Annotated in this window: 56 protein-coding genes (2 of these 56 only partly in view); 31 read left to right on the top strand and 25 right to left on the bottom strand. The window is 69.0% G+C overall.

Translation table 11 applies throughout. The annotated features are described in order from the left end of the window. On the top strand, window positions 1-87 hold the final stretch of the coding sequence (locus tag C7H75_RS12435; RefSeq protein ID WP_084923222.1) for an antibiotic biosynthesis monooxygenase. 876 nt of this gene lie to the left of the window's left edge; 87 of the gene's 963 nt are visible here — the last part of the coding sequence; its start codon lies beyond the left edge, outside the window; its stop codon occupies window positions 85-87. Between the two features lie 14 nt (window positions 88-101). On the opposite strand, the gene C7H75_RS12440 is transcribed toward C7H75_RS12435, so the two are convergent. The 8 genes from C7H75_RS12440 to C7H75_RS12475 all read right to left on the bottom strand — a co-directional run bounded on the left by C7H75_RS12440 (window position 102) and on the right by C7H75_RS12475 (window position 13316). Further along, entirely contained in the window at window positions 102-1358 is a 1257-nt protein-coding gene (locus tag C7H75_RS12440) for an Nramp family divalent metal transporter (protein ID WP_013416004.1), read from the bottom strand. A 170-nt stretch (window positions 1359-1528) separates the two neighbouring features. Further along, entirely contained in the window at window positions 1529-2365 is an 837-nt protein-coding gene (locus tag C7H75_RS12445; RefSeq protein WP_013416005.1) for a glycoside hydrolase family 19 protein, read from the bottom strand. A 481-nt stretch (window positions 2366-2846) separates the two neighbouring features. Beyond that, entirely contained in the window at window positions 2847-7019 is a 4173-nt protein-coding gene (locus tag C7H75_RS12450; RefSeq protein WP_106851399.1) for a TIGR02680 family protein, read from the bottom strand. A gap of 21 nt (window positions 7020-7040) precedes the next feature. Next, on the bottom strand, window positions 7041-8453 hold the full coding sequence (locus C7H75_RS12455; RefSeq protein ID WP_106851400.1) for a TIGR02678 family protein: 1413 nt from the start codon (window positions 8451-8453) through the stop codon (window positions 7041-7043). Beyond that, window positions 8450-9898, bottom strand: a complete 1449-nt coding sequence (locus C7H75_RS12460) for a TIGR02677 family protein (protein WP_175280066.1) — start codon at window positions 9896-9898, stop codon at window positions 8450-8452. Before C7H75_RS12460 ends, C7H75_RS12455 begins: the two co-directional genes overlap by 4 nt. A 115-nt stretch (window positions 9899-10013) precedes the next feature. Further along, complete coding sequence (locus C7H75_RS12465) at window positions 10014-11084, bottom strand: hypothetical protein (protein WP_005513251.1); 1071 nt, start codon at window positions 11082-11084, stop codon at window positions 10014-10016. Window positions 11085-11259: 175 nt separating this feature from the next. Beyond that, window positions 11260-12411, bottom strand: a complete 1152-nt coding sequence (locus tag C7H75_RS12470) for an MFS transporter (RefSeq protein WP_069854860.1) — start codon at window positions 12409-12411, stop codon at window positions 11260-11262. Beyond that, a complete protein-coding gene (locus C7H75_RS12475) occupies window positions 12408-13316 on the bottom strand; it encodes a PAC2 family protein (RefSeq protein WP_005513249.1) in 909 nt (302 codons plus the stop codon). Before C7H75_RS12475 ends, C7H75_RS12470 begins: the two co-directional genes overlap by 4 nt. Window positions 13317-13367: 51 nt before the next feature. Here C7H75_RS12475 and metH point away from each other — a divergent pair, with 51 nt between their 5' ends. The 6 genes from metH to hisG all read left to right on the top strand — a co-directional run bounded on the left by metH (window position 13368) and on the right by hisG (window position 20594). Further along, on the top strand, window positions 13368-16937 hold the full coding sequence (gene metH, locus C7H75_RS12480; protein ID WP_081184970.1) for a methionine synthase: 3570 nt from the start codon (window positions 13368-13370) through the stop codon (window positions 16935-16937). After that, complete coding sequence (locus C7H75_RS12485) at window positions 16930-17625, top strand: HAD family hydrolase (RefSeq protein WP_013416011.1); 696 nt, start codon at window positions 16930-16932, stop codon at window positions 17623-17625. Before metH ends, C7H75_RS12485 begins: the two co-directional genes overlap by 8 nt. A gap of 1 nt (window position 17626) precedes the next feature. Further along, a complete protein-coding gene (gene trhO / locus C7H75_RS12490; protein WP_106851402.1) occupies window positions 17627-18478 on the top strand; it encodes an oxygen-dependent tRNA uridine(34) hydroxylase TrhO in 852 nt (283 codons plus the stop codon). 9 nt (window positions 18479-18487) lie between these two features. Next, window positions 18488-19375: a pseudouridine synthase gene (locus C7H75_RS12495; RefSeq protein WP_064058813.1), complete on the top strand. Its 888-nt coding sequence runs from the start codon at window positions 18488-18490 to the stop codon at window positions 19373-19375. Window positions 19376-19396: 21 nt separating this feature from the next. Then, window positions 19397-19678, top strand: coding sequence for a phosphoribosyl-ATP diphosphatase (locus tag C7H75_RS12500; protein ID WP_172504527.1), 282 nt, complete (start codon window positions 19397-19399; stop codon window positions 19676-19678). 64 nt (window positions 19679-19742) lie between these two features. Then, on the top strand, window positions 19743-20594 hold the full coding sequence (gene hisG, locus C7H75_RS12505) for an ATP phosphoribosyltransferase (RefSeq protein ID WP_005513241.1): 852 nt from the start codon (window positions 19743-19745) through the stop codon (window positions 20592-20594). A gap of 89 nt (window positions 20595-20683) precedes the next feature. Here the strand turns inward: hisG and C7H75_RS12510 are convergent, their stop codons facing one another. After that, window positions 20684-21493 (bottom strand): thioesterase family protein, encoded by an 810-nt coding sequence (locus tag C7H75_RS12510; protein WP_013416013.1) that lies wholly within the window; start codon window positions 21491-21493, stop codon window positions 20684-20686. Beyond that, window positions 21490-22377: a RecB family exonuclease gene (locus tag C7H75_RS12515; protein ID WP_022595926.1), complete on the bottom strand. Its 888-nt coding sequence runs from the start codon at window positions 22375-22377 to the stop codon at window positions 21490-21492. The genes C7H75_RS12510 and C7H75_RS12515 overlap by 4 nt, the downstream gene beginning before the upstream one ends. Before the next feature lie 85 nt (window positions 22378-22462). Here C7H75_RS12515 and C7H75_RS12520 point away from each other — a divergent pair, with 85 nt between their 5' ends. Next, a complete protein-coding gene (locus C7H75_RS12520; protein ID WP_013416015.1) occupies window positions 22463-23314 on the top strand; it encodes a tRNA (adenine-N1)-methyltransferase in 852 nt (283 codons plus the stop codon). Between the two features lie 68 nt (window positions 23315-23382). On the opposite strand, the gene C7H75_RS12525 is transcribed toward C7H75_RS12520, so the two are convergent. Next, window positions 23383-23868 carry a nuclear transport factor 2 family protein gene (locus C7H75_RS12525; RefSeq protein WP_013416016.1) on the bottom strand — a complete coding sequence of 162 codons (486 nt, stop codon included), beginning with the start codon at window positions 23866-23868 and terminating at the stop codon, window positions 23383-23385. Between the two features lie 196 nt (window positions 23869-24064). Here C7H75_RS12525 and arc point away from each other — a divergent pair, with 196 nt between their 5' ends. Continuing rightward, window positions 24065-25828: a proteasome ATPase gene (gene arc / locus C7H75_RS12530; RefSeq protein ID WP_005513236.1), complete on the top strand. Its 1764-nt coding sequence runs from the start codon at window positions 24065-24067 to the stop codon at window positions 25826-25828. On the opposite strand, the gene C7H75_RS12535 is transcribed toward arc, so the two are convergent. From C7H75_RS12535 to C7H75_RS12545, 3 genes are read right to left on the bottom strand one after another with little or no spacing between them, the layout of a single operon-like run. After that, on the bottom strand, window positions 25825-26343 hold the full coding sequence (locus C7H75_RS12535; protein WP_106851403.1) for an NUDIX hydrolase: 519 nt from the start codon (window positions 26341-26343) through the stop codon (window positions 25825-25827). The genes arc and C7H75_RS12535 overlap by 4 nt on opposite strands. A 33-nt stretch (window positions 26344-26376) precedes the next feature. Beyond that, window positions 26377-27402: a HEAT repeat domain-containing protein gene (locus C7H75_RS12540; protein WP_106851404.1), complete on the bottom strand. Its 1026-nt coding sequence runs from the start codon at window positions 27400-27402 to the stop codon at window positions 26377-26379. A gap of 23 nt (window positions 27403-27425) precedes the next feature. Beyond that, window positions 27426-28082, bottom strand: a complete 657-nt coding sequence (locus C7H75_RS12545) for a HEAT repeat domain-containing protein (RefSeq protein WP_106852011.1) — start codon at window positions 28080-28082, stop codon at window positions 27426-27428. Window positions 28083-28201: 119 nt separating this feature from the next. Here C7H75_RS12545 and C7H75_RS12550 point away from each other — a divergent pair, with 119 nt between their 5' ends. The 5 genes from C7H75_RS12550 (at window position 28202) to prcA (ending at window position 32132) form a co-directional block, all read left to right on the top strand. Beyond that, a complete protein-coding gene (locus tag C7H75_RS12550) occupies window positions 28202-28588 on the top strand; it encodes a nitroreductase family deazaflavin-dependent oxidoreductase (RefSeq protein ID WP_175271471.1) in 387 nt (128 codons plus the stop codon). Window positions 28589-28643: 55 nt separating this feature from the next. After that, complete coding sequence (gene dop / locus C7H75_RS12555; RefSeq protein ID WP_005513231.1) at window positions 28644-30143, top strand: depupylase/deamidase Dop; 1500 nt, start codon at window positions 28644-28646, stop codon at window positions 30141-30143. A gap of 131 nt (window positions 30144-30274) precedes the next feature. Then, on the top strand, window positions 30275-30469 hold the full coding sequence (locus tag C7H75_RS12560) for a ubiquitin-like protein Pup (RefSeq protein WP_005513229.1): 195 nt from the start codon (window positions 30275-30277) through the stop codon (window positions 30467-30469). A gap of 116 nt (window positions 30470-30585) precedes the next feature. Next, on the top strand, window positions 30586-31341 hold the full coding sequence (prcB, locus tag C7H75_RS12565; protein WP_226347397.1) for a proteasome subunit beta: 756 nt from the start codon (window positions 30586-30588) through the stop codon (window positions 31339-31341). Next, window positions 31338-32132, top strand: coding sequence for a proteasome subunit alpha (prcA, locus tag C7H75_RS12570; protein WP_005513225.1), 795 nt, complete (start codon window positions 31338-31340; stop codon window positions 32130-32132). The genes prcB and prcA overlap by 4 nt, the downstream gene beginning before the upstream one ends. Here prcA and C7H75_RS12575 read toward each other — a convergent pair. Next, on the bottom strand, window positions 32129-33547 hold the full coding sequence (locus C7H75_RS12575) for a bifunctional phosphatase PAP2/diacylglycerol kinase family protein (protein ID WP_084844137.1): 1419 nt from the start codon (window positions 33545-33547) through the stop codon (window positions 32129-32131). The two genes, prcA and C7H75_RS12575, sit on opposite strands and share 4 nt — an antisense overlap. Window positions 33548-33664: 117 nt before the next feature. Between C7H75_RS12575 and pafA the strand changes: the two genes are divergently transcribed. The 8 genes from pafA (at window position 33665) to C7H75_RS12615 (ending at window position 42604) form a co-directional block, all read left to right on the top strand. Continuing rightward, window positions 33665-35023, top strand: a complete 1359-nt coding sequence (gene pafA / locus C7H75_RS12580; protein WP_005513222.1) for a Pup--protein ligase — start codon at window positions 33665-33667, stop codon at window positions 35021-35023. 88 nt (window positions 35024-35111) lie between these two features. Next, window positions 35112-36125: a helix-turn-helix transcriptional regulator gene (locus tag C7H75_RS12585; RefSeq protein ID WP_106851405.1), complete on the top strand. Its 1014-nt coding sequence runs from the start codon at window positions 35112-35114 to the stop codon at window positions 36123-36125. Continuing rightward, window positions 36122-37105, top strand: a complete 984-nt coding sequence (locus C7H75_RS12590) for a helix-turn-helix transcriptional regulator (protein WP_106851406.1) — start codon at window positions 36122-36124, stop codon at window positions 37103-37105. Before C7H75_RS12585 ends, C7H75_RS12590 begins: the two co-directional genes overlap by 4 nt. Before the next feature lie 229 nt (window positions 37106-37334). Continuing rightward, on the top strand, window positions 37335-37607 hold the full coding sequence (gene tatA, locus C7H75_RS12595) for a Sec-independent protein translocase subunit TatA (protein ID WP_005513218.1): 273 nt from the start codon (window positions 37335-37337) through the stop codon (window positions 37605-37607). A gap of 70 nt (window positions 37608-37677) precedes the next feature. Beyond that, a complete protein-coding gene (gene tatC / locus C7H75_RS12600) occupies window positions 37678-38631 on the top strand; it encodes a twin-arginine translocase subunit TatC (protein ID WP_005513216.1) in 954 nt (317 codons plus the stop codon). After that, window positions 38628-41324: a DEAD/DEAH box helicase gene (locus C7H75_RS12605; protein WP_022595945.1), complete on the top strand. Its 2697-nt coding sequence runs from the start codon at window positions 38628-38630 to the stop codon at window positions 41322-41324. The genes tatC and C7H75_RS12605 overlap by 4 nt, the downstream gene beginning before the upstream one ends. 104 nt (window positions 41325-41428) lie before the next feature. Continuing rightward, a complete protein-coding gene (locus C7H75_RS12610; RefSeq protein WP_013416028.1) occupies window positions 41429-41692 on the top strand; it encodes a DUF1876 domain-containing protein in 264 nt (87 codons plus the stop codon). Between the two features lie 195 nt (window positions 41693-41887). Next, window positions 41888-42604 (top strand): DUF4333 domain-containing protein, encoded by a 717-nt coding sequence (locus tag C7H75_RS12615; protein WP_084955767.1) that lies wholly within the window; start codon window positions 41888-41890, stop codon window positions 42602-42604. A 15-nt stretch (window positions 42605-42619) separates the two neighbouring features. Here the strand turns inward: C7H75_RS12615 and C7H75_RS12620 are convergent, their stop codons facing one another. Further along, complete coding sequence (locus C7H75_RS12620; protein WP_037084250.1) at window positions 42620-43564, bottom strand: 5'-3' exonuclease; 945 nt, start codon at window positions 43562-43564, stop codon at window positions 42620-42622. A 36-nt stretch (window positions 43565-43600) separates the two neighbouring features. Between C7H75_RS12620 and C7H75_RS12625 the strand changes: the two genes are divergently transcribed. Continuing rightward, on the top strand, window positions 43601-44755 hold the full coding sequence (locus tag C7H75_RS12625) for a M24 family metallopeptidase (protein WP_064058818.1): 1155 nt from the start codon (window positions 43601-43603) through the stop codon (window positions 44753-44755). A 12-nt stretch (window positions 44756-44767) separates the two neighbouring features. Here the strand turns inward: C7H75_RS12625 and C7H75_RS12630 are convergent, their stop codons facing one another. Further along, window positions 44768-45235: a hypothetical protein gene (locus C7H75_RS12630; RefSeq protein WP_013416032.1), complete on the bottom strand. Its 468-nt coding sequence runs from the start codon at window positions 45233-45235 to the stop codon at window positions 44768-44770. Between the two features lie 105 nt (window positions 45236-45340). Further along, window positions 45341-45754 (bottom strand): PPOX class F420-dependent oxidoreductase, encoded by a 414-nt coding sequence (locus C7H75_RS12635; RefSeq protein ID WP_005513206.1) that lies wholly within the window; start codon window positions 45752-45754, stop codon window positions 45341-45343. A 44-nt stretch (window positions 45755-45798) separates the two neighbouring features. On the opposite strand from C7H75_RS12635, the gene dprE2 reads away from it, so the two are divergent. The 7 genes from dprE2 to C7H75_RS12670 all read left to right on the top strand — a co-directional run bounded on the left by dprE2 (window position 45799) and on the right by C7H75_RS12670 (window position 51274). Beyond that, entirely contained in the window at window positions 45799-46554 is a 756-nt protein-coding gene (gene dprE2 / locus C7H75_RS12640) for a decaprenylphospho-beta-D-erythro-pentofuranosid-2-ulose 2-reductase (RefSeq protein ID WP_013416033.1), read from the top strand. Then, window positions 46551-47795, top strand: a complete 1245-nt coding sequence (cbiE, locus tag C7H75_RS12645; protein ID WP_106852012.1) for a precorrin-6y C5,15-methyltransferase (decarboxylating) subunit CbiE — start codon at window positions 46551-46553, stop codon at window positions 47793-47795. The genes dprE2 and cbiE overlap by 4 nt, the downstream gene beginning before the upstream one ends. Further along, on the top strand, window positions 47792-48541 hold the full coding sequence (gene cobM / locus C7H75_RS12650) for a precorrin-4 C(11)-methyltransferase (RefSeq protein ID WP_005513203.1): 750 nt from the start codon (window positions 47792-47794) through the stop codon (window positions 48539-48541). Before cbiE ends, cobM begins: the two co-directional genes overlap by 4 nt. 8 nt (window positions 48542-48549) lie before the next feature. Further along, entirely contained in the window at window positions 48550-49302 is a 753-nt protein-coding gene (locus tag C7H75_RS12655; RefSeq protein ID WP_005513202.1) for a cobalt-precorrin-6A reductase, read from the top strand. A 219-nt stretch (window positions 49303-49521) separates the two neighbouring features. Beyond that, complete coding sequence (locus C7H75_RS12660) at window positions 49522-50328, top strand: SDR family NAD(P)-dependent oxidoreductase (protein WP_106851407.1); 807 nt, start codon at window positions 49522-49524, stop codon at window positions 50326-50328. Window positions 50329-50361: 33 nt separating this feature from the next. Further along, window positions 50362-51051 carry a rhomboid-like protein gene (locus C7H75_RS12665; RefSeq protein WP_233281755.1) on the top strand — a complete coding sequence of 230 codons (690 nt, stop codon included), beginning with the start codon at window positions 50362-50364 and terminating at the stop codon, window positions 51049-51051. A gap of 10 nt (window positions 51052-51061) precedes the next feature. Continuing rightward, window positions 51062-51274, top strand: coding sequence for a DUF4287 domain-containing protein (locus C7H75_RS12670; RefSeq protein WP_005513199.1), 213 nt, complete (start codon window positions 51062-51064; stop codon window positions 51272-51274). Between the two features lie 16 nt (window positions 51275-51290). On the opposite strand, the gene C7H75_RS12675 is transcribed toward C7H75_RS12670, so the two are convergent. The 4 genes from C7H75_RS12675 to C7H75_RS12690 form a co-directional block, all read right to left on the bottom strand. Further along, window positions 51291-51974 carry a sterol desaturase family protein gene (locus C7H75_RS12675; protein ID WP_064058821.1) on the bottom strand — a complete coding sequence of 228 codons (684 nt, stop codon included), beginning with the start codon at window positions 51972-51974 and terminating at the stop codon, window positions 51291-51293. Next, a complete protein-coding gene (locus C7H75_RS12680; protein WP_106851408.1) occupies window positions 51971-52705 on the bottom strand; it encodes a FadR/GntR family transcriptional regulator in 735 nt (244 codons plus the stop codon). The genes C7H75_RS12675 and C7H75_RS12680 overlap by 4 nt, the downstream gene beginning before the upstream one ends. A 32-nt stretch (window positions 52706-52737) precedes the next feature. After that, window positions 52738-53136: a hypothetical protein gene (locus C7H75_RS12685; protein WP_159025986.1), complete on the bottom strand. Its 399-nt coding sequence runs from the start codon at window positions 53134-53136 to the stop codon at window positions 52738-52740. A gap of 68 nt (window positions 53137-53204) precedes the next feature. Beyond that, the gene (locus C7H75_RS12690) at window positions 53205-53939 is read right to left on the bottom strand and encodes a DUF6226 family protein (protein ID WP_233281756.1); all 735 of its coding nucleotides are present in this window, start codon (window positions 53937-53939) and stop codon (window positions 53205-53207) included. A gap of 110 nt (window positions 53940-54049) precedes the next feature. Between C7H75_RS12690 and C7H75_RS12695 the strand changes: the two genes are divergently transcribed. Then, window positions 54050-54802, top strand: a complete 753-nt coding sequence (locus C7H75_RS12695) for a hypothetical protein (protein WP_106851410.1) — start codon at window positions 54050-54052, stop codon at window positions 54800-54802. Between the two features lie 85 nt (window positions 54803-54887). On the opposite strand, the gene cobJ is transcribed toward C7H75_RS12695, so the two are convergent. The 3 genes in view from cobJ to cobG are tightly spaced (at most 19 nt apart) and all read right to left on the bottom strand, a layout consistent with a single transcriptional unit that may run on beyond the window. Continuing rightward, the gene (gene cobJ / locus C7H75_RS12700; RefSeq protein ID WP_084968651.1) at window positions 54888-56378 is read right to left on the bottom strand and encodes a precorrin-3B C(17)-methyltransferase; all 1491 of its coding nucleotides are present in this window, start codon (window positions 56376-56378) and stop codon (window positions 54888-54890) included. Further along, window positions 56375-57001: a precorrin-8X methylmutase gene (locus C7H75_RS12705; RefSeq protein ID WP_013416044.1), complete on the bottom strand. Its 627-nt coding sequence runs from the start codon at window positions 56999-57001 to the stop codon at window positions 56375-56377. Before C7H75_RS12705 ends, cobJ begins: the two co-directional genes overlap by 4 nt. Before the next feature lie 19 nt (window positions 57002-57020). Beyond that, window positions 57021-57671, bottom strand: the 3' portion of a protein-coding gene (gene cobG / locus C7H75_RS12710) for a precorrin-3B synthase (protein ID WP_081121679.1). 489 nt of this gene lie beyond the right edge of the window; 651 of the gene's 1140 nt are visible here — the last part of the coding sequence; its start codon lies beyond the right edge, outside the window; the stop codon is at window positions 57021-57023.

Here is a 57671-nt window from a genome sequence, read left to right on the forward strand (position 1 = left end):
ATCGGGCTGGTGATCTCGGTGGGATTCCTCGCAGTGGCGGCAGTCGTGTTCTGGCTCGCGACCACGGTGGTGTGGTCCCTGCCCTGATCGCGGACCTCCCGCTACCCCGACCCCGTCACGGTCAGCCACAACAGCGCGATGTTCAGGGCCGTGACGAGTCCGACACAGAGCCACGCGACGGCGGTGGTGGCGGGGGCGTTCCGTTCGGGACCCATCAACTCGGGATCCGACGTCATCCGCACGAGTGGGACCAGTGCGAACGGGATGCACAGGCTCAGCACGACCTGACTGATCACGAGCGCGTACGTCGGATCGACGCCGATCCCGAGCACGATCAGAGCGGGGATGAGGGTGACTACTCGTCGGGTGAGTACCGGGATCCGCATGTTCAGCAGGCCGTGCATGATCTCGGACCCGGCGGCGCACCCCACCGATGTCGACGCCAGGCCGGATGCGAGCAGGCCGACGGCGAAGACGACCGCTATGCCGGGGCCGAGCGACGCCTGGATGGCGGCGTGGGCGCCCTCGATACTGTCGGTGCCCGGGACCCCGCGCAACGCCGACGCGGCGAGGAGCAGCATGCCGATGTTGACTCCGCCTGCCACGACGAGTGCCGCCGTGACGTCCCATCGCGTGACCCGCAACAGACGGTGCAGGCGAGGGCCGTGCCCTGCCGCGCCGTGCCGATCGCGGGCGAGTGCGGAGTGCACGTAGATGGCGTGCGGCATGACGGTGGCCCCGAGCATGCCGGCCGCGAGCAGCACGGTCTCGGTGCCCTCGAAGCGCGGCAGCAGGCCGGTCGCCGCCTCGCCGACCGCGACATCGGTGAAGAACAGTCCGGCGAGGAAGCCGATCGTGATGATCGCCAGCAGTCCCATCACCACGAATTCGAAGGTGCGTTGGCCGCGGCGCGACTGGACGGACAGGATGACCATCGACACCACGCCGGTGACCAGGCCGCCGACGAACAGAGGCAGGCCGAACAGCAGATGCAGCGCGATGGCGCCGCCGATCACTTCTGCGAGGTCGGTCGCGGCGGCCATCGCCTCCGCTTGCAGCCAGAACGCGCGGCGGTTGCCCTTCCGCAGTCGCCGGCCCAGCATCTCCGGCAGGGATCGCCCGGTGACCAGGCCGAGCTTCGCCGAGAGGTACTGGATCAGGACCGCCATCGCGTTCGCGAGCACGAGTACCCACACGAGGAGGTAGCCGTACTTGGCGCCGGCGGTGAGATTGGCCGCGACGTTGCCCGGGTCGACGTATGCGATTGCGGCGACGAAAGCGGGACCCATGAGGGCTACGGAGCGCAGACCCCCACCGCGCCGTCGGAGCGGGGTGGGGGCGTCGATCTCGGTGCTCACGGGACTCCGCTCGTCGAACTTGCCGGGTACGGGCAGCGAGCACCGAACGCGCGGTGATTCGCTTATTCGTACTATAGAGTTCGGGGAGCCGAACTTTCAATCGACGCGGGTTCAACGCGAATCGCCCCCTGCCGGACGGGGTGTCCGGCAGGGGGCGACGAGGTGGGCCGTCAGTGGAAGACGGAGAGCGCGCGCTGGAAGCTGTCGATGCGCTGCGGCAGGCCGTGGGTCCCGCCGTTGACGATGCGGGAGACGCTCTCGATGCTGCCGGAGTCCGACACGGCATTGAGGTTGCGGGACTGCCAGTACCAGGCGGCGGTCTCGAAGGCGTTCTCCGGTGTCGCCATCAGCTCGGGGTTCGCGACGAAGTCGATCCCGAGGTACTGGCTCACACTCTCGTAGTTGTGGCGTCCGGTCACCTGGATTGCGCCGCGACCCTTGAACCGCTCGCCGTCGCCGGGTGCGAAGTTGCCGAGATCCGAGCGGCCCTCGTAGGCGCGACCGGACGCGTACTCCTCGAACGTGCGGAACGAGTCGGATTCGACCACGAGCTGGGCGATGAATGCGGCCTTGCGGAGCGGGGTGTCGATCGCGGCCTTCGCGAGTGCCTCGTTGAGCGGTGCGACGTACTGTGCCAAGCGGTCGGGCGCCACCTGCGGGACGATGTTGACGAGCTCGTCCAGGGTGACGGACGCGGGGGCCGGCGGGGGCGGGGGTGCCGGCAGTGCAGGTTCCGGCACGACGCGCGCCTGCGGGACGGGTGCGGGAGCGGTCGAGGACTGGGGCAGCTCGAGCGCCTTCAGCAGGCCGGCGGTGTCGAGGAACTGGGCGGGCGCGGTGGGTAACGAAGGCGTGACGCTCGCGGAGGCGACCGGTCCGGTCGCGAGGTTGCCGGCGCAGAGCCCGGCGACGGTGGCGGTTGCGAGGACGGCGACACGGGCTCGCGACAGGAGTCCGCGCTGGGTGCCGCTCTTGCGATCGGTCGTGCAGTCAGGAGTGTTGTGCAAGGCTCATGCTCCGGCTGGGGGCTGCGGGTGCAGCCGCGTCGGGCGTGAACACCGGTATCATCGGAAGTGGTCCTCGGGATCGAGACCGTCGGATCACCGGGTGGTCACGGCAATGTCACAACCAGATAACAGGCCGTTACCAAAGATCTTCAAGTGATCGAGACGAGCGCCACTCTCGGCACCGAAAGTGATTCAGATCACAAATCTGTCGGCGTGTCGTTACGGGCTTTGTGCCCTCAGGCCTGGTAGGTGAGCCTTTCCTCGTGGCTCGGGTGGGGGAGGGAAACCCCTCGTCGTGACCTTCCAGCCCCGCAATCGGCTCCACACGAGCGCGAAGATGAACCGCGATCGGCGCCCACGAGACCGGTTCGTGACATCGGTTCGTGACATCACCGCCGCCGACCGATACATGTCTGCGACCCCGTGCCTCGACCCGTCGGCCTCCTCGGGTGGGGGCAACGAACGGCGCCGCCCGGCGTCCCTACGCGTCCGCGAACTCCAGACCACCGTCCGCCGTGGCGGGGACGCGGCGGCGCAGCGGTGACCCCAGGGCCCGGGCGAGATCGCTGCCGTCGTGCTCGGCGAGCAGGTCGCCGCCGGACCAGACGAGCAGTGCCGCGCTGACGCTCTGTTCGGCTGTCGAGTGCGCCAGGTCGTAGTGCGCGCACCCCGGAACGCCCGGGTACGTGATCCAGAGGTCGTAGCCGGTCATGAACAGGTCGAGATCGAACTGGACACTCAGACCCAGCAATTCGCTGCGCCCGTTGTCGTCGACACCAGCGAAGGCCTCGTCGAGGCCCAGCAGGCGGGGCGAGTGCGGATCGGCCGACGAGAGCATCACGTGCGCGGCAGCGAACAGCGGAAGGTGCAGGGATACCGACTGCTCGCCACCGGACAGCGCGCTGTGCCGCGCCACGGTGAGACGGTCCTCGCTGCCGTCCCCGCCGATCAATGTGAACGAGAACACCCGCCACCGGCGGTAGTCGAGCGCCGACGCGAGGATCTCGGGGTACGAGCGCTCCGGGTGCGCGGCCCGGGCGATGCGCACCTGCGCCGCGAAGTGGGCGCGGATGGTCGCCAGCTCGTCGGCACTCAACGCCGCGGGCGCGCGGTCCAACAGCTTGGACACTGCACGGGAGGTGTCGTCGAGGTTGTCGGCGAGTACCCAGTGCACGCCGATCGTGCTGCCCGACGACATGCGCCGCTCGCGCATCTCGGCACCCATCTGGGCGATCAGGTCACGGGCGTCCGCGGTGCGCTCGTGGATCTGCTGGGCGAGGCCGGTCAGCAGCGCGTCCTCGAGGATGCGCCGCTCGGAGTCGGTGAGCAGGACCTCCTGGTCCTGACGTGCCGCCGCGATCCGCGTCGAGAACTCGCCGATCGACGAGTAGCCCTGATCGTCCTGGACTCGGACGACGGTCAGCCCGTCCGGCGCGTCCCACTGCAGGCGGTAGTCCTGACCAGCCGCGGCCAGTTGCGCGTCGAAGTCCTGCAGTGCCGCGGTGAGCGCCGACCGGGTCGACTTCTTCGCGTTCTCGCTGGTCCGGACGGACGCGGTCGCGGCGTCCATCGCGCGATAGAGCGCCGCGACCTCGGCCGGCAGGATCGGTGCGTCCGGATCGCCCTCGGTGACGATCCGGTAGACGAGCTGGTCCGCGGTGAGCCACGCGGCCGCACTCTGCGGCCAGGTGTGCTCGCCCTCGACGCGCAGCAGGTCGAGGAGGTCACGTCGCGCGTACGGTGCCAGTCGGTCGGCGTCGGTCCGGGTCTCGGTGAGCGCGCTGCGCAGTCCTTCGACGGCTGCGTTGTGGGCACCCTCGGCCTTGCCGATCTGCTCGACCGCCGCGTCGTAGGCCTTGCGTGCCGCCCGCTGTTCGGTCTTGCACACCTCGATCCGCGCCCGCGCTTCCTCGAGATCGGCATCGATCTGTTCGGCGCTCGCTCCCAACGCCTCGCGCAGCGTCTCGAGGCGCGAGACTTGCTGCGCGTAGTTCTCCTCGGCGACCGCTGCCTCCTCGACGAACTCCTCGGTGTTGCCGCGGGCCTCCTCGAGCCGGTCCTCGGCCTCACGATGGAGTTCCAGTTCCTTCTCGTGCTCCCGGCGGCAGCGCAACAGCTGTTCGCCCTGGCTCTCGAAGTGGCGGATCGACGCGGCGAGGGCATCGACGTCACGGGCGTGGTGCGACACCCGATGCGCAACCGCGACGGCGCGAAGTTGCTTCTCCTTCGCCGTGTGATCGGCGATGGCCTGGTCGAGTTCCTGGCCGGACGACTCGGTCGACTCCGACCGGGTTCGCAGCGCTCCGGCAGCTTCGGTCAGCTTCTTGAGCGCGGCGAGGACGGCACCGGTGCGCGGAAGCGACTTCGCGGCACCCGCGAGCGTGTCGAGCAGTGCCTTCGCGTCGCCTTCGACCGCGCGGGCGGCGGTCCGGGCGTCCTCCGCCGCGGTGATCTCGGCGTCGAGTTCGTCGATGCGCTGGGCGCGTCGACGTTCGCGCGCCGTGGTGCCGATGTACTCGGCGTCGGCCTTGACGTGCCGGCCCCGCGCGATGCCCTGCCAGAACCGTCCGTCGACTCCGATCCCGACGTGCGTGTCGCGGGCGCTGCCGTCGCGGTCCAGCGAGACCGAGTCGAGGATCGCCCGGACCCGCTCTTCGGGCACTCCGGTATCGCTTTCCACGGCGAGCACGTCGGCGAGGGTCGCGCCCTGCGGGCGGCGGTCTTCCGGCAGCGGCTCGAGGAACTGCTCGGACTCGATGTCGGCCGGCGCATCGTCGGTGGGAAGCACCCACCCGTCGAGGAGGTTCGCGGCAGCGAGCGCGGACTCGACGCCTGCAGCGATGACGGGTTCGACGTCGTCGGCGAAGCGCACGAGACGCCACAGCGGAGCTCCGGGCAGTTCGCTGCGGTCCCCGGTGCGGGACGCGAATCGGGCAGGGGCGTCGTCCTTCTCGGCGGCGACGTGCTTGCGGTCGGTCTGCAGTTCCGCGATCCGGGCGGTCGCGGCCGCCTGCGCGGCGGCGGCCTCGCGGCGGCGGGCCCGCTGCTCGTCGAGTGCGGATTCGACGTGCTCGTGCAGCACGGTGCTCAGACTGGGGGAGTCGTCGTCGCCGGCCTGCGCGAGCGCCTTGTCCAGTGCCGCGAAAAGGTCCGCGGTCACGCCGATCGCGGCGTAGTCGGCGGAATGCTCGGTCCACCAGGAGCGCAACGCCGCCGCGCAATCCGCCCGGGCCAGCTCCACCGTCGCCTCGGCTTCGGCGACCGCGGCCTGTGCGGCCTCGAGCAGTTCGCGTCCCTTGTCGGCGGCCCGGTCCGCGCGTTCGCGTTCGGTGTTCGCCTTCTCGACGGTGGCGAGGGCGGCGCGCACGGCGCGGACGTCGCCGTCGCGTTCCTCGGCGTGCCCGCGGACCGCGGCGATGATCTGATCCGATCGCGAGCCCTCCGGCAGCGGGGTCCACGCGATGCCGGCCTGCTCGGCGGCCTCGGCCAGTTCGGTCTCCGCGCGTACCAGTGCCGCGGTGGCGGTCCGCACCGATTCGGTGGCGCGCGTTGCCTCGCCGGTGCGCTGTTCGAGCGTGGCCTGCGCCTTGCGGGCCTTGTCTGCCTGCTGCTCGGTCGACAGCTTCAGCTGTGCGACGGCGGCCGCGAGGTCGTCGAGCTGCTGTTTGCCCTCGTAGGCACCCGAGCGTTGCAGGGTGTCGAGGTCGGCGCGGGCCTGCTCGAGGGCGCGCTCGGCGGAGGTGAAGCGGTCCTCGGCGAGCAGTCGCTCCTCCTGTCGCGACGATTGCAGCGCGACCGCCGCGTCGAGCACCGACCGGGCGCGGTCCACCGATTCGAGGCGTCGCGCCACCTGTTCGACGTCCGTGCGAGCCTGCTGCGCCAGATACTTCGAGTACACGGTCACGAAGCTCTGCGCCGCCTGATCCGCGGCGGCCAGACCCTCGAGGGCGCGGCCTACCTCCTCCATGTCGCTGAAGGAGCGGGCCGCTTCGAGCACGAGCTGCTCGTCGAGCGGGCGCAGACCGTCCGTGAGGGCCTGCGACAGCCCCTTGGGGTCGAGGTTCTTCGCCAGCTGCGGACGCCGCAGCGTCAGGATCAGGTTGATCAGCTGGTCGTATCGTTCGGCGCCGAGCCCGAACAGCCGCGCATCGATGGCGGCGCGGTAGTCGACGGGGCGGTCGGTGATCGCGTCGCTGCCGAGCTGTTCGGCGAGCTGCTTCCTCGTCAACGGCCGGTCGTCGTCGCCGAGGAGCGAGAAGTCCACGCCGACCCGGCCGTCGGCGACGAAGTACCACCGGGTGACCTTGTCGTTCTGCCGGCTCGCGCGCATGCCGATTCCGACGGTGACCGCCTCGGGGTCGTCCTGCGGCCCGCGGGCGAACTCCATCCACACGTAGGAGTGCGCCGAATCCTGGCCCCGATACAGCAGATTGGACTTCATCGTCCGTTCCTCGCCCGCGAACGGGTTCAGTCGCCGCGGCTCGATGCGTCCGTCGAACACGAACGGGAACAGCACCTCGAGCGCCTTCGTCTTGCCCGAACCGTTCGGGCCCCGGAGCACCAGCCGGCCGTCCGCGAACGAGAACTCCTGGTCGCGGTAGTCCCAGAGATTGATGATCCCGGCGCGGGTCGGCTTGAAACGCGCAGATGCCATGCGAAAAATGCCTCTACTTCTCTAGGAGTGCTTCTCGGCGGAGACCGGTCCGTGGAACAACTCGGACTGGGCGCTCCGGTCGCGGATGTTGACGACGACGCCACGGAACCGGGCGATCGGCGGCAGCACGAGTACGCCGCCGTCGACACTGCGGACGAGCTGCAACCGATCGAGGAGCGCGACGGCGTTGCGGCGCAAGCCGTTGCGGTCCGCCTGCCACTGCGCGGCGAAGGTGCGCCCGAACCGGAGTACCAGTTCGTCGACGGCCCCGGTCACCCAGTCGTCGTCGAGGAGCGCGTAGCGGGCGGGTTCGATCGGGTCGTCACGGTCGTCGGCGGCGTATCCCGCCGACTCCGCTGACTCGGCCGACTCGAACGGGTCGGCCAAGTGCTCGAAGATCCCCGATCGGGGGATCGCCGAGTCCAGCCGCTCGATCAGCTCGGCCTGATCGGTGGTCGGCAGCGGGTGCCGGGGGAGCGGGGCAGCATCGAGATCGAGGACCCGGTCGGCCATCTCGCCGGCCAGGAGCAACGCGACCTGTGCGATGGTGCCGGTGCTCGGGAACCGCACGTCGGACATCCGACCGGACGGATCGATCATCGCGATGCCCTCGGCGCGGCGCTCGGCCACGAGCCCGGTGAGATCCTCGACGTCGGCGGCGGTGCGCGGCAGCGCCAGCTGCAGTCGCTCGTCGTCGGTGAGGGCGTCGGCGTACACGACCGGACGCTCGACGAGGGCGCGCCGCATCCGCCGGGCAGTCTCGCGCGCGTCGGTGGGTCGGTAGGCGGTGATGTCGTCGTCGAGGGGCGCCGGCTCACCGGTGAGCAGCGAGCGCACCGACGTCACGTGCTGCAGTGCCCGGGGCGGCCGGAACAGCGCCACCACGACCGAGCGGTCGATGTCGTAGAGCGCCTCTCCCGCATCGGGATTCGACGCCCATCCGCCCGCGTCACCGTCGGCGAGGACGATCGCGCCGCGCGCGGCGAGCCAGCCGACGGCGTCGACGAACGCGTCCCGGTCTGCCGCGCGGTCGGTGGACAGTGTCACTCCGGCGACCTGCGTAGCCTCGGATGCGACGTGATCGGCCAGCTCCGACAGGGTGATCTGGTTGCCGGCGCGGCCGAGCGCGGCGAGGGCGAGCGCCAGGTACGCGTAGCGATGCCGGTCGAAGGGGCGATCGGTGCCGGTGCGGGCGGGCGCGCCGGGTTCGAGCCGGTCCGTCACTGTGAACAGACGCGCGGTGGTCTCGGTGACCTCGAGTCGGTAGCCGAACAACTCGAGCAGGTCGTCGCGCAGCTCGGTGGCCCACCGGCGCAGCAGCGGCAGCGCGAGGCGATCAGGATACGTCTGCGTCACAAGGTGATTCGAGAGGATTACCCGCGCGGCTCGCTGGTACGAATCGAGGTCGAGTGGGGAGACGGAACGGTTCCTCATCGGACACTCACCCGCAGTCCGTCCAGGTGGAGCCTGCCGCGAGCGGTGTGCACGACGGTCGATTCCCCGTGCGGGCTCAGTGTGAGCTTGACGCCGTTCTCCGACCCGGTGGAGCTGGGAACGGATCCGGTGACCGGCACCCGGGCGGTGAGTGCGGCATTGAGCAGACTGAGCAGGACGTCGGTCTCCTGCTCGTCGAGCACCCGGTCGTACGCGCCGGAAGCCGCCAGCGACGACGCCGCGATCGCCCGCGCCCGCTGGGCGGCGAGTTGTTCCTCCCGGAGGCGGCGGATGCTGCCTTCGTTGCGCTGCATGCGCGACGGCATACCGGGCTGGGCGGCCCGGCCGGTCTCGGCGAGCGTGCGGGAGATCTCCACCGGAGTGGCGTCCCACCACGACCGGGACTCGGGAATGATGTCCGCGTCCGGGTGCACCATCGACAGGTGTCGAGGGCGACCCAGGTCGAAGACGAGCTGGAACAGCGCGTGGGCCGATTCCTCGTCCGGGGTCGCGGCGAACCAGCCGGCCAGGTGCCGCAACTGACTCTCGCGGCTCACGCCGCCGCGTCTGGTCTCGGTGACGCGGCGCAGCAGCGAGAGCACTGCCGCGATCGCGCTCATCGTGCCCTCGCGCAGCCTGTCCGACTCGCTCGGCCCGGCGGCCGCGACGAACCACTGCGCCAGGCCCGACCACCGCGCCCGCCAATCGGATTCGCGCTCCTCGCGGGAGAGGAACACCCGGTCGTCGCTCGCGGCGGCACGGGTGATCAGCGATTCGATGCCGGTCGCCTCCACGTTCTCGATCGCGGCACCGAGCTTCGGCGCGTACCGCGCGAGGTCGGAACTGAACTCGCGCATGTGACTGAGCAGCGCGTCCTTGTGCGAGAGGAACGCCTCCGGCGTGATCTCCGTCGTGCGCACCAGATCGCCCAGCATCAGATAGAACTGGGCAGCGCGGGCCGCCATGTCGGTGAGCGTCGAATCCAGCCGTGCGAGCTTGCGATAGATGAGATCACCGTCGCCGCAGCGGTTCGCCTGCGCGAGTTCCTCGAGGTCGGACAACAGGTCGGGCAGCGCGAGCCGGGAGAGCGTCGCGTCCTCGAGCCGTGCACCCAGCAGGTCCTCGACCGCTCGGAACGCGAGGTAGCCGGCCTGGCTGAACTGGTACACGAAGTGCCGGTTCCGGTACTCGGCGAGCGTCGCGGCGCGGCTGCCGTCGTAGCTGCGTTCGAGCACGCCCCACGTGTGCAACTGGTCGAGCAGGGGCGGGATCTCACCGGCGGTGAGAGCGCCCGACGGGTCGTCGTCGGCGATACGGGCGAGGATGTCGGCGACCTCGCCGGCATGCAGCAGGACAACGTAGTTGGCACGCGCGTGGTCGAACGCCCGCATCACCCACAGGTAGTCGGTGCGTTTCTCCGCCGTGGTGAAGGAGAACAGTCGCAACCGGTCCTCGCGCACGGCGAAGTCGACGTCCGCGGCGGACGCGCGCGGGTCACCTGAATCGCTCACCGTGACAGCCTAGGGCGTCGGCCCTCCGACGAGCGAACACGCCGGTCGGTCACCGCGCTCGGCGCATCTCGCGGCGCCAGCCGGACTCGTCCGCGCGCATCGTCGTCAGCTGGTAGTCGGCGGCATCGGGGTGCCGGAACGGACCGGCGACGAGGTCTGCGTAGGCGTGCGACGGGGCGACGCAGCGCAGTCCCTCGCGGATCTGCATGCGCTCGAACACCACCGCCGACCACGGCGTGGCGATCACGACATCGCCACCGCCGTCGACGGGGCGCAGATCGAACTCGGATGCGAAGGCGTCGACGTCGTCGGCATACAGTTCGAGCACGTCGGGCCGGGCGTAGTCGGTGGCACCGATCCCGGTGACCGCGTAGCCCGGGTCCCCGCTGCTCGCGGCGAGTCGGGACCGCAGGTCGTCGAGGCCGTCGGGCGACGCGAAACGCCGCGTGCGACAGGGCTTGCGATCGGTGGCCCACGCCCGCAGCATGTGCTCCCAGCGGACGTCGGTGACGGGGCCGCGGGGCATCCGGCTGAGGAGTTCGCGCTCGAAGAGCACTTCCACGACGCGGTAAGCGGCACCCGTCGAGGCGCCCGAGAGCTTGATCAATTCGGGCACCGACATTTCGCCGACGTGATCGGCGAGAGCGCGCACGACGCGTTCGGACGGCTCACCGGTGAGGACGCCGGACGGGCGACCCGGGCCGCGCCACGGGTCCGCGTCCGCACCTCGGTTCCGCACCCAGATCGCCGGCCGGTCCGCGACGAGCGTGAGGTTGCCCGTGGCGTCGGCGTAGGAGATGCCGTGCGAGTCGAGTTGGCGGCGCACCGGGTCGGACAGGTAGTGCGCGCACACGAACCCGCGGTCGCTGTCGGACAGTTCGTTCGCGATGCGGGCGATGTCGCCGCTCAGTACGCCCTTGGACGTCACGATCGCGTACGAGACGGTGTCGCCGTCGGGGGCGGTGACGAGAAGTCGATTGGGTGCGGCGGGGGAGCGGGGGCGATCCGCCGACACGGTCCAGCCGTTGGGCAGTGCGCCTTCCAGCCAGGCCACGGCGCGGCGGTAGATGTCGATGCTGCGCTCGGGGCGAGGATTCGGGGCAACGTCGGTGATGCTCACATTCGTCACAGTAGTCACTCTGTGCACTACGGAACCAGTAGAAACTCCGAAACCTGAGCGGCGTGTCGCTCGGAAGTCGGTAGGGGACGGAACATAAGGAATTGCCGAATCATCGCGGCGAATGTCGCGTGTTCGGGCGCCTGTCTCGAGATCGGCTACGGAGGTCGAGGGCGCTTCAGTCGGCGCGCGGGCCCCGGGGCATGAGCAGCGGCGGCAGGATCGCGAGAAGCAGCGCGGGCACCAGGAAGCTCACGCTCGGATGGGTCGCGTACAACGGGGTGAGGGTGAGCGGCGCGAGTGCCGCTCCCGAGAACCGGAACGACTGCACCACCGACACCGCGCCGCCGCGGTTGCCGCCCTCGGCGCCCAGAACTGCGGCATTGACGCCGACCAGCAGGAACTGCGACGCGACCCCGGCAACGAACCAGGCGATCGCCGCGACTGCGACGTAGCCGACGGTTCCCGCCACGGCCACGAGCGTGGCGCCGGCGACGGCGCCCAGCACGACCGTCCTGCGGGCGCCGATCCGGTCGATCAGGGTGCCGACCGGGCGCGCGGTGAGGATGCCTGCGACGCCGAAGCCGGTCAGCAGCAGCCCGCGGGCGGCCGGGCTCATGCCGAAGACGTCCTCGGCGCGGAAGGCGAGCAGGAATCCGAGGCCGCCGAGAGCTCCCCACCCGAGCAGGGCGACGACACCCACTCGGAGCACGTCCGGCCGCAACGCGTCGCGCAGCCGGGCTCCGGTGTCGGCCGGAATGGTGCGTGCGGCGTCGGGCAGGCCCACCGCGCCGAGCAGCGCGGCGACGAGGGCGATCGCGAGGAATGCCAGACGCCAGTCGGCTTCGGCGGCCAGGCCGCCGATCAGCGGGGCGCTGGTCTGCCCGGCCGCCTGCAGCGCGCCGAACGCGCCGAGGGCGCGGCCGAGCTTGTGTTGCGGCGTCATCGCGGCGAGCGTCGCCAGCAGCAGGGGAGTGGTGAACGCGTTCGCGCAGCCCTGGAGAACGCGGGCACCGAGGAACAGTTCGAGTGTCGGGGCCGCGAAACAGGCCAGCGACGCCGCGAGGTACACCCCGTACGCCACCCGCACGGTCCGCATCCGACCCCAGCGTGCGCCGAGCGTGCCCGAGACGAGCATGACGAGCGCGAACGGAAGCAGATAGGCGGTGAGCGAGGACGCCGCCGCAGCGGCGTCGGTCCCGAGTCCGTCGCCGATCTCGGGGAGCATCGACGTGACGACACCGCCGCCGAACGGACCCAGGAATCCGCCGGCGTACAGCGCCGAGCGTTGCAGCGTCGCGCGCGGACCGGCGGCGCCGTCCGCCGTCACGCCCCGAAACGCCCCGGTCCGCGGCGACGCAGATAGCGCTCGAACTCGGCCGCCAGCGCGTCCCCGTCGATCTTGGAGATCGCGTCGGAGATGTCGGTCTCGGCGTCGCCGCGTTCCTCGAGCGAGCGCACGTACTCGGCGATCTCCTCGTCGTCGCGGGTCATCTCCGACACCGACTCCTCCCAGTCCTCTGCCTGGTTGGGCAGATCACCGAGCGGCACCTCGATGTCGAGGACCTCCTCGACGCGCTGGAGCAGCGCGACCGTCGCCTTGGGATTGGGCGGCTGCGACACGTAGTGGGGGACCGCGGCCCAGAACGAGACGGCAGGAACGCCCGCCTTGACGCACGCGTCCTGCAGCACGCCGGCGATTCCGGTCGGGCCCTCGTAGCGGGACTTCTCGAGGCTGAACTGCTCGGCGGCCTCGATGCTGTGCGCCGTGCCGGTCACGGGCACCGGTCGGCTGTGCGGGGTGTCCGCCAGGAGCGCGCCCAGGATCACCACCGTGTGCACGCCGAGCTCCTCGACGAACTCGAGCAGCTCGTCGCAATAGCTGCGCCAGCGCATGTTCGGCTCGATACCGCGCAGCAGCAGCACGTCGCGGTCGCTGCCCGGAGGGGTGCACAGGGACAACTGGGTGGTGGGCCAGACGATCTCGCGGGTGACGCCGTCGACCTGCCGGATGATGGGCCGGTTGACCTGGTAGTCGTAGTAGTCCTCGGAGTCCAGCTCGGCGAGCGGCTTGGCGTCCCACGTCAACTCGAGGTGCTCGACGGCCCCGCTGGCGGCGTCGCCGGCATCGTTCCAGCCTTCGAAAGCGGCGATCAGCACGGGATCGCGCAGGGGTGGCACGTCCGCGTCGGTTTCGTCCGCAGCGGAGGTGTCGGGGAACTCGGGTGAACTCACCCACCCAGCCTACGACCAGGGGCCGACGAGCCGCCCACTACTGTGGACGGCATGTCTGCACCATTCCACTCTGCCCTGCTCGATGCGCTGAAGCAGCGCGTTGTCATCGGCGACGGCGCCATGGGCACGATGTTGCAGGCCGCGGATCTGACTCTCGACGACTTCCTCGGGCTCGAAGGCTGCAACGAGATTCTCAACGAGACCCGTCCCGACGTGCTGCGCGACATCCACCGCGCGTACTTCGAGGCCGGCGCCGACGCGGTCGAAACCAACACTTTCGGTTGCAACCTCCCGAACCTCGCCGACTACGACATCGCCCACCGCATCCGGGACCTGTCCGAGCGCGGTACCCGGATCGCCCGCGAGGTCGCGGACGAGATGGGTCCCGGCCGCGACGGCATGGGCCGGTTCGTGCTCGGCTCGATGGGTCCGGGCACCAAGCTGCCCACCCTCGGCCACGCCCCGTTCGCGGTACTGCGTGACGCCTACACCGAGTCTGCGCTCGGCATGATCGAGGGGGGCGCCGACGCGATCCTCGTCGAGACCTGCCAGGACCTGCTCCAGGTGAAGGCCGCGATCATCGGCAGCCAGCACGCGATGGAGAAGCTGGGGCGCCGCCTGCCGATCATCACCCACGTCACGGTCGAGACGACCGGCACGATGCTGCTCGGCAGCGAGATCGGCGCCGCGCTCACGGCGCTCGAGCCGCTCGGCATCGACATGATCGGCCTCAACTGCGCCACCGGCCCGGACGAGATGAGCGAGCACCTGCGCCACCTGTCGCGGCACTCGAAGCTGCCGGTGTCGGTGATGCCGAACGCCGGTCTGCCGCAGCTGGGTCCGAACGGTGCCGAGTACCCGCTGTCGGCCGACGAACTCGCGGTCGCGCTGTCGGGCTTCGTGAGCGAGTTCGGTCTGTCGTTCGTCGGTGGCTGCTGCGGCACCACCCCCGAACACATCCGTCAGGTCGCCGACGCCGTCCGCCGGGTCGAGCAGGCGAAGCGCACGCCGGAGCCCGAGGACGGGACGTCGTCGCTGTACCAGGCGGTGCCGTTCGATCAGGACGCCTCGATCCTGATGATCGGTGAGCGGACGAACTCCAACGGCTCCAAGGCGTTCCGCGAGGCCATGATCGCCGAGGACTACCAGAAGTGCATCGACATCGCGAAGGACCAGACCCGCGACGGCGCACACATGCTCGACCTCAACGTCGACTACGTCGGTCGTGACGGCGCCGCCGACATGGCCGCGCTCGCAAGCCGATTCGCGACCGCGTCGACGCTGCCGATCATGCTCGACTCCACCGAGCCCGAGGTGCTCCGCGCCGGGCTCGAGCATCTCGGTGGCCGCTGCGCCGTCAACTCGGTGAACTACGAGGACGGCGACGGCCCGAACTCGCGCTACCAGCGAATCATGAAGCTGGTCAAGGAGCATGGTGCCGCGGTCGTGGCGCTCACGATCGACGAGGAGGGCCAGGCCCGCACCGCCGAGCACAAGGTCCGGATCGCCGAGCGGTTGATCCAGGACATCACCACCACGTGGGGCCTGTCGCAGTCGGACATCATCATCGACGCGTTGACGTTCCCGATCTCGACGGGCCAGGAGGAGGTCCGCCGCGACGGCATCGAGACCATCGAGGCGATCCGCGAGATCAAACGCCGCTACCCGGACGTGCACTTCACGCTCGGTATCTCGAACATCTCGTTCGGTCTCAATCCCGCTGCGCGCCAGGTGCTGAACTCGGTGTTCCTGCACGAGTGCACGGAAGCCGGCCTCGACACGGCGATCGTGCATGCGTCGAAGATCCTGCCGATGGCGCGCATCCCCGACGAGCAGCGCGAGACCGCGCTCGACCTGGTCTACGACCGTCGCCGCGAGGGGTACGACCCGCTGCAGAAGCTCATGGAGTTGTTCGAGGGCGTCTCGGCGGCCTCCGCGCGCGAGTCACGGGCCGAGGAGTTGGCGGCGCTGCCGCTGTTCGAGCGGCTCGAGCGGCGCATCGTCGACGGCGAGCGGAACGGGCTCGAGGCCGACCTCGACGCCGCGATGGTCGAGCGTCCGCCGCTCGAGATCATCAACGAGACCCTGCTCTCGGGTATGAAGACCGTCGGCGAGCTCTTCGGCTCCGGCCAGATGCAGTTGCCGTTCGTGTTGCAGTCGGCCGAGGTCATGAAGGCCGCGGTCGCGTACCTCGAGCCGCACATGGAGTCGACCGGCGACGAGGGCAAGGGCCGGATCGTGCTCGCCACCGTCAAGGGCGACGTGCACGACATCGGTAAGAACCTCGTCGACATCATCCTGTCCAACAACGGGTACGAGGTCGTCAACATCGGCATCAAGCAGCCGATCGCCACCATCCTCGACGTCGCTCTCGACAAGAAGGCCGACGTCATCGGCATGTCGGGTCTGCTCGTGAAGTCGACGGTCGTGATGAAGGAGAACCTCGAGGAACTCAACGCGAAGGGTGTCGCGGAGCAGTTCCCGGTCCTGCTCGGCGGTGCGGCGCTCACCCGCTCGTACGTCGAGAACGATCTGTCCGACGTCTACCAGGGCGAGGTTTCCTACGCGCGGGACGCGTTCGAGGGCCTGCATCTGATGGACACGATCATGGCCGTCAAGCGCGGCGAGGGTCCGGCACCGGACAGCCCGGAGGCGATCGCGGCCGCAGAGAAGGCGGCCGAGCGCAAGGCCAGGCATGAGCGCTCCAAGCGGATCGCGGAGAAGCGCAAGGCAGAGTCTGCGCCCGTCGAGGTTCCGGAGCGGTCCGACGTCGCCGCCGACATCGTCGTGCCGAGTCCGCCGTTCTGGGGTACCCGCATCGTGAAGGGCATCGCACTGGCCGAGTATTCGGGTCTACTCGACGAGCGTGCGTTGTTCCTGGGGCAGTGGGGTCTGCGCGGTCAGCGGGCCGGCGACGGCCCGACGTACGAGGAACTGGTCGAGACCGAGGGGCGTCCGCGCCTGCGGTACTGGCTGGACCGGCTGAGCACGGAGGGTGTGCTCCAGCATGCCGCCGTCGTCTACGGATACTTCCCGGCCGTCTCCGAGGGCGACGACGTGATCGTCCTCGAGTCACCGGACCCCGATGCGCCCGAGCGGTTCCGGTTCACGTTCCCGCGTCAGCAGCGCGATCGGTTCCTGTGCATCGCGGACTTCGTGCGCTCCCGTGACGACGCCCGCAAGGACGGGCAGGTCGACGTGCTGCCCATGAACCTCGTGACGATGGGCCAGCCCATCGCGGACTTCGCGAACGAGTTGTTCGCCGCGAATTCCTACCGCGACTACCTCGAGGTGCACGGCATCGGCGTCCAGCTCACCGAGGCGCTGGCCGAGTACTGGCACCGCCGGGTCCGCGAGGAACTGGTGCTGCCCGGCGGTCACAACCTCGCCGAGCAGGACCCCTCGGATGTCGAGGACTTCTTCAAGCTCGAATACCGGGGCGCGCGTTATTCCTTCGGCTACGGCGCCTGCCCGGACCTCGAGGATCGGCGCAAGCTCGTCGCGCTGCTCGAGCCGGAGCGGATCGGCGTCGAGCTGTCGGAGGAGGTCCAGCTGCATCCCGAGCAGTCGACCGACGCATTCGTCCTGCATCACCCGGAGGCCAAGTACTTCAATGTTTGATCGAACGTCGGCGGAGGCCGGCACGCTGCGGGCCGTCCTGTGGGACATGGACGGCACGCTGCTCGAGTCGGAGAACCTGTGGGACATCGGGGTCCGCGAGCTGTCGCTGCACCTCGGCGGCCCGATGTCGGAGGAGACCCGCCAGGCGACCATCGGGGCATCCAGCTACAACGCGCTGATCACGGTGTTCGCGGCGCTCGACCTCGATCCGCATCCGGACGCGCTGGCCGACGCGAAGAGTTGGCTGTACACGAGGATGGGGAAGCTGTTCGAGGCCGGACTGCCGTGGCGGCCGGGCGCACAGCAGGCGTTGCGCACCGTTCGCACGGCGGGACTCGGATCGGCGCTCGTGACCAACACCGACCGGGAACTGTGCGAGTTCGCGCTCGACACGCTCGGGCGCGAGCATTTCGACCACTCGGTGTGCGGCGACGAGGTGCCGGAGGGTAAGCCGGATCCCGCGCCGTACCTGCGGGCGGCCGAACTGCTCGGTGTCGAGCCCGCCGAGTGCCTCGCGGTGGAGGATTCGCCCACCGGCGCCGCCGCGGCGGAGGCGGCGGGCTGCACGGTACTGGTGGTTCCGTCCATCACGACGGTCCCCGAGTCGCCGCGTCGGATCTTCCGCACGACGCTCGAGGGTCTCACCGTGCCGGATCTGTTCGCGCTGCATCGGCAGGAGGCCGCCTGACATGGCGACCCCGAAGATCGTTCTGTTCTACCGGTTCACGCCACTCGCCGACCCCGAGGCGATCCGGTTGTGGCAGCAGACCCTCGCCGCGTCGAACAACCTGACCGGCCGGATCCTCATCTCCGAGCACGGCATCAACGCGACTGTCGGCGGCGACATCGCCGACGTCAAGCGGTACGTGCGGGGAACGCGCTCGTACGCACCGTTCAAGGACGCCGACATCAAGTGGTCCGACGGCACCGGCGACGACTTCCCTCGGCTGTCGGTGAAGGTCCGCCCCGAGATCGTCACCTTCGGTGCCCCCGACGAGCTGAAGGTCGACGCGGACGGGGTGGTCGGCGGCGGGGTCCACCTGTCGCCCGACGAACTCCACGAGCTCGTCGAACAGCGTGGCGACGACGTCGTGTTCTTCGACGGGCGCAACAAGTTCGAGGCCGAGATCGGGCGATTCCGCAACGCCGTGGTCCCGGACGTCGCGACCACGCGAGACTTCTTGTCCGAGCTCGACAGCGGTCGATACGACCACCTCAAGACCAGGCCGGTCGTCACCTACTGCACCGGGGGTGTCCGGTGCGAGGTGTTGTCCGCGCTGATGCGCAATCGCGGGTTCGAGGAGGTCTACCAGATCGACGGGGGCATCGTCCGGTACGGCGAGGCCTACGGCGACGAGGGCTTGTGGGACGGTTCGCTGTACGTGTTCGACAAGCGGATGAACCTGCAGTTCTCCGGCAACGCCGTCACCCTCGGCACCTGCACCCTGTGTCAGGAGCCGACGTCGCGGTACCGCAACTACCCGGACACGGGCGGCCGCGAGCTCGTGCTCGTGTGCGAGTCCTGCGTGCCCGACGCCTGACCGACGGCGATGGCACGCGCCCCACTGCCGGTGCGGGACGGTCTCGGTCCGGACCGGATCCGCATGCCCGCGGCTGCGGTCGCGCGCACGATCGTCGAGTTCCTGACCACGCATCATCCCGATGAGGACTGGGCGGGACGGATCGCGGCCCGCGAGGTGGTCGACGAACACGGGCGGGTCGTCGACCACGGGACCGGCTACCAGCCCACCCGGTTCGTGTACTTCTACCGGGAGCCGGCACCGGAGGTGCCGGTGCCGTTCGACATCGACGTCCTGCATCACGTAGGCGGCCTGGTCGTCGTCGACAAGCCGCATTTCCTGTCGACGATTCCGCGCGGCGCACACATCCGGGAGACGGTCGTCGTGCGTCTGCGGCGCGACCTGGGCCTACCGGACCTGGTCCCGGTGCACCGCCTGGACCGGATGACGGCGGGGGTGCTGCTGTGCACTGCCGATCCCAGCCTGCGCCGCCCGTACCAGGAGATGTTCGAGCGCCGACGCGTGCGCAAGGTGTACGAGGCGATCGCGCCGTACCGCGGCGACATCGAGTTCCCACGCACCGTGCGCAGCCGGATCGTGAAGGTGCACGGCGAACTCACCGCGTACGAGGAAGCAGGAGAACCGAATTCGGAGACGCTGATCGAGCTGGTCGAGCGCCGCGGTGACCTCGCGCGGTACCGGCTGCACCCGAGGACCGGCCGCACCCACCAGTTGAGGCTGCACCTGAACGCGATAGGCGCGCCGATCGTGGGCGACAACTTCTATCCGCAGTTCCGACGCCGCGATCGCGACGACTTCACCGACCCGCTGCGGCTTCTCGCGCGGAGCCTCGAATTCGACGATCCGGTCACCGGCGAGAGCAGGCGGTTCGAGAGCCGGCGGGTCCTGGAGTACTGAGTGCGGGCGGCTCGTCGCCTCGTGAGACAATCGATACCCGTGAAGACCTTCGAATCCCTGTTCGCCGAGCTGACCGAGCGCGCCGCCTCCCGCCCCGAGGGATCCGGCACCGTTGCCGCGCTGGACGCAGGTGTCCATGCGCAGGGCAAGAAGGTGCTCGAGGAGGCCGGTGAGGTCTGGATCGCCGCCGAACACGAGACCGACGAGGCACTCGCCGAGGAAATTTCTCAGCTGCTCTACTGGGTCCAGGTTCTGATGGTGGGTAAGGGACTCAAGCTCGAAGACGTGTACCGACATCTGTGATCGCCGCACCGAGCCACTGACACCCCTGGGTTCCTGATACCCATCCCCGGAAGGACCACCCCACATGCTGCGCGTCGCAGTACCCAACAAGGGATCGCTCTCCGAGTCCGCGAGCCAGATCCTGACCGAGGCCGGCTACCGTCGCCGTACCGATTCTCGTGACCTGACCGTCCTCGATCCCACCAACAACGTCGAGTTCTTCTTCCTGCGGCCCAAGGACATTGCGATCTACGTCGGTTCCGGCGAGCTGGATCTCGGCATCACCGGCCGCGACCTGGCACGCGACTCCGGTGCGCCCGTGGACGAGCGTCTCGCACTCGGTTTCGGTGGTTCCACGTTCCGGTACGCCGCACCGGCGGGCAAGGACTGGAGTGTCGAGGACCTCGCCGGTCTGCGCATCGCCACGTCGTACCCGAACCTCGTGCGCACCGACCTGGCCGCCCGCGGCCTGGAGGCCACCGTCATCCGTCTCGACGGCGCCGTGGAGATCTCGATCCAGCTCGGCGTCGCCGATGCCATCGCCGACGTCGTCGGGTCCGGGCGGACGCTGCGTCAGCACAACCTCGTCGCCTTCGGCGAGTCGCTGTGCGACTCCGAGGGCGTGCTGATCGAGCGTCAGGGTTCGGACCGGACCGACAAGGCTCGCAACCAGCTGATCGCCCGCGTGCAGGGTGTCGTGTTCGCGCAGCAGTACCTGATGCTCGACTACGACTGCCCCAAGACGGCGCTCGACGAGGCCGTCAAGGTCACGCCGGGGCTCGAGTCGCCGACCCTCTCGCCGCTCGCGGACGAGAACTGGGTTGCGGTGCGGGCCATGGTGCCGCGCAAGGGACACAACGCGGTCATGGACCGGCTGGCCGATCTCGGGGCGAAGGCGATCCTCGCCTCCGACATCCGGTCCTGCCGCGCCTTCTGACACGGCACTCTCGAACACGTCGACGGCGGTGATTCCCCTCGGGGAGTCACCGCCGTCTGTGTCCGAAGCCGGCGGGGCGGGTGAAGCCGCTAGCGGGCCCGGACCTGGACCGTCTGGTTGATCCGGCCGACGGCCCCCGTCTCGTCGTAGACGACCCCGGCGCACATGCCGACCCCGTCCGGGCCGTACGACGTCTCGGACGACAGCCCGATCCACTCGCCGTCCGGCACCCGGAACAGGTGCACCGTCAGATCGGTGTTGAGGAAGGTCCACTCACTCGGATGGATCTTGGCGCCGACGCCGTTGGAGACGTCGACCACCGAGAAGAGTCGTTGGATCGGGCTCAGCGACTCACCCTCGACGAGAACGGGATTGGGGCGTGCCCACACCTGGCCGGGACCCTCGCAGCCGATCTCCTTCAACCAGCGCCAGTCCAGGCTCGTGACGAACCCCGAACCCCAGAACGGCCCGTCCATGGGGAGCTCGTGGCCCTCGGACACCGGACGCAACGGGGCGTCGGCCGTGTGCGCCACCGCAGCGGTGTCGACGGTCTCCATCCGCCACCCGGTGCCGCGGGCGACCGCGCGGGCCGTACCGTCGGGCCCGGCAGCCCACAGCTCGGCGACCACCAACTCGACCCGCCGGCCCGGCCGCTCGACCCACGAGCGCACCTCGATGTCGCTGATCGGCACCGGGCCGAGGATCTCGACGACCACTCGGGTGAGGCGGGTGTCCGGCCGGGCGTCGCAACGCTCGAGCGCGCGGACCAGCAACGCCGACGGCGGAGCCCCGTGCTGCATGGTGTCGGCCCAGGTGCTCGCGGTCAGAGGTGTGGACGCGAACCTCTCGACGCCGTCCTCCACGCTCTCGAGCGGTACGTAGTAGGCCAGATCGCTCAATCGACTATCTCCTCGAACTCCGAACTCCCCTCCGAAGGGACGTCCGGCCAACCCGGATACGGGGGCGGTGTTCCACCGAAGGCCGGGCAACGAGACCTATGGTCGCACCAGTCACACAATCGGCCCGGATTGGGGCGGAAGTCCCCCGTGGTGCCCGCTTCGGAGATCGCCTGCCAGATCGCCGACAGCGTCCGCTCGAATCGCAGCAGCTCGTCCTCGACGGGGTCGTAGGTGAGGGTCTGCCCGTCGCCGAGATACAACAGTTGCAGCCGGGCCGGGACGACGCCCCGCGTCCGCAGCAGCACCAGGGCGTAGAACTTCATCTGGAACAGGGCCTTGGACTCGCTCAGCTCCCACGGCGCCCGCCCCGTCTTGTAGTCGACGACGCGGACCAGGCCGGTGGGGGACACATCGACGCGGTCGACGAATCCGCGCAGCAGGACTCCGTCGTCGAGCTCGGTCTCGACCCGGAGTTCGCACGCCTCCGGATCGAAGCGCGTCGGATCCTCCAGCCGGTAGTAGTTCGCGATCAGCCGCCGCGCGTCGGTCAGGAACTGCCCTCGGTCCGCGGGCCCGATGAGTTCGGCGAGTTCGGGGGAGTCGGCGAGTACCCGATCCCAGGCAGGCTCGACGAGTTCCTTTGCCCGGTCGGCCACGCGTTCACCGGCAGGCAACGCGAACAGGGCCTCGAGCGCGGCATGCACGACGGTGCCCTTCACCTGTGCCTTCGACGGTGTCTCGGGAAGCCGATCGATGGCCCGGAAGCGGTACAGCAGTGGACATTGCTTGAAATCGCCCGCCCGCGAGGGTGAGAGCGCGAGTCGCCGCGGGCGTCCCGACTCGTCCGCCCGCCCGGCGCCGTCGGTAGCGGGGGCAGGGTGCATCGGAACGCTCGTGGTCACACCTGGCAGGCTATGCGCTGGGTCCGACACGGTGTCGGGCACGGTCGACGACAGGAGTGGGCACGAGATGGCATCAGGCGGACTGGGACGTAGCGGACCGTTTCAGGTCGGTGATCGCGTCCAACTCACCGATGCCAAGGGGCGCAAGTACACGGTGGTCCTGGAACCCGGCAAGGAGTTCCACACGCATCGTGGTGGGATCCTGCACGACGCGCTGATCGGCACGGACGAGGGCACCGTCGTCACCTCGACCAACGGCACCCCGTACCTGGCGTTGCGGCCGTTGCTCACCGACTACGTGCTCTCGATGCCTCGGGGCGCGCAGGTGATCTATCCCAAGGACGCGGCGCAGATCGTGCACGAGGGCGACATCTTCCCCGGCGCCCGGGTCCTCGAGGCGGGGGCGGGTTCCGGTGCGCTGACCTGCTCGTTGCTGCGCGCCGTCGGACCCACCGGGCGGGTGACGTCGTACGAGGTGCGTGAGGATCACGCCGAGCACGCCGTCCGCAACGTCGAGACGTTCTTCGGCGGACGCCCCGAGAACTGGGATCTGACGATCGCCGACCTCGCCGAGTACGAGGCCGACGTCGACGGCAAGGTCGACCGCGTCGTGTTGGACATGCTGGCGCCGTGGGACGTGCTGCCGGCCGTGTCGAAGGCGCTGGTCCCCGGCGGTGTCCTGGTCGTCTACGTGGCCACCACGACGCAGCTGTCGAAGGTGGTCGAGGCGATGCGCGAGCAGGAGTGCTGGACCGAACCGCGGTCGTGGGAGTCGATGGTGCGTGGGTGGCACGTCGTGGGGCTCGCGGTCCGCCCGGAACACCGGATGCAGGGGCACACCGCGTTCCTGGTCACGGCCCGTCGGCTCGCCGAGGGCACCGTGACCCCCAAGCCACAGCGCCGACCCAGCAAGGGCTGAACGCCCCGGACGACGACGGAGGGCCTGTCACGCGGTTCGCGGACAGGCCCTCCGGTGTGCCGGGTGGGTCAGGAGCAGGACAGACGGCCCATGCCGAGGATCTCGCACGTGCTCGCGTCGGAGATCAGCCACTTGCCGTCCTTCTGGACGAAGGTGACGGGCACGGGAGCGCCGCCGTGCGGGCCGGCGATCTGCGTGGTGGCCACGACGGTGTCACCCTCGACCGCAACCTCGCCGACCGTCGCCGTCAGCGGGTAGCCCGCGAGGACCCCGTTCAGCTGGGCGATGACGTCCGCACGCTGGTCACCGTTCTCGATCACCGCGGTCTTCTGCTCGACAGGGGCGGCGGGGTCGAAGAACGTGGTGAGTTCCTCCTGCAGTACCTCCGTGGACGGCGCAGCCACCGTGGATCCCGAGGCTGTCGTGGTCGTGGCCGAGGCGGCTGCCGTGGTGCTGGAGGAGGTCGTGTCCGACGAATCGTCCGAGCTGCACGCAGTCATTCCGAGGGCGGCGACCAGCACGCCGGCGGCGACGAGGGATTTGCGGATGAACACCGTGAGGCCTTTCGGTTCGGGGCACGATCGGGCGCGACCGGCCTTTAGAAAGGTAAGGCTAACATGGGTCACCAGGGCTTCCGTGGGCGTCACGGTTCGTCGGCGGCTGTGTCTCGGAACGGTTCGAGGTCGTGTCACACCCCGCTTTGCTCGCGCTGCCGGTAGCGTTGATGGATCGGACTGGGAGGAGCTGCACATGAACCCGACTGAGAATCCGGACCCGGTTGCCGCGGCACGTGAGCTCGATGCGCTGCGGGCAGAGATCTCGGCGCTCCGCAGGCAACTCGCGGAATCACCCGAGCAGTTGCGCGAACTCGAATCCCGCGTGGATTCGCTCACCGTCCGCAACGGCAAACTGATGGACACCCTCAAGGAGGCCCGGCAGCAGCTCATCGCTCTCCGCGAGGAGGTCGACAGGCTCGGCCAGCCGCCCAGCGGCTACGGGGTGCTGCTCGCCGTTCACGAGGATCAGACCGTCGACGTCTTCACGTCGGGACGCAAGATGCGCCTGACGTGTTCCCCGAACGTCGAGACGGACACGCTCCGGATGGGCCAGACGGTGCGCCTCAACGAGGCGCTCACGATCGTCGAGGCCACGAGGTTCGAGAGCGTCGGTGAGATCTGTGCTCTGCGTGAGGTTCTCGACGACGGACAGCGTGCGTTGGTGGTGGGACACGCAGACGAGGAGCGGGTCGTGTGGCTCGCTGCCCCTCTCGCGGAGATCGCCGAGGAGGACGACGTCAAGGACCCGGATTCCCCGTCGCGCCGCCTGCGTCCCGGAGATTCCCTCCTGGTCGACACGAAGGCCGGGTACGCGTTCGAGCGCATCCCCAAGGCCGAGGTCGAGGACTTGGTGCTCGAAGAGGTGCCGGACGTCGGTTACAACGACATCGGCGGCCTCGGTCGGCAGATCGAGCAGATCCGTGACGCGGTCGAGCTGCCGTTCCTCCACAAGGATCTGTTCCACGAGTACGCGCTCCGCCCGCCCAAGGGTGTGCTGCTGTACGGCCCGCCGGGCTGCGGTAAGACACTCATCGCGAAAGCGGTCGCCAACTCGCTCGCCAAGAAGATCGCGGAGGCCCGCGGGGAGGACAGCAAGGAGGCCAAGTCCTACTTCCTCAACATCAAGGGCCCCGAGCTGCTCAACAAGTTCGTCGGTGAGACCGAGCGGCACATCCGGATGATCTTCCAGCGCGCCCGGGAGAAGGCGTCCGAGGGCACGCCGGTGATCGTGTTCTTCGACGAGATGGACTCGATCTTCCGTACCCGCGGGTCGGGTGTGTCGTCGGACGTCGAGACGACCGTCGTCCCGCAGCTGCTCAGCGAGATCGACGGCGTCGAGGGACTCGAGAACGTCATCGTGATCGGTGCGTCCAACCGCGAGGACATGATCGACCCCGCGATCCTGCGGCCCGGGCGGCTCGACGTGAAGATCAAGATCGAGCGTCCCGACGCCGAGTCCGCTCAGGACATCTTCTCGAAGTACCTCACCGAGACGCTGCCCCTGCACGCCGACGATCTCGCGGAGTTCAACGGCGATCGGGCGGCCTGCGTCAAGGCGATGATCGAGCGGGTCGTGGACCGGATGTACGCGGAGAGCGACGACAACCGCTTCCTGGAGGTCACCTACGCGAACGGCGACAAGGAGGTCCTGTTCTTCAAGGACTTCAACTCCGGCGCCATGATCCAGAACATCGTGGACCGTTCCAAGAAGTACGCGATCAAGTCCGTGCTCGAGACCGGGTCGCCCGGCCTACGAGTGCAGCACGTGTTCGATTCGATCGTCGACGAGTTCTCGGAGAACGAGGACCTGCCGAACACGACCAACCCGGACGACTGGGCAAGGATCTCGGGCAAGAAGGGCGAGCGGATCGTCTACATCCGCACGCTGGTCACCGGGAAGAACGCCAGCGCCAGCCGGGCCATCGACACCGAGTCGAACACGGGTCAGTACCTCTAGACCCCGCCACCGCCGAGGTAATCGGCCAGCAGGACCCGCGTGTCCGGAACGAACGGCCACGTCGGGTCCTGCAGGTGTGCCTGCAGTTCTCGTTCGGTCCACCACCAGCCGTCGGTGACCTCGCTGGGTTGAAGGCGCAGCGGCCCGTGGTAGCGGGCCTCGAACGCGAACAGGTGGCACCGCAGCGGCGCACCGTTCCACGTCCCGTCCCACGCGATCCGCGAGATCGGGGACAGTTCGACCTCGGTGACGCCCAGTTCTTCGAAGAGCTCGCGCCGCGCCGTCTGCTCGGGTGTCTCTCCCGGGTCGACGACGCCGCCGGCCAGGCAGTCGTGCATGCCCCCGAACACAGCCTTCTGGGGCGTCCGCCGATGAACGTAGATGCGGGAGCCGTCGAGCGAGCGGAGCAGCACGCCGGCGCTGGCATGCCACAGCCCTTCCGCGTACACCCGCGACCGGGGCGCGGTGCCGACCGGTTCACCCTGCGCGTCGTATACGGCGACGACCTCGTCCATGCCATCATCGTCGCACCGCGCGCCGCGGTGCTGTCAGAGCGGACGTCGACGTCGCCCGCTGTCGCGGTCGCGCAGACCCAGGATCACCGCAGCGGTCCCGGCAACGGTCCGGTCCTGGTCGGCGCCGAGCCGGACGAGGATCTCCCGGGCAGTTTCGCCGGGAATCTCGGCCAGCGCCTGCGTGATTCGCAGGCGCGTGGGCGGGTCGTCGGAGTCGTCGAGCGTGTCGTGCACCAGCCGGGCGACGTGGTCGGGATCCGGGGTGCTCGCCGCCAGCCGGCCCAGCACCTCCGCGGCCTCGACGTCCGACCGCCCGTCGACGATCATCGTCATGAGAGTCGGGATGGCCTCGGTGTCGCCGAGCGAGCCCAGGGACAGTGCGGCCCGCTCGCGGATCGAGGTGTCCGGATCGTCGAGCACCCGTCTGAGGAGTGCGGTCGCCTCGGGTGTCCGAACCGACGCGATCGCGGCGGTGGCGCGCCGACGGATCTCGACCGACGCCGAGTCGAGCGCGGCGGCGAGTTCGGGAAGTCCCCGATCGGCGGCACGCGCCAGCGACCACTGTAGCGCCCCCGCCACATTCGGGTTCTCCTCCGCCAGCGCCGCTTCGACCAGTGCTGCGACCGGCAGCGCGGCCTCCGGGTCCTGGGACAGGACGGCCTGTTGCCGGCGGCCTGCCGACTCGGAGTCGAGGGCGTGCAGCAGACCGACGACGCGCAGCACGTCGTCCCACAGCGTGGGTCCGGCATCGTCGACCCGCTCGAGTTTGGCGAGCAGTTCCTGTTCGGCGGCGATCCGCCGGCGGGTGTGGCGGATGAGGTCTCCCACGAGAGTGGACGGTGCGAACTCGGGCTCGTCCAGTGCCCGTTTCGTATCCTCGAGCGACAGCCCCAGCGTCCGCAGACTTTCGACGTGGAAGAGCCGCCGGATGTCGTCGGGGGAGTACTCGCGGTAACCACCCGAGGTGCGCCCGGTGGGGGTGACCAGCCCCAGGGCGTCGTAGTGACGCAGCATGCGAGCACTGACCCCCGAACGCCGGGAGACCTCACCGATCAACATGACTGCTCCTGCTCCGTGCGTCTCTATGCATCCGGTCCGGTCGCCGCGACGCGCCTCGCGAGCTCGACCGACACGGTGAACCCGCTGTCCGGATCGAGGTGGAGACGCTGCGTAGCCTGGGCGTGCGCTCGAACGTACGGATCGGCGTGCGCGGCCGCCACGTCGAGTGCCGGCAGGACGTCGTCGCCCAGCGCGACCAGCGCGCGGCTCAGACTGAGCTGCCGATCCCGATCACCGCGCCCGAGTTCGGTCGCGAGATCCGCGGCGAGGTCGGGCTCGGCGCCGGGCGGCACCACCGCGACCGCGGCCCGCCACGCGCTGCGTGCCACGTCGTCGTGACGATCGTGCAGCAAGGTCCGTACCGCCGGCCACGCGCGCGTGTCCCCGATCTTGGACAGCGTGTGCAGCGCCTGACTGCGTGCCTGCGTGATGTCGGAGCCGAGCTCGTCGATGAGCAGCGGCACCGTCACTTCCGCAGGGAGACGGCACAGCGCCCAGGTCAGCATGTCGCGGACGAAGAAGTCCGGTTCGACGCCGCAGCGCGCGACAAGTGCCTCCGCAGAGGCCGGATCCGCGTCCGTGCCGACAGCGAGTGCCGTCCGCAGCCGATCCGAGGGTCCGGGCGCGGCCAGGGCGCGGACGATGCGGGCAAACGGCCCGCCGTGGTTCGTGGTGTTCACGACGACCACCTCCTTCGCCGTCCATTCGAGTCCTTCTCACTGTGTCAGGGTCAAGCGGCTACGTCTCGGAGGCTCCGCGAAGTGGGGATACGCTGGCGTGGACGAGAGGTGGTGACGCCGTGCCCCTTCCACGTTCACTCGCGCGGGCCAATCGGGTGGGACTCAACCGGGTCGTGGTCCACATCGCCGGACGAATTCCCGGCTTCGCGCTGATGCATCACCGCGGCAGACGCTCGGGCCGGCCGTACACGACCCCCGTCAACGCGTTTCGGATCGGAAACGGCTATCGATTCGCCCTGACCTACGGTTCCGGCAGCGACTGGGTTCGCAATGTGCTCGAGGCGGGGGAGTGCGACGCCACCGTTCGGGGACGCACTGTGCATCTCGTCGATCCTCGTGTCGAGAAGGATCCGGGCGCGCGATGGGCACCGGGTCCGGTGGCGGCCGTGCTGCGCCGAATCGGTGCGGACACGTACCTCCAGTGCCGGATCGACGAGTCCCGATGACGATCTCGATGCCGTCGTCCGGATGCGGAGGCGTCTGACGATCTAGGCTCGTGCCATGCAGCGGATCATCGGTATCGAGGTCGAGTACGGCATCTCATCGCCCGGAGAGCCTTCGGCGAACCCGATTCTGACCTCCACGCAGGCGGTCCTGGCGTATGCGGCGGCGGCCGGCGTGCCGCGCGCCAAGCGCACGCGATGGGACTACGAGGTCGAGTCACCGCTACGGGACGCACGTGGATTCGACCTCGGACGACTCAACGGCCCCGCGCCGGTGATCGACGCGGACGAGGTGGGTGCGGCCAACATGATCCTCACCAACGGTGCGCGTCTCTACGTCGATCACGCGCATCCCGAGTACTCGGCCCCCGAGGTCACCGACCCGCTCGATGCCGTCATCTGGGACAAGGCGGGTGAGCGGGTGATGGAAGCTGCGGCCCGGCACGCGTCGAGCGTTCCCGGGGCGCCCCGACTGCAGCTCTACAAGAACAACGTCGACGGCAAGGGCGCGTCGTACGGGACGCATGAGAACTACCTGATGTCCCGGGAGACGCCCTTCTCCGCGGTGATCGCGGGGCTGTCACCGTTCTTCGCGTCCCGGCAGGTGATCTGCGGCTCGGGACGCGTCGGTATCGGCCAGTCCGGGGACGAAGCCGGGTTCCAGCTGTCGCAGCGCGCCGACTACATCGAGGTGGAGGTGGGCCTCGAGACGACGCTCAAGCGGGGCATCATCAACACCCGCGACGAACCGCACGCGGACGCCGACAAGTACCGCCGACTGCACGTGATCATCGGCGACGCGAATCTGGCGGAGATGTCGACGTACCTCAAGGTCGGTACGACGGCTCTGGTGCTCGACCTCATCGAGGCCGGAGTCGATCTCACCGATCTGCAACTCGCGCGACCCGTCACGGCGGTCCACCACATCAGCCACGACCCGACACTGCGGGCCACCGTGGCACTGGCGGACGGACGTGAGCTCACCGGACTCGCCCTGCAGCGGATCTACCTCGATCGCGTCGCCAAGCATGTCGATCGCGAGGGCGACGACGATCCTCGCGCGGCCGACATCATCGACAAGTGGGCCATGGTGCTGGACTTGCTCGAACGCGACCCCATGGAATGTGCACACCTGCTGGACTGGCCGGCGAAACTGCGTCTGCTCGAGGGATTCCGCAGTCGCGAGGGGCTGGCGTGGTCGGCGCCTCGGCTGCACATGATCGACCTGCAGTACTCCGACGTGCGACTCGAGAAGGGCCTGTACAACCGCTTGGTCGCGCGTGGGTCCATGGAGCGCCTGGTCTCCGAACAGCAGGTGCTCGACGCGGTACACAACCCGCCGACCGATACCCGCGCGTTCTTCCGCGGCGAATGCCTGCGCCGCTTCGGTGCCGACATCGCCGCGGCCAGCTGGGATTCGGTGATCTTCGATCTCGGCGGCGAATCGCTCGTACGGATCCCGACACTCGAGCCGCTGCGGGGCAGTCGCGCCCACGTCGGGAAGCTCCTCGACTCGGTGGATTCGGCCGCTGAGCTGGTGGAGCAGCTTACGAACTGATCACACCGGCAAATCGCGCCGCGTGCTTGCCGCCCCACGGTCACTGTCGGTCGGTAGGGTTAGGGTCCGAGCAGTACGGACGGCCGGAGGGTTGCTCCGGCAGGTCCGAGGTGAAGAGGAGGTCGGTGGCTATGGCCCAGGAGCAGACCAAGCGCGCTGGTGGTGGCGACGACGACGATGCCCCGATCGGCGAGGGCGCAGCCGGGCAGGAACGGCGTGAGAAGCTCGCGGAGGACACCGACGATCTGCTCGACGAGATCGACGACGTGCTCGAGGAGAACGCCGAGGACTTCGTGCGTGCGTACGTCCAGAAGGGCGGCCAGTGACGGCGGGTCGTGCAGGGGTGCCGTCGACCGTCGGCGGCCTCGGTGCCGGACTCGGATCGGGGTTCGCCTCGAACCTGTCCTCGTTCACCGAGTACCTGCGTCTCCACGCGCCGGAAATGCTGCCCGGCAATCGAATCGACATGAACGGCAACGGCCCGGACGGTGACGTCGCGCCCCATGGCACGACGATCGTCGCATTGACGTTCGCGGGCGGTGTCGTCATCGCCGGCGACCGGCGCGCCACCATGGGCAATCTCATCGCGAGCCGCGACGTCGAGAAGGTATTCGTCACCGACGACTACTCCGCAGCGGGCATCGCCGGCACCGCCGGGGTGGCGATCGAGCTGGTCCGGTTGTTCGCCGTCGAACTCGAGCACTACGAGAAGATCGAGGGCGTCCAGCTGACGTTCGACGGCAAGGCCAACCGGTTGTCGTCGATGGTGCGCGGCAACCTCGGTGCCGCGATGCAGGGCCTCGCGGTGGTGCCGCTGCTCGTCGGTTTCGACCTGGACGCGCCCGACCCCGAACGGGCGGGCCGGATCGTGTCGTACGACGTCGTGGGTGGACGGTACGAGGAGCGGGCCGGCTACCACGCCGTCGGATCCGGATCGCTGTTCGCGAAGTCATCGCTCAAGAAGCTGTACCGCGAAGGCGCCGACGAGGACTCGGCCCTGCGGATGGCGATCGAGGCGCTCTACGACGCCGCCGACGACGATTCCGCCACCGGTGGACCCGACCTGGTGCGCTCGATCTATCCGACGGCGGTGTCCATCACCTCGGCCGGCGCGGTGAACGTGCCCGCCGAGCGGACCGCCGAACTGGCGCGCACAGTCGTCGCCGGCCGCACCGAGGAAGGACGCACCCCGCGATGACGCTGCCGTACTACGCCTCAGCCGAGCAGATCATGCGCGATCGCTCGGAGTTGGCGCGCAAGGGAATCGCGCGCGGTCGCAGCGTCATCGTGCTGACCTACGCCGACGGCGTCCTGTTCGTCGCGGAGAACCCGTCCACGGCGCTGCACAAGGTCAGCGAGCTGTACGACCGCCTGGGCTTCGCCGCGGTGGGCAAGTACAACGAGTTCGAGAACCTGCGCCGCGCGGGCATCGTGCACGCGGACATGCGTGGCTACTCGTACGACCGCCGCGACGTGACCGGCCGGTCGCTGGCGAACGGCTACGCCCAGACGCTCGGGACGATCTTCACCGAGCAGCCCAAGCCGTACGAGGTGGAAATCTGTGTGGCCGAGGTCGGCCCGCAGGAAGGGCCGCGGCACGCCCAGCTCTACCGGATCACCTACGACGGTTCGATCGTCGACGAGCAGCAGTTCGTCGTGATGGGCGGCACCACCGAGCCGATCGCGTCGGCTCTGCGTGAGTCGTACCGCCCGGGAATGGATCTGGCCGAGGCCGTGTCGGTCGCGGTGACCGCACTGCGGGACGGGACTCCCTCCGGCAACGGCGATTCCGAACGTCGAGCGCTCGGGGTCACGGGCCTCGAGGTTGCCGTGCTGGATCAGTCCCGGCCGCGCCGCACCTTCCGTCGCATCGCGGGGGCCGCGCTCGAACCACTGTTGCCGGCACCGTCCGCGCCGAAGCAGGAGTCCGCGGAAGGCGGCGAGGCCGGCGGTGCCCCCGATACCGGGAACACCACCGGGTCCGACTAGAGCCGGCGGTAGAGCACCACGCGCCGGGGCTCACTGCGGAACTCGAAACGGCGACCGTCGGCGACCACCTCGCCGTCGGTCGCCAACGCGACCGGGTCGCCGTCGATCTCGATGGACACCGAGGGTGCATTGCGGTGCGCGTACGTCGGTGAGGTGCCGAGTGTGCCGGTGAGCGCGGCGGCAACGAGCCTGATCCGGGAGAACCGGTGGTCGGCAAGCAGATACCGCACGTCGAGGGTGCCGCGGTGGATCTCCGGTCGCGACATCGGTACCTGGTCGGACGGAGTGTAGCGGCCGTTCCCGACGAAGAGCATCCAGATCGCGTGCTCGGCGCCGTCGATGGTGACCTTCAGCGGCTGCGCGGACTTGAGCACCCTGGCCATGGCGAGAGCGGCCGCCGGCCACTTGCCCAGCCGGGGCTGCCAGCGCTCACGCAGTCGCACCGAGTCCGGGTAGCCGCCCAGGCTCGCGGTGTTCACGAACGTGGCCTCCTCGCCGCCGTCCACCCGGATCCGGCCGAGATCCACCAGTTCGGCGCTGCCGTCGGCTATCGCGGCCGCGGTCGATGCGACGTCGCCGACACCGGCGTCCCGAGCGAAGTGGTTCAGCGTGCCGCCCGGAAAGACCGCGAGCGGAAGGTCGTGGCGGACGGCGGCTGCGGCCACGGTCACCACCGTGCCGTCGCCTCCGCAGACCCCCAGCGCCTTCGGGGAGCGCGCGGCGACGATCTCGTCGATCTGGGCGGCGAAGTCCCGGTCACCGTCGAACTCGACGATCCGAGCCTTGGGCAGCGCCTGCTCGACCTCGGTACGGACGGCGTCGTCGTCGCTGCCGGACCCGGGGTTGACGAACACGACCATGCCGTCGCCCTCGACCAGCGCCTGCGTCGTGCGATCCGGTCCCAGCGTCGCGGGCTCCTCGTCCCGCACTGCCCACCATCGCCTCGTAGCGAGGGCGACTGCGGCGCCGACACCGGCACCGACCGCGATGTCGGACGGCCAGTGCACGCCGGTGTGCACGCGCGAGTACGCGACTGCCGCGGCGAGCGGTGCGAGCGCAACGCCGGCGGCGGGGTATTCGAGCGCGACGGCGGTGGCGAATGCGGCCGCGGATGCGGAGTGGCCGGACGGGAACGACGACGAGCGCGGCGCGGGCAGTCCGCGTCGAACCGTGAACTCCGGGGTGCCGGCGGGCGGGCGGCGTCTCGGGAAGACGGGCTTGAGGACCGCGTTCGACAGCGCGCTGGCACCGGCCACCGCGAGGACGCCGCGGACCGCGGCGCGCCGGGCGCGGCCACCGGCCAGTCCCATGCCTGCCGCGACACCCATCCAGAGGACGCTGTGGTTCGCGGCGTTGCTCAGTGTCCGCAGCCCGCCATCGAACCCCGAGGGCGGTAGATCGGCGCTCAGACGCATGAGTATCCGGTCGGTACGTTCGGGGAAACATCTCACTTCGGCCACGTTCCCACCCTAGGGCCGCGAGGCTGTTCGCGAACGGCAAGGCAAACGCGCTCGGCGCTGTACTGTCGAAGTGTGCAGCGACGAATCATGGGAATTGAGACCGAGTTCGGTGTCACCTGCACCTTTCACGGTCATCGACGGCTGAGTCCGGACGAGGTTGCCCGCTACCTCTTCCGGCGGGTGGTCTCGTGGGGCCGCAGTTCCAACGTCTTCCTCCGCAACGGTGCCCGGCTGTATCTCGATGTAGGATCACATCCCGAGTACGCGACGGCCGAGTGCGACAGCCTCCTCCAACTCGTGAACCACGACCGCGCGGGCGAACGCGTGCTCGAGGACCTTCTGGTCGACGCCGAGCAGCGCCTGGCCGAGGAGGGCATCGGTGGGGACATCTACCTGTTCAAGAACAACACCGATTCGGCGGGCAACTCGTACGGCTGCCACGAGAACTTCCTCGTGGTCCGCGCCGGGGAGTTCTCCCGGATCTCGGATGTGCTGCTGCCGTTCCTGGTGACCCGGCAGTTGATCTGCGGCGCCGGCAAGATCCTGCAGACTCCGAAGGCGGCGACGTTCTGCCTGTCGCAGCGCGCGGAGCACATCTGGGAGGGTGTCTCGTCGGCGACCACCCGTTCGCGGCCGATCATCAACACCCGCGACGAACCGCACGCGGATGCGGAGAAGTACCGACGTCTGCACGTGATCGTCGGCGATTCGAACATGGCCGAGACCACCACGATGCTCAAGGTCGGTACCGCGGCGCTGGTCCTCGAGATGATCGAAGCCGGGGTCCCGTTCCGCGATTTCGCGCTGGACAACCCCATCCGGGCGATCCGTGAGGTGAGCCACGATCTGACCGGCCGCCGCCCCGTCCGGCTGGCAGGCGGGCGGCAGGCCAGTGCGCTCGATATTCAGCGGGAGTACTACTCGCGGGCCGTCGATCATCTGCGCACCCGCGAACGCGATCCCCAGGTGGACCAGGTGGTCGATCTGTGGGGCCGCACGCTCGACGCCGTGGAGAGCCAGGATTTCGCGAAGGTCGACACGGAAATCGACTGGGTGATCAAGCGCAAGCTGTTCCAGCGCTACCAGGACAAGTACGGCATGGACCTCGCCGATCCGAAGATCGCCCAGCTCGATCTGGCCTACCACGACATCAAGCGTGGTCGTGGGGTGTTCGATCTTCTGCAGCGCAAGGGACTCGCCAAGCGGGTAACCGAGGACGAGACCATCGAGGCCGCCGTGCAGACTCCGCCGCAGACGACTCGGGCGAAACTGCGCGGCGAGTTCATCGCGGCGGCCCAGGACGCGGGTCGCGACTTCACCGTCGACTGGGTGCATCTCAAGCTCAACGATCAGGCACAGCGGACCGTGCTCTGCAAGGACCCGTTCCGCTCGGTCGACGAGCGGGTGGAGCGGCTCATCGCGTCGATGTGACCGACGCGGTTGCTCGCCCGGTCCGCTGCGGGCGAAACGACCGTTTTGTTACCGCCCGGTCTGCTTTGCGGCCGCTACTCTTCTCCGAGTGGCGACCACCAAAGTCGAACGGTTGATGAATCTCGTCATCTGCCTGTTGTCGACCCGACAGTTCCTGACCGCCGAGAAGATTCGCGAAAGCGTCGTGGGCTACCACGACTCGCCCAGCGACGAGGCGTTCAACCGGATGTTCGAACGGGACAAGAGCGAACTCCGGGACCTCGGCATTCCGCTCGAGACCGGACCGGCGAACCGCTTCTCGACCGTCGAGGGATACCGCATCAATCGCACGGCGTACGAGCTGCCCGAGGTGGATCTCGACAGCGGCGAGGCAGCCGCGGTGGCGGTCGCGGCCCGGCTCTGGGGCTCACCGGAGATGATGTCGACGTCGCAGAGCGCGATGATGAAGCTGCGAGCCGCCGGCGTCCAGGTGGACGCGGACGTCGACTCGGTCCCGGTGGCCGCAGTCCCGGCCCGGACCCGAGGGTCGGAGTCTGCTCTGCGGCAGTTGCTCGAGGCGATCGACGCCGGTCGGAGGGTCACCTTCCGGCACCGCAGCGCACCCACCGATCCATACATCGAGCGAACCGTCGAACCCTGGGGTGTCGTGACCCTGCACGGTCGGTGGTATCTCGTGGGCCACGACGTCGATCGAGATGCGACGCGCACCTTCCGGCTGTCGCGGATCAGCGAGCCCGTTGCCGCGGTGGGCCCGGCGAACGCCGTCCGCAAGCCTGCCGACGCGGACCTGCGTGGCATCGTCGATGCCGTCACCGGTGCCGGTTCGGCAACCGGCACCGCGACGGTGTGGGTGGCCGCGGGCCGAGCGTACGAGCTGCGACGGCTCGGAACCGTGCGGGAGGAGCGGGAACTCGGCGGACGTGCCGGAGTGGTCCTCGACCTGCCCGTCCGGTCGTGGGGCTGGACGGCCAGGCTGATCGCCGGCCACGGTTCGGATGCTCTGGTCCTCGCGCCGGACTCACTGCGCGCGGACGTCAAGGAGAAGCTGCGGTTCGCGGCGGGCGGGACGTCGGCGACCGACAAAGGGGGAGACGTCCGATGACAGCCGGACTGTCGCGGCTGGCGCGACTGCTGAACATGGTTCCGTACTTCATCGCGAATCCGGGGATCAGCAAGGAGGCTGCAGCCCGGGACCTCGGCCTGAGTGTCGCGAATCTGACGAAGGACCTGCAGCAACTGTTCGTGTGCGGGCTTCCCGGCTACGGTCCCGGCGATCTGATCGACCTGTCCTTCGAGGGCGACACCGTGTCGGTGATCTTCTCGGCGGGAATCGATCGACCGTTGCGGCTGACGTCGACCGAGGCGACGGTACTGCTGATCGCCCTGCGGTCGCTCGCCGAAATGCCGGGCATGGTCGACCCGTCGGCCGCGCAGAGCGCGATCGCGAAGATCGAATCGGCCGCGGGCAGTGCGGCGCGACGAGAAGGCGCCGGCAGCGACGACCCTGCGGTGGAAGACGGCGATCGGGCCACCCGGGAGAACCCGGTGGCCGCAACCGTCCGGGATGCGCTGCAACACGACCGAGCGCTGCGCCTGACGTACTACTCCGCCTCGCGTGACGCGCTCACCGAACGCGTCGTCGATCCGATCCGTTCGCTGCTCCTGGACGACCACACGTACCTGCAGGGGTGGTGCCGGCAGGCCGAGGGTGTGCGGCTGTTCCGATTCGACAGGATCGACGCGGCGGTCGAGTTGGACGAGCCGTCGCAGCCGCCCGCGCAGGCACTCGGGACGGACGAGCACCTCGAGTTGTTCAGTCCGGACGGCGATCTTCCCCAGGCGGTGCTGCAGGTGTCCGCCGACCACGGTTGGATCCTCGAGAACTACCCCCTCGATCCCGTTCGCACGCTGCAGGATCGGTCGGTCGAGGCGACGATGCGATACGGCTCGCAGGAATGGATGGCGCGCCTCGTGCTGGGATTCGGGTCGGGTGCCCGCGTGGTGGGACCTCCGGAATTGGTAGAGGCGGTTCGGCAGCGTGCGCGTGGGGCGCTGGAGGCGTACGACGCTCTCGAGACGTGACGTCCCGCTACGTCGGTGGCCGATCGTGTCGGCGTCGTTCGATCGGCCGTTCGGCCACCGCGTGAGCGTCGGAAAGTGTAATTTCGGGTTGCTGCTTCGTTAACGGCAATGCTGGTTCTGCAGCAGTGGCTCCGGTTGGTTGTTACGTCACGGTGAACTGGACATTTACCGCAAGATCGACGCACACACGTCCGGTAGCATCGTTGGCATCTGATACCTGGAGGTAATTATGGGAGCCATGAGCCCCTGGCACTGGGCCATTGTGGCGCTGGTCGTCATCATCCTGTTCGGTTCGAAGAAGCTGCCCGATGCAGCTCGCGGACTCGGACGCTCGCTGCGCATCTTCAAGAGCGAGGTCAAGGAGATGCAGAACGAGGGCAACCAGACTCAGAACGCTGCTCCGCAGCCGCCCGCCGCACCCACCGGTCAGCTTCCGACGGCGCCGGTCGACGCGACTGTCGTGGAGACGCCGCAGTCGCACACCGAGCCGAAGTCGGCCTAGTTCACGTACCACAACACACCGGGGTGAGACGCTCACCCCGGTGTCCGGCTGATCAAGGCTAGGGCCCACTGTGCGAATTCCGTTCGACCCGCGTCGAAGCAGGCGCAGGACAAATCCAGACGGCACGATGTCGCTCGTCGATCACCTGTACGAGCTGCGGACGCGACTGATGATCGCGGTCGCCGCGATCATCGTGACGACGATCATCGGATTCGTCTGGTACTCGACCCGCATCCTCGGGATCGAGAGTCTCGGCGAACTCCTGCGTGGTCCCTACTGTTCGCTGCCGTCGTCGAGTCGTGCGGATCTGAGTAACGACGGGGCGTGTCGACTGCTCGCCACCGGTCCGTTCGACCAGTTCATGCTCCGCTTCAAGGTCGCGATGACAGCCGGAATCGTCCTGGCGTGCCCGGTGTGGCTGTATCAGATCTGGCGGTTCGTCACCCCGGGTCTGTACGCGAAGGAACGCAAGTACGCGATCAGCTTCGTCTTCGCCGCATCGGTGCTGTTCATGGCCGGCGCGGTCCTCGCCTACGTGATCGTCGCCAAGGCCCTGCACTTCCTGATGACGATCGGCGACAACGTCCAGATCACCGCGCTGAGCGGTAACCAGTACTTCGGCTTCGTGATCAATCTGCTGATCATCTTCGGCGTCAGTTTCGAGATTCCGCTGCTCATCGTCGCGCTCAACGTCGTCGGAGTGCTGCCGTACTCCAAGCTCAAGGCGTGGCGCCGAGGGCTCATCATGGCGCTGTTCGTGTTCGCCGCAGTCGCCACGCCGGGCCAGGATCCGTTCTCGATGTTGGCTCTCGCGCTCGCACTGACCGTTCTGTTCGAGATGGCAGTGCAGATCGCCCGCCTCAACGACAAGCGCAAGGCCCGCCGGGAAACCGAGAACTGGGGTGACCTCGACGACGAGGACGCCTCTTCGATCACGGCTCCGTCGCCGATCGAGGGCACCGCACCGGTCCAGGCGTCCGCCGCTCCCAAGACCCCGGCGCAGGACTACTCGGACACGCTGTGACCACGAATGATCGACTCGCGTCCTTCACCTCCCAGCTGAGTTTCCCGCTCGACCCGTTCCAGCTCGAAGCTTGCGCCGCACTGGAGGCGGGCCACGGTGTGCTGGTGTGCGCACCGACCGGGGCCGGCAAGACGGTGGTCGGCGAGTTCGCCGTCCACCTGGCGCTCGAATCCGGCCGCAAGTGCTTCTACACGACGCCGATCAAGGCGTTGAGCAATCAGAAGTTCAACGAACTCTCCGCGCGCTACGGCAGCGACGCGGTGGGTCTGCTCACCGGTGACACCAGCATCAACTCCGACGCGCCCGTGGTGGTCATGACCACAGAGGTGCTGCGCAACATGCTCTATGCGGACTCGCCGACCTTGCGTGGCCTGTCGCATGTGGTGATGGACGAGGTGCACTACCTCGCCGACCGGTTCCGCGGCGCGGTGTGGGAGGAAGTGATCCTGCACCTGCCCGAAGACGTCAGACTGGTGAGCCTCTCTGCAACCGTGAGCAACGCCGAGGAGTTCGGCGCATGGATGGAGACGGTCCGCGGCGACACGACGATCGTCGTCGACGAGACACGGCCGATTCCGCTGTCGCAGCACATCCTGGTGGGCCGGCGTCTGTTCGATCTCTTCGACGCGAAGGCCGCCGCAGGTGCGAGCCACCAGGTGGTCGTCGATCCGGACCTGGTGCGGCACGTCAAGCAGAGGCTGGCGCTCGACCGGATGAACTCGTGGGAGCCGCGCGGTCGCGGCGGCTACCGGTCAAACGACTTCCGTCCGCTGCCGAGGCCCGAGGTGATCGCCCGCCTCGACGAGGAAGGCCTGCTGCCGGCGATCACCTTCATCTTCAGCCGCGCCGGGTGCGAGGCGGCGCTCGCACAGTGCGTCCGCTCGAAGTTGCGGCTGACGACTCCGGAACAGACCGCGCGGATCCGCGAGATCATCGACGAGCACACGCGGCACCTGCCGCGACCCGACCTCGAGGTGCTCGGCTACTGGAGCTGGCGGGAGGCCCTGGAACGGGGATTCGCGGCCCATCACGCCGGAATGCTGCCGGCGTTCAAGGAGACCGTCGAGGAGTTGTTCGTCAACGGTCTGGTGCGGGCGGTCTTCGCGACCGAGACGTTGGCACTCGGCATCAACATGCCCGCGCGCTCGGTCGTTCTCGAACGCCTCGTCAAGTACAACGGGGACACGCACGCGGAGCTCACGCCGGGCGAGTACACGCAGTTGACCGGGCGTGCCGGACGGCGCGGTATCGACGTCGAGGGACACGCCGTCGTGCTGTGGCAGCCCGGCGTCGAGCCGACCGACGTCGCCGGCCTCGCGTCGACGCGCACATTCCCCCTGCGCAGCTCGTTCCGGCCGGGCTACAACATGTCGATCAACCTGGTCGACCGGATGGGCGCGGTGGAGTCGCGGGCGCTGCTCGAGCGGTCGTTCGCGCAGTTCCAGGCCGACCGGTCCGTGGTGGGCCTGACCCGATCGATCGAACGCAACGAGGCCGCTCTGACGGACCTGCGCGACAAACTCGGCGGTGCGGATGGCGAGTACTTCGAGTACTTCCGGATCCGGGAACAGCTACGCAGCCGCGAGCGCATGCTCGAACGGCAGGGCCGCGCCGACCGCCGGGGTGCTTCGGTGTCGTCGCTGGTCGACCTCCGGCGCGGCGACGTCGTCGCGATCCCCGTCGGTAAGCGCTCGGGGCTCGCAGTAGTTCTCGAACCCGATCAGAACCCCAACGATCCGCGACCGCTGGTGCTGACGGAGGACAAGTGGGCGGGCCGGGTCAGTGCCGCTGACTTTCCCGTCCCCGCGCGTTCCCTCGGGAAGCTGCGCCTACCGAGGCACGTCGATCACCGCACGGCGCGTGTGCGGCGCGACCTGGCGTCGGCGCTTCGCTCCACCGGCATCGTGCCGCCACGCCGGCCCAAGCGGGGCAAGGCCGGCCGCGAGGACAGCGAGGTCGTGGCTCTGCGTAAGGCGCTCCGCGACCACCCGTGTCATTCCCGGCCCGACCGCGAGCAGCTGAGCCGGATCGGGGAACGGTACAACCGACTCGCCCGCGAAACCGAGTCGCTGCGTCAGAAGTCGGCCGCGACGACGAATTCGCTCGCGCGGACCTTCGACCGGATCGTCGCCCTCCTCACCGAACGGGGCTTCATCTCCGCCGGTCCGGATCCGAAGGCGACGGAGGAAGGGCAGCGGCTCGCCCGGATCTACAGCGAGAGCGATCTTCTGGTGGCCGAATGCCTTCGGCGGGGCGCCTGGAAGGGACTCACCCCCGCCGAACTCGCGGGCGTCGTGTCCTCCGTCGTGTACGAGTCCCGTCAGGATGCGGACGCTCCCGATCGGGGCCCGACCGCGCCGCTGCGGCAGGCGCTCGCCGAGACAATGCGCGTGTGGGGTTCGCTGCAGGCCGACGAGATCCGGCACAAGCTCCCGGTCACCCGAGAACCGGATTCGGGATTCGTCACCGCGATCTACCAGTGGGCCAACGACGAGCCACTCGTCGACGTTCTCGTCGCCGCCGGTTCGGGTGGCAAGGAACTTGCGGCCGGGGACTTCGTGCGTTGGTGCCGTCAGGTGATCGATCTGCTCGACCAGGTTCACGCGACAGCACCCGATCCGGCCGTCGCGAAAGCAGCCGCGCGGGCCATCGGGTCGATTCGCCGCGGCGTCGTCGCGATCTCCGCGGCCTGAACGTCGCCGCCCTGGTATTTCCCGGGTGTCCGTCGTTGACTGGTTCGTAGGGGTGCCTCGCGCGTGCACGGGCGAGGCGTCGGCACCGCGAGAGGAGAACGGCGATGGACGGGAAGAACTGGTCGGTGGACATCAGCATCGACGAGCACGATGCGCAGACCCGCTCGACGGCCCGCCTGCACACGGTCGAGTCCACCATCGTGGGCGTCGGCTTGGCGCGGCGGAATCCGGTCGACCGGAACGTGCCGTCGATCGGCGACGAGTTGGCGACGGCACGGGCTCTCGCCGACCTCGCGCACCAATTGATCGACAGCACGGTCGGGGACATCGAGGCGGTCACCCACGCGAGGGCGCACCTGACACAGTGAGGCGGGCCGCGAGGGTCCGGCAGTAGACACGGACGGCGTGGGGCAATGTTCCGCGTCGCTCCCTGTACTGCGTAATGTGGCAGTCGTCTCGCGCCCGGGGTGGGATTCGATCGGGGGATCGAGGAACGAGTTCCGGCGTCGGCGAGGCATTTCAGTGCGGCACAGATGGCCGCGGACCGGACACGAGGAGACGACATGAGCGGCCCGCACGGACCGAACGAATCGACCACCGGTCGGACACCCGACCGTGGTGCCGCCGAGGGTTCGGGCGCGCCGGCGCCCACCGAGCAGTTCCCCACCTACGCGTACCCCGCCGACGTCCACGGTCCCGGCAACTACCGGGGGCCCGAACAGGGACAGTGGCAGCAGAGCCAGGCCTGGGGGCAGCCGCACCAGGGCGCGCCCAACCCCGGCCCGGGGCAGCAGTGGGGGCCCGCGCCACAGGGCTGGCCGCAGCAGAATCCCGGTCAGCAGCAGTGGGGTGCTCCGGGTCAGCAGCAGTGGGGGCCCGGAAACCAGGGCATGGCCCAGGGGTACCCGCAGCAGTTCGGCCAGCCCGGCAACCAGTGGGCACCACCGCAGCAGGGCCCGCGGCAGGGTGGCGGGAAGACGATGCTGTGGGTCGGGATCGGTGTCGCCGCGGTCGTGGTGGTGGCGCTGGTCGGCTGGTTACTCACTTCCGCGCTCGGCGGTAAGACTCTGGACGAGCAGGCGGCGCAGCGCGGCGTCGAGCAGATCGTCACCGAGTCCTACGGTGCGCGTTCGGTCACCGGCGTCAGCTGCCCGTCCGGTCAGAAGGTGGAGAAGGGTGCTTCGTTCGAGTGCAGCCTGACCGTCGACGGTTCACCGAAGTCGGTCAAGGTCACCTTCACCGACGACGAGGGCACGTACGAGGTCAGCCGCCCCAGCTGATCGGTCCGATGTACTTCAGGAGCGTTCGGTCGCCATCGCCGTGAGCAGACGGGCGACCGAACGCTCGATTCCGAGCTCGGCCGCGACCTTGTCGAGTCGCGCCGAGTCGGCGGGCACACGCGGCAGGACGTCCGGCCGCGACAGCCGGACGTCGGCGTCGGTGACGACCCGGACGACGGGAAGGGCGGCGTCGAGATAGTCCGCGGCTGCGTCCAGTTTGGCCCGGATTCCCTTTGCGACGTCGCCGGCGGGATCGGCGGCAGCCGCCCGCAGATCGCGGAGGGAGCCGTGGCGCAGCAGGAGCGTGGACGCGGTCTTCTCGCCGACGCCTTTCACCCCGGGCAGTCCGTCCGACGAATCACCACGCAGTAGGGCGAGTTCTGCGTAGGCCGCGCCGGCCCGGTCGGCCGGGACCCCGTACTTCGCGGCGACCTCCTCGGGGCCGAACAGTTCCGCCTTCGCGAGGCCCCGCCCCACGTACAGCACCCGAACCGCGACCGGGTCGTCGGCGACCACCTGGAGGAGGTCGCGGTCGCCGCTCACCACGACGACGGTATCGGTCTTCTCCTGTGCTGCAAGAGTTCCCAGCACGTCGTCGGCCTCGAGGCCCGCGGCGCCTGCCGTCGCGATGCCCGCGGCGTCGAGGACGTCCATGATCATGTCCACCTGTGGGGTGAGCGTGTCCGGCACCTCCTCGGCTGAGCCGTCGGACCCCTCCGCCACCCGATGCGCCTTGTACGACGGAACCGCGTCGACCCGGAACTGCGGTCGCCAGTCCAGATCGAGGCAGACCGCCAGACGGGAGGGCTGCGTGCGGGTGATCAGGGCGGCCACCATGTCGGTGAAACCGCGGACGGCGTTGACGGGACGTCCGTCCGGCGCGGTCATCGACTCCGGTAGGGCGTAGAACGCCCGGAACCACAGACTCGCACCGTCCAACAGCAGCAAAGGCCCACTCATGCGCCTCATCCTGCCAAACGGCACTAGCCTGGATCCATGAGTTCCCACAGCGCCGCGTCCGCCGGCCTCGACGCCTCCCGCTTCCCGACGGCGGTGTACGCCGACCGTCTGGCCCGAGCCGCGCAGGTCGCGCACCGCGCCGGGCTCGACGGCCTGCTCGTGACACCGGGTCCGGACCTGCGGTACCTGATCGGTTCCCGCGCAGATTCGTTCGAGCGACTCACGTGCCTGGTGGTGCCGTCGGACGGGAACGCGCCGTCGGTGGTGCTGCCGAGGCTCGAGCTGGCGTCGCTGGGAGATTCGGCCGTCGCCGAACTGAATCTGCCGGTACACGACTGGGTGGACGGCGTCGATCCGTACGAGTTGGTGTCGTCGCTGCTGCCGGAGACGCCGCAGGTCGCCGTCACCGACGCTATGCCGGCGCTACACCTCGTGCCGCTGTCGCGGCGTTTCGGCGGGGTCCCCGTCCTTGCGACCGGGGTACTGCGCGAACTCCGCATGATCAAGGACGACGCCGAGATCGAGGCGTTGCGCCGCGCCGGTGCCGCGATCGACCGGGTCCACGCCCGCATGGGCGAGTGGCTGCGACCCGGTCGGACCGAGAGGGAGGTTGCCGCCGACATCACCGCAGCGATTCTGGCGGAAGGCCACACGGAGGCGGCGTTCGTGATCGTCGGATCGGGCCCGCACGGCGCCGATCCGCATCACGAGGTCTCGGACCGGGTGATCGAATCCGGCGATGTCGTCGTGATCGACATCGGGGGGCCGGTCGAGCCCGGCTACAACTCCGATTCGACCCGCACGTACGTCCTGGGGGAGCCGGATCCACAGGTGGCCGAGCAGGTTGCCGTCCTCGAGGCGGCCCAGCGCGCTGCCGTCGAGGCGGTCCGTCCCGGCGTCACAGCCGAGTCGGTGGACGCCGCCGCCCGGGACGTGCTCGCGGATGCGGGCCTGGGCGAGGTGTTCGTGCACCGCACCGGGCACGGTATCGGGCTGTCGGTACACGAGGAGCCGTACATCGTCGCCGGCAACGAGATGGTGCTCGAGCCGGGCATGGCGTTCAGCATCGAACCGGGCGTCTACTTTCGGGGCCGCTGGGGTGCCCGCATCGAGGACATCGTCGTCGTCACCGCGGACGGCTGCGAGTCGATGAACCTTCGACCGCACGAGTTGACGGTCCTCCCGGGCTGAGGCGGCCGCCCGTCAGACGATGAAGTTGCCGAACGTCGGATTCGACTGACACAGCGGCAGGCTCCACAGATCGATCGTGCCGAAGACGGTGGCCCGGATGTTGCCGTGACCGGTGTAGACGGTCTTCGAGTAGTACGGGTAGGCGCCCTCGAGAGCCGCCATACCGCTCGCGCCCGTGTCGAGGTTGACCCACGCGACGGTGACCTGACCGGCGGCGGGGATCGGGGGCGCCGCCGGGAACGACTCGAACCGGATCTCACCCGGTCCGATCGGCGGATTCTGCTCGGGCCCGGTCTGTCCCGTGGCGCCGGTGAGCGACATCAGGCTGCCCTGGTTGGCGCAGCCGATGGTCATGGCCGGCGGGCCGAACGGATGCGGTGGCAATGCCTGAGCTGTCGCAGGAACCGCGACAGCCGCCAGAGCAGCGCCTGCGACCGCCACAGATCGGATGATGCATCGGGTTGTTCGTCGATCGGTCATGGCCATCCCCGTTCGGGTGCGCTGGTGGCGTCCACCCACGGTACCGCCGAAGGATCCGCGGCACCGGCACTCGGACCACCGAATGCCGGTGCAAATCAGGCTATTTCACCGATCCACCAGAATCGCCGACCCCATCACGCGCTGCACCGAGATCTCGATGACGACGCGTGTCGGGTTTTCCCGGGGCGTCCGGTACCGCGCCGCATAGCGCTCGACGCCCTCGGCGACGGACGCCGCGTCCGACAGCACGCGCGCGGGCCCCTCGAGGGTGAGCCACCGGCCGCCGTCCACCTGGCTGACCGCGGCGTACCCACCGCGGTCGGCATTGCGGGCCTTCTGCGACGTGTCGTTCGTGATGATTCGGGCGATCCGGTTGTCCGGGTCCCACGTGAATCCCACCGCCACGACGTGCGGGGAACCGTCCTTGCGCAACGTCGTCAGAGTTGCGAGGTGTCGTTCGGTGAGGAACGTGCCGGCCTCGGCGGTCAGGTGGGAGGGATCGGCGGGGGTTCGGGCCATGCCCCGACGGTACTCGAGCGCGGCTGATCCAGGACACTGGAGGCATGAGTGACACGGACTATGCGCCCGGCTCGGTGGTGCTGCTCGGCGGTCGCAGCGAGATCGGTTTGGAGGTCGCGCGCCGGCTGGCGCCGGGGCGGGTCGTCGTGTTGGCGGCGCGGCGCTCCGGTGATCTCGAACGGGAGACGCGCACGATCCTCGACGCGGGTGCGAAAGCGGTGCACTGCGTCGAGTTCGACGCGGACCGGGTCTCGGACCATCCGGCGGTGCTGTCGTCGATCGCCGAGCAGCACGGCCCCATCGGGGTCGCTGTGCTCGCGTTCGGGGTGCTGGGCGACCAGATCCGGGCCGAGCAGGACGCGGGCCACGCGCTCGCTGTCGTACACACCGACTACGTCGCGCAGATCAGTGTGCTGACACATCTCGCGAACTTGATGCGCGCGCACGGATCGGGACAGATCGTGGTCTTCTCCTCCGTCGCGGGGGCGCGCGTGCGGCGCGCCAATTACGTGTACGGCTCGGCGAAGGCCGGTCTGGACGGGTTCGCGAGTGGTCTGACGGATGCGCTGCACGGCAGCGGTGTCCGCGTGCTGCTGGTCCGGCCCGGATTCGTCATCGGCCGGATGACCGAGGGCATGAAGCCGGCCCCGTTCTCGAGCACCCCGCAGCAGGTGGCCGACGCCGTCGCACACGGGCTGCGCAAGGGGAGCGAACGGGTGTGGGTGCCGGGGTTGCTCCGTCCGGTGATCTTCGCGATGCGGCTGGTGCCGCAGTTCGTGTGGCGGCGGATGCCCCGGTGACTTCCTCTGCGATCGACCCGATCGTGGTCGTCGGAATCGGCGCCGACGGCTGGGACGGCCTCGCGCCGCGCGCACAGGCGGCCATCCGCGACGCCGAAGTGCTGATGGGCTCGACCCGGCAGCTGGAGTTGATACCCGAGTCGGCCGCCAAGCGGGTGGCGTGGCCGTCCCCGATGCTGCCGGCGCTGCCCGCACTGTTCGACGAACACCGCGACCGCCGGGTGTGCGTGCTGGCCAGCGGCGACCCGATGTTCCACGGGATCGGTGTCACACTCGGCCGAGTACTGGGAGCGGAACGCCTGCACGTGATCGCGCATCCGTCGTCGGTGTCGCTCGCGTGCGCCCGGCTGGGCTGGCCGCTGCACGAGACGACGATCGTCAGCCTGGTGAACCGCGACGTCACGACGCTCGCGGCGAGTCTCGTCGACGGGCAGCGCCTGCTCGTGCTCGCCAACGACGAACACACTCCCGCTGCAGTCGCGCGGCTTCTGACCGCGCACGGCTTCGGCGACAGCACGCTGGTGGTGCTCGAGCAGTTGGGTGGCCCCGCCGAGCACGTCGTCGAGGGCCGGGCCGGCGGCTGGGATCGGGCCCCGGGCGATCCGCTCAACGTGATCGCGCTCGAGCTGCGGGCGTCGGATGCCGCGCTCCGGCTCACCCGGACGCCCGGACTGCCCGATGCCGCCTACCGCGGGGACGGGCAGATGACCAAACACGAGGTGCGGGCGCTGACCCTGTCGGCCCTCGCGCCGGCGCCCGGCGAGATGCTCTGGGACGTCGGCGGCGGCTCCGGCACCATCGGCATCGAGTGGATGCGCACCGACCCGCGGTGCCTCGCGGTCGCCTTCGAACGCGAAGACGCCCGCGTCGGGCAGATTGCCGACAACGCTGCCCGACTGGGCGTGCCGACCCTGCGGGTGCGGGGTTCGGCGCCGGGCGCGTTCGAGGACGAGGGGTCGGTTCCCGACGCCGTCTTCGTCGGCGGCGGCGTGACGCAGGACGGCATGCTCGACGCCTGCTGGACGAGGCTTCGCCCGGGTGGCCGGATGGTGGTCAACGCGGTCACCGCTGAGTCCGAGGCACTCGTGCTGCAGTGGCACGCGCGACTGGGCGGGGGCCTGCGCAAGTTCCAGATCTACCGCGGCGAACCGCTCGGCGGATTCACGGCGTGGCGACCGCAACTGCCGGTGGCGCAATGGTCGGTCGTCAAGCCGCACAGCACCGAAAGGGAAGAGCAATGACAGTCCACTTCATCGGCGCCGGACCGGGCGCTGCGGACCTGATCACGCTGCGGGCTTCGCGCATCATCGCCCAGAGCCCCGCCTGCCTGTACGCGGGCAGTCTGGTCCCGGCCGAGTTGCTGACGCTGTGCCCGGACGACGCAGAGGTGATCGACACCGCGCGACTGAGTCTCGACGAGATCATCGAGCAGATCATCGCTTTCGACGCGGCCGGACTCGATGTGGCACGCCTGCATTCGGGCGACCCGTCCATCTATTCGGCGGTGGCCGAGCAGGTTCGACGCCTCGACGCCGCCGGTGTCGCATACGACATCGTGCCCGGAGTACCGGCCTTCACCGCAGCCGCCGCCGCTCTCGGCCGGGAACTGACGGTGCCCGGGGTCTCCCAGTCGATCGTGCTGACTCGCGTGTCGACGTTGTCGACGGCGATGCCGCCGGGGGAGGACCTGCGCTCGCTCGGCCGAAGCGGGGCCACGATGGTGGTGCACCTGGGTGCGCACCGGATCGAGCAGATCGTGGAGGAACTGTCCGAGAACTACGGTTCCGACTGTCCCGCAGCGGTCGTCGCGTTCGCGAGCCGCCCGGACGAGGTGGTGCTGCGCGGCACACTCGCAACGCTGGTCGACCAGGTTCACGCGGCAGGGATCACGAAGACCGCAGTGGTGATCGTGGGGCGCGTCCTTGCTGCGGAAGGCTTCCCGGACAGCTACCTGTACTCGGCGACGCGGTCGCGCACCACACATTGAGTGCCTCGATGCGCAGAGTCCTCGTCCTGGGCGGTACCGGCGAGGCGCGGATGCTCGCGGCGCGCCTCGCCGACGCTCCGTCGGTCGAGGTGATTTCCTCGCTCGCCGGCCGGGTGCGTGAACCGGTGCTCCCGGTCGGACAGGTTCGGGTGGGCGGCTTCGGTGGCGTCGACGGCCTGACGCACTGGTTGCGGGACAACGAGATCGACGCCGTCGTCGATGCGACGCACCCGTTCGCCGCGCAGATCACGGCGAACGCGGCCGCCGCGACCGCGCGGGTAGGGGTTCCGCTGCTGGTGCTGCGCCGCCGCGAATGGGCACCCGGACCGGGGGACGACTGGCATGTCGTACGGGATCTGGCCGCGGGCGCCGAGGCGGTGGCCGGGCTGGGGGAGCGGGTGTTCCTCACGATCGGCCGGCAGGGGGTCGACGCGTTCGCCGACGGCGACGGCTGGTTCCTGATCCGTGCGATCGATCCACCCGAGGTGCGGTTGCCGGAGAAGTCCGAACTGCTGCTCGCGCGTGGACCTTTCACCGTCGGCGACGAGGTCGCGCTGTTGCGGGAGCGCCGCATCGACGTCGTCGTCACGAAGAACAGCGGGGGAGCGCTCACGTCGGCGAAGCTCGAGGCAGCACGGAAGGTGGGGGTGCCAGTGGTGATGGTGGCCCGCACCCCGATTCCGGAGGGGATCGCGTCGACGTCCGATCTCGACGTCGCGGCCGCCTGGGCGGCCGATGGGGTGCTTCCGCTCCCGAAGTGACGTCCCGCGACTGCGATCGAGTGAGCGACGGTGGGCGAATTTCGTGCCAGACGGAAAAGTGGGAATATCCGAAGCTCACCGAAGGGTCGCGGAACCCTCAAAGTCCTATGCGGACTCACCTTCCGACAACTGCACTTCTCGCAACGACGAAGGGGTTGAATGTCCGGGAGGAAGGGGAGAGGTCATGGATCGGATGTACATCGACGGGGCGGGCTGCGAATGAGTCGGGCGGTGGTCACCGGCGCCGGCGGCGGGATCGGGTCGGCGATCTGCCGGGGTTTGGCCTGGCGCGGGCACGACATCGTCGCGGTGGATGTGGACCCCGACGGTCTGGCGGCTCTCGCCCGCGAGCTGCCCGGGCGGGTCACCCCGCATCGGTGCGACCTCACGAACGCGGCAGAACGCGACGGGTTGGTGCGGGCCTTGGGAGGGCGCTGTGATCTGTTGGTCCACGTCGCGGGTGTCGTCGTCACGACACCGTTCGAGCGGGTGACCGACGTCGAGATGGATCGCGAGGTCGGCGTGAATCTGTTGGCTCCGGTCCACCTCACCCGCGCTCTGTACCCGGCGCTTCAGGATTCCCAGGGCCACGTCGTCGCGATCGTGTCCATCGGCGGAATGCTGCCGTTGGCCGAGAGTCCCGGTTACAGCGCGTCGAAGTTCGGACTCCGGGGGTTTCTGCTCGCGCTCGCGGCCCGTACACCGGAAACCGGTGTACGGGTGAGCCTTGTCAATCCCGGATCGGTCGACACCCCGATGCTGCGGCACGAAGCGGCCACAGGTGGATCGGCGCTCAACTTCCTGAGCACCCCCATCCGGCCGGAGGCGGTGGCCGCGCGGGTGCTGAGGCTCGTCGACCGGCCCAGGATCGAGACGAACGTGCCTCGATCGGACGGGTGGATGGCCAAGGCGGGAATGCTCGTTCCCGGCCTGACGCTGTGGGCCCTGCCGTGGATCGCCAAGCTCTCGCGTGGCAACCTGCGGCGATATCGGGCACGGCACGGCATCGAGTCCGTCGTCCGGTAGTTCGCCGCGGTCCCGCAGCGCCATACTGGTCGGGTGGAGGCCGAGAGGCGGTTGCAGGTGTCGGACGTCGCGTCCGCGGCGTGGGAATATGTTCGCCGCGCGCCGGGCACCTTCGTGTGGCTGGCCATCCTGTTCGTGACGACGGTCGTCATGCATCATCTGTCGCCGCAGGTGCTGAACGACGTCCTCGGCGACCGGTCGACCAATCTGCACCACCTGCGCGAGGATCCGATCCGAGTCCTGGTCACGAGCGCGTTCTGGATCGCGGGCGGCACGTGGATCGGCTATTGCCTGCTCTTCAACCTGTTCCACGTGCCGGTGGAGCGTTGGCTCGGGACGTGGCGATGGTTGTCGGTCGCAGTGATCGCGCACGTCGGGGCGACGTACATCAGCGAGGGGGTGCTGTACCTGGCGATCCAGCATCACCGCGCCCCGGAGTCGGCTGTCAACACCCTCGATGTCGGGGTCAGCTACGCCCTCGCGGGAGTCACGGCTGTGTTGGCGTACCGGATCGCGCCGCCGTGGCGCTACGTGTGCGTAGTCGGCGTGCTGCTCGTCTACGGGCTCCCCCTGTTCGGTGGGCTCACCTTCACCGACATCGGTCATTTCACCGCGGTGCTCATCGGCTTCGGGTGCTATCCGCTCACCCGGTCGCGCCCGGGAGTGTGGGATCCGGCGGACTGGTTGCGCGGAATGCGTCAACGTGTCGGAGCGCACAGGTAGCGTTCGCGCCATGACCGAACCGGTGAAGGGTCCCGCGTCCTACTTTCCGTCGATCGAGAAGAAGTACGGCAAGCCGATCAGCGAGTGGCAGAGCCTGATTCGCTCCTCGGATCTCACCAAGCACATGGAGTTGGTGAGCTGGCTCAAGAGCGAGCACGGCCTCGGCCACGGGCATGCGAATGCCCTCGTCGCGCACACGCTGAAGGAGGATGCGACGGGCTGATGCGCCGAGTATCGGCCTAGGCGCCGGCGACGTCGAGTCCGTGCAGCCGCTTCGCGGTGGGCGACTTGTCGACGGATTCCGTATCCGGCTCGGTGCCGAACAGGCGGTCGGCGGTCCCGGACGTGGTGACCGTGAACCAGTAGTGCTCGTTGCGGTAATGGTGGTTCCGGTGATGCCGCCACGTCGCCTTGTACAGCGCAGTCTTCGGCTTGTAGTCGGTGTGGATGAGGAAGTGCGTCCACTCGTAGCCAAGGCCCAGCGCGGTGATGCCGATCAGGAACGTCAACCCGAGCTCGAGGCGGGGGAAGGCGAGCACCGTGGTTGCGATCAGCAGCGGAGCCAGCCAGACGAAGACCGGCGCGGGAATGAAGTCCAGCGGAATGTTCCGCGGATCCCCGTGGTGCGCGCGGTGTTTCCGGGCGAGCAGTGGGTCGATCGTGAACCCGGCTACCCGCTTCGGGCGCCAGTGCAGGACGAACACGTGGATGATCCACTCGAGCACCGGGAACAGTGCGAGCATCACCAACGGCACCAAGGCGTCGGCCCAGGTCCAATTACCGACGACCGACCGGGCCACAAACGCGCCGAGGGACAACGTTCCGATGATCCACGGACTCGGGTGATGCACGAACTCCCGGAACGCGGCAACAAGGGTGACGTTGCGCCCGAAGGCCGGCGACTCTGAGCGGGCGGTGGTCACGAGTTCTCCTCGGATGCATCCCGTGCGGCCACCAGGGCGCTACCCAGGAGTGTGGTCGCCGGCTCGAGCAGGGCATGCGCCGCGGCGAAGGCCGCCTCTCGGTCGCGGCGTCGAATCGCGTCGGTGATCGCACGGTAGCGGTCGCTCTCGTTCACCTCGGCCGCCATCACCATCGCCAATGCGTCGATCATCGGTTCGTATGCGCTGCGCAGCGTGTTGAACATCAGCCGGAACGTGATCGAGTCGGCACCGTCGACCACGAGATCCCAGAAGTCGAGGGCGATGCGTTGCCTGGCCACGGGATCGTCGTCGGCCGCGAGGGCATCGACGGCGGAGTCCAGCACGTCCGCCGTGCCCTCCGGTGCACGCTGTGCCGCCAGTTCCGCGACCTTCGGCCCATTCCACAGTCGGGCCTCGAGGATGCTGTGCGCCACCGCCGGATCGATCTCGCCGCCCCGGACGAGCAGTCGGGGGAGTAGGTCCAGGCCCCCGCGCCGTCGCAGGTCGTTCACCACTGTCGCGCCGCCCTGCCGGACGTCGACCAGCCCCATCGCGGCGATCCGGCCCAGAGCCTCGCGCACCGCCGGGCGGGACACCCCGAGCGCCTCCGCCATGCGCCGCTCGCTGAGCAGCGTCTCACCTGGTGCCACCCGACCATCGACCACGCGGCCGAGCAACTGGTCGAACACGTCGTCGGGAATCGAGCGGCGCTGCACCGGAGTGAGATCCATATCACAGACGTTAGGTCCGCTCGGTACGGTGGTCAAGTGGTTAGACCAGTTTCGGTGAGGCGGCGGTGGAACCCGGCGAGCAGGATCGCAATGAAGACACTGGGTAGGCAGTACCCCACGAACGCGAGGGGAAGGCCCTCGCCCGGAAATGGTCGATTTCCGAGGAGGAAAGCGATGACGATGAGTGCAACCAGCGTGGCCGCGACGCCCCATGCGACGAGTCTTCGTGGCGCGAGTATCGGTATCGCGCACAGTGCCACCGGGAGCGCGAGCGGAACCAGCAGGCCGGCGCCGTAGAAGTCGTACGTCGACGTCGTGCAGTCGTCCCAATCGGAAATCAACTCTGTCGGTAGCAGACCTAACTGGCATTCACTCGTCCACCACATGGGTTCGATCGCCGTGCCGATGGCCAGCATGACGGTGAAGGCCACGAGTATCAGCCACTCGATTCGGACGAAGATCACCCGGTGATCCAAACATGCGCACCACGGCGCCCGCGTCAGTCGCGGCCACCCGGAATCGGTCGCGGGGTCCAGTTCGCCGACCACGGGGCTGCCGTGAACGACGTCGGCTGGTCGAGGTGCTGGACCGTGCCACCTCGGGCGCCGAACGACGAGCGAATCGAGGCGCCGTCCGCGTGGACGTCGACCTGCAGGGAACCGTCGACGATCGCCAGCACCCACCGGTCAAGTTCTTCGAGCAACGCGGCGGACCCGCGATCGCAGGCGTCGCATCCACAATCGGGAATCTCCGCCATCCGCACCGCTGGGTCGCCGGCCGCAACCGTAACGGTGCAGATGTGGTCGCTGTCCACTGGTGTGTGCGTAGTCAGCAACAGGGGCACCGCACCGTTGGCCGTGGGTTCGAGGACGGTGGCGACCCCTCCGGGTTCGATGGGGCGCAACGCCCACTCCACGTGCGAGCCCTCTCGTGCCCAGCGCCGGTCGCGCAAAACCCGCGTCCAGGCCCGCGCGCGGGCCACCACGATCACGAACTTGTCCGGGTTCGTGAGTCGCTCGTACTCCGCCTCGTCCGGCTCAGCGCCATCCTCGTACGGGTTCGGCCATCCCGGGGCGGCCGCGCCGGTGACCGCGAACGTCGCGTCGACGTCGTCGAGCAGTTCGCAGATTTCGCGCGAGAGCACCGCTACGTCCGCACCCCAGCCGGTTTCGTGCATGCGTCGAATACCGGTGTTGTACCGCTCCCACCACGACATATCCGGATCAGCACCCACTTGTGGGACGCTACCCGGCTGCGGGAGAGATGTCTGTGACGGCATTGTCGGCGTAATGAGTGGCACGGGATTCGATGGCATCGAACCGCTCGCCGAGGTGTGATGTATCGATGGATGGATCGAAGACCGACGGACGCGACTGGGACGAGCGCGGTCTTCGGATGGTTCCCGACGTCGACGCGGGACAGTGGATCGTCGACCGGGTTCACTGCTTCGATCACACGATCGCGTCGCTGCTGCCGCCGCATTTTCCTGCCTACGCCCGCATTTTCCATCCGGCAGGCATGGCCGACGACCGGCCGGTGCGCTGGTCCGAGGTTGCGGCCGCGAACGGCACAACAGCGCACCCGGTTATGGAATGGGGGTCGATCGTTCGCGCCTGGGATCTCCCGAACCAGCTCGGAGTGTGGGACGACGAACCGTCGCGAGGTTCGCTGCCTCCGGCGACCGCCCGCGCACTGGCCGCGATCCTGCGTCGCTTCACCGGAACGCCGGAGATGTGCTGGTTCGCGCACTGGGAGGGCTCCGGGCACATCTGTGCACCTTCCGACTATCGACGCCTTCGCATGCCGGCGCGGGACATGATTCTCTTCGCCGGTCCCCTGGACATGGCCGACACACAGTTCGGCGCGACACAACAGTTTCCCACCGGGATGAGCGCACATCTGTGGTGGCCCGACGACCACGCGTGGTGCGTGGCAACCGACATCGACCTGATGTCCACCTACCTCGGGGCCTCCGCGGAGTGCGTCGCCGCAGTCCTGGCCGGCCAGGATCTCGAGGCGTTTCCCGTGTGCGCGGACCAGAGGCTGACCTGGGACAGCGACACTGTCAATCCGCTGCCGTCGGAACCTTACGGCTGATCGGCACCCACCACCGTCGAACGGGAATTCAGGGCACGGGATCTGAGCGAAAGTGTGCCGTGAACTCCCGTTCGGGAGAGCGATGTCAGGCCGGGTAGTGCCGCGGCGTGAAGACCGTTGCCCCCGATGCGCTCTCGACGACCGTCGTCTGTGACGACCCGACGATCAGCAGGCAGCGCATGTCGACGTCGGCGGGGTCCAGGTCCGCGAGGCGCACGATCTTGATCGACTCCTCGGGGCCGGCGACGTCGCGGCCGATGATCACCGGGGTGTCGGGGGAGCGGTGCTCGAGCACCAGGTCGCGCATCGCGGCCACCTGCCACGTGCGGGACTTCGACGCCGGGTTGTAGACCGCGAACGCCATGTCGGCGCTTGCCACCGCGGAGACGCGCTTGGCGACGATGTCCCACGGCTTGAGCCGATCCGACAGCGAGAGCATCGCGTAGTCGTGGCCCAGCGGGGCACCGACCCGGCTCGCGACCGCGTTGGCGGCGGTCATGCCGGGCAGGATCCGGACGGGGACGTCGCGCCACTGCTCCTCGGCCGCCACCTCGAGCACGGCGGCGGCCATCGCGAAGACGCCCGGATCGCCGGACGAGACGACGGCGACGCGGGCGCCGCGCTTGGCCATGTCGAGCGCCATCGCGGCGCGTTCGGCCTCGACGCGGTTGTCGCTGGCGTGCCGGCGCTGGCCCGGCCGGATCGGGACCCGATCGATGTACGTGGTGTAGCCGACCAGGTCGGTGGCCAGGGCGAGCTCCTGCCGGACTTCCGGGGTGGTCCAGGCCTGGTCTCCGGGACCGAGGCCGACGACGACCACCTCGCCGCGCGACGGTTCGGCCTCGACGCGGTTGTTCACCGGGCTGGGCACGACGGCGATCGCGAAGTACGGCACGTCGGCGTCCTCGACGTCGTCGGCCTTCGCGACCCGTTGCCGGTCGGTGCTGGCACGCTCGACGTAGTACGTCTCGTCGATCCGTCCGGAATCCTTGAGCGCCTGGCGCACAGCCGGATAGGTGCGGCCGAGCTTCATGATCGCGGCCGCGTCGGTCTCACGGAGCCGTCGGGTGAGCTCCTCCTGCGGCAGCGTGCCGGGCAGGACGGTGAGCACCTCCTCGCCCTCGACGAGCGGCTCCGCCAGGGCGGCTGACGCGGCGCTGACGGCGGTGACGCCGGGGATGACCTCGGCTTCGAACCGGTCGGCCAGACGCTTGTGCATGTGCATGTAGGAGCTGTAGAACAGCGGGTCGCCCGCGGCCAGCAGTGCGACGCTACGGCCGGCCTCGAGGTGCGCGGCCAGACGTTCGGCGGCCTGCTCGTAGAACTCGTCCATCGCACCCTGGTAGCCGCCCGGATGGTCGATGGTCTCGGTGGTCACGGGATAGACCAGGTGCTCTTCGATCTGCCCCTCGCGCATGTACGGGGCGGCGACACCGCGGGAGATGCTGCGGCCGTGCCGGGCGCTGTGGAAGGCGACGACGTCGGCCTCACCGATGACGCGGGCGGCCTTGACCGTCATCAGCTCCGGGTCTCCGGGCCCGATGCCGACACCCCACAGTTTTCCGTTGGCGCTCATTCGATTTCGCTCGCAATCGCATTGAGGGCGGCCGCGGTGATCGCGCTGCCGCCGCGGCGTCCACGCACCACCAGGTACTCGAGGCCGGCGGGATGCTCGATCAGCGCTTCCTTCGACTCCATCGCGCCGATGAACCCGACGGGTCCGCCCACGATCGCGGCGGGCCGCGGCGCACCGGCCTCGATGAGGTTCAGCAGATGGAACAGTGCGGTGGGGGCGTTGCCGATCGCGACCACCGCGCCGTCGAGCTTGTCGCCCCACAGCTCGAGCGCGGCGGCCGAGCGGGTGTTGTCGATCGCCTTGGCCAGCACGGGAACTCGCGCGTCGTCGAGCATGCACAGCACGTCGTTGTCGCGAGGCAGGCGCTTGCGGGTGACTCCGGCAGCGACCATCTTGGCGTCACACAGGATCGGGGCACCACGGCGCAGCGCCTCGCGGGCATCGGCGACGACGTTCGGGGTGAACGCGACGTCGTCCACCAGATCGACCTGACCGCTCGCGTGGATCATCCGGACGACGGCCTGCGAGACGTCCGCGGGGAAACGGGCGAGGTCGGACTCGGCGCGGATGGTTGCGAAGGACTGGCGATAAATCTCCGCACCGTCGCGGATGTAGTCGATCATGCGCCACACGATAGAGGCATCACGTGGGCGGGTTCTCCACCCGGTAACCGTCGGGGTCGGCGACCACGTCTGTTACCTCACCGCGTGGACGCCCGCACTTGCGATCGCAGCCGGACCAGTGCTGACGACCGTCGGCGGGGAGGTCGCCGCTCTCGATCGCCGCCCGGGCGTCGGCCCGGACGTCGGTATGCGACTTGGCGCAGCCGGGTTGCCCCGCGCACGCGCTGACCTGCAGGTACGGTGAGTTCTCGTCGAAGATCAGACCCATCGGCGCGAGTACCCGCACGACCTGCTCGGCCGCCCACTCCTCGAGGTCGGGCAGCACGATCGATCGCCACGGGGTGACTATGATCGGCTTCTCGACGGCGGCGAGGAACTCCGCGAGCCGGGCCGGGAGGGTGCCGAACGCGAGACCGGCGGCGAGCGCGACATTGCCGTCGGGCTGATCGAGCCACCCGATCGGGCCACGGTCGATCGCCCCCGGGAACTGCACCGGGTCCCCGTACGCGAGCCCGAGCCGTCCCAGCACGCGTTCCGAGCCACCCGGAACCTCGTTCAGTCGCCACGCGTCACCGCGGATCTCGGCGAACGTGCGCGCCGACGCCAGCAGCACGTCGACCGCGTCCGCCTCCGCGAGCCGGGCGCCGGTATCCGTACCCGCAAGAACCAG

This window comes from Rhodococcus (subgen. Prescottella) equi (genome assembly GCF_003013675.1).
Lineage (GTDB): Bacteria > Actinomycetota > Actinomycetes > Mycobacteriales > Mycobacteriaceae > Prescottella > Prescottella equi.

Bases quoted from the DNA above. Each gene is read 5' to 3' on its own strand.
- dprE2 (WP_013416033.1), top strand. From the start codon at position 45,799: ATGAGTGACACGGACTATGCGCCCGGCTCGGTGGTGCTGCTCGGCGGT.
- trhO (WP_106851402.1), top strand. From the start codon at position 17,627: ATGGCGACCCCGAAGATCGTTCTGTTCTACCGGTTCACGCCACTCGCC.
- dop (WP_005513231.1), top strand. From the start codon at position 28,644: ATGCAGCGGATCATCGGTATCGAGGTCGAGTACGGCATCTCATCGCCC.
- C7H75_RS12455 (WP_106851400.1), bottom strand. From the start codon at position 8,453: ATGAGGAACCGTTCCGTCTCCCCACTCGACCTCGATTCGTACCAGCGA.
- C7H75_RS12535 (WP_106851403.1), bottom strand. From the start codon at position 26,343: ATGGACGAGGTCGTCGCCGTATACGACGCGCAGGGTGAACCGGTCGGC.
- C7H75_RS12450 (WP_106851399.1), bottom strand. From the start codon at position 7,019: ATGGCATCTGCGCGTTTCAAGCCGACCCGCGCCGGGATCATCAATCTC.
- C7H75_RS12660 (WP_106851407.1), top strand. From the start codon at position 49,522: ATGAGTCGGGCGGTGGTCACCGGCGCCGGCGGCGGGATCGGGTCGGCG.
- C7H75_RS12540 (WP_106851404.1), bottom strand. From the start codon at position 27,402: ATGTTGATCGGTGAGGTCTCCCGGCGTTCGGGGGTCAGTGCTCGCATG.
- C7H75_RS12590 (WP_106851406.1), top strand. From the start codon at position 36,122: ATGACAGCCGGACTGTCGCGGCTGGCGCGACTGCTGAACATGGTTCCG.
- C7H75_RS12575 (WP_084844137.1), bottom strand. From the start codon at position 33,547: ATGCGTCTGAGCGCCGATCTACCGCCCTCGGGGTTCGATGGCGGGCTG.
- cobJ (WP_084968651.1), bottom strand. From the start codon at position 56,378: ATGAGCGCCAACGGAAAACTGTGGGGTGTCGGCATCGGGCCCGGAGAC.
- C7H75_RS12515 (WP_022595926.1), bottom strand. From the start codon at position 22,377: ATGCACCCTGCCCCCGCTACCGACGGCGCCGGGCGGGCGGACGAGTCG.
- C7H75_RS12495 (WP_064058813.1), top strand. From the start codon at position 18,488: ATGGCACGCGCCCCACTGCCGGTGCGGGACGGTCTCGGTCCGGACCGG.
- C7H75_RS12560 (WP_005513229.1), top strand. From the start codon at position 30,275: ATGGCCCAGGAGCAGACCAAGCGCGCTGGTGGTGGCGACGACGACGAT.
- C7H75_RS12610 (WP_013416028.1), top strand. From the start codon at position 41,429: ATGGACGGGAAGAACTGGTCGGTGGACATCAGCATCGACGAGCACGAT.
- C7H75_RS12680 (WP_106851408.1), bottom strand. From the start codon at position 52,705: ATGGATCTCACTCCGGTGCAGCGCCGCTCGATTCCCGACGACGTGTTC.
- C7H75_RS12520 (WP_013416015.1), top strand. From the start codon at position 22,463: ATGGCATCAGGCGGACTGGGACGTAGCGGACCGTTTCAGGTCGGTGAT.
- C7H75_RS12615 (WP_084955767.1), top strand. From the start codon at position 41,888: ATGAGCGGCCCGCACGGACCGAACGAATCGACCACCGGTCGGACACCC.
- metH (WP_081184970.1), top strand. From the start codon at position 13,368: ATGTCTGCACCATTCCACTCTGCCCTGCTCGATGCGCTGAAGCAGCGC.
- C7H75_RS12705 (WP_013416044.1), bottom strand. From the start codon at position 57,001: ATGATCGACTACATCCGCGACGGTGCGGAGATTTATCGCCAGTCCTTC.
- C7H75_RS12695 (WP_106851410.1), top strand. From the start codon at position 54,050: ATGGATGGATCGAAGACCGACGGACGCGACTGGGACGAGCGCGGTCTT.
- prcA (WP_005513225.1), top strand. From the start codon at position 31,338: ATGACGCTGCCGTACTACGCCTCAGCCGAGCAGATCATGCGCGATCGC.
- C7H75_RS12485 (WP_013416011.1), top strand. From the start codon at position 16,930: ATGTTTGATCGAACGTCGGCGGAGGCCGGCACGCTGCGGGCCGTCCTG.
- C7H75_RS12655 (WP_005513202.1), top strand. From the start codon at position 48,550: ATGCGCAGAGTCCTCGTCCTGGGCGGTACCGGCGAGGCGCGGATGCTC.
- C7H75_RS12625 (WP_064058818.1), top strand. From the start codon at position 43,601: ATGAGTTCCCACAGCGCCGCGTCCGCCGGCCTCGACGCCTCCCGCTTC.
- tatA (WP_005513218.1), top strand. From the start codon at position 37,335: ATGGGAGCCATGAGCCCCTGGCACTGGGCCATTGTGGCGCTGGTCGTC.
- C7H75_RS12635 (WP_005513206.1), bottom strand. From the start codon at position 45,754: ATGGCCCGAACCCCCGCCGATCCCTCCCACCTGACCGCCGAGGCCGGC.
- C7H75_RS12630 (WP_013416032.1), bottom strand. From the start codon at position 45,235: ATGACCGATCGACGAACAACCCGATGCATCATCCGATCTGTGGCGGTC.
- hisG (WP_005513241.1), top strand. From the start codon at position 19,743: ATGCTGCGCGTCGCAGTACCCAACAAGGGATCGCTCTCCGAGTCCGCG.
- prcB (WP_226347397.1), top strand. From the start codon at position 30,586: ATGCTGCCCGGCAATCGAATCGACATGAACGGCAACGGCCCGGACGGT.
- C7H75_RS12620 (WP_037084250.1), bottom strand. From the start codon at position 43,564: ATGAGTGGGCCTTTGCTGCTGTTGGACGGTGCGAGTCTGTGGTTCCGG.
- C7H75_RS12670 (WP_005513199.1), top strand. From the start codon at position 51,062: ATGACCGAACCGGTGAAGGGTCCCGCGTCCTACTTTCCGTCGATCGAG.
- arc (WP_005513236.1), top strand. From the start codon at position 24,065: ATGAACCCGACTGAGAATCCGGACCCGGTTGCCGCGGCACGTGAGCTC.
- cobM (WP_005513203.1), top strand. From the start codon at position 47,792: ATGACAGTCCACTTCATCGGCGCCGGACCGGGCGCTGCGGACCTGATC.